Here is a 40,656-nt window from a genome sequence, read left to right as displayed (position 1 = left end):
CAAGGAAGTCGACGACGGCATTTGGCTCGTCAGCTTCATGCACTACGATCTGGGATACTTCGACCTGGAGCAAAAGACCTTGCAACCTCTCGACAACCCATTCGGCCCGAAGCCCGTCACCGAGGTCTCCGGTACGACATCGTCGCTCTGACTGATAAGGCACTCTTGCTCATTCTTGGGCATGGCCAGCCACTTGCTTGGCCGCGCTGAGCGGTCAACCCCCGAAGCCCGCAGGGGCGCGCCCCCTTGGCGCGGGGTTGACGGCGAAAGTGCGTGCCGAGCAATAATGGTCCGGCGCCATGAAGGCGTGGACTGACCCTGCAACCCTCGACACCCGAACGGCACGAGGTTGTCACCCATGTCTCAGGTACGACCTGTTACCCATGTGTCCGGGCCGGACAAGCGAAGGCTGGTGGGCGGTCACGGATTCGAACCGCGGACCCTCTCGGTGTAAACGAGATGCTCTAACCAGCTGAGCTAACCGCCCAAGTGCGCCTCTTTAGCGCCCCCGCGGGTGCCGAAGCAAGGGCGCGCCGCCAACTGGCTCCAATTTGCCGCCTGCGGCAGGGTTCGATGCTGGACACGAGCAGCCCTGCAGCAGGCCCGCTGCAGGGCTGCCCTCTTTCGTCGCGCGGATCTCGTCGTCCGGCCGAGGAGGCGGCATCATGCTCGTGGCCGCCGTGCAGCGCCTCAACTCCCGTCTGATGTCAGGCTGTCTTGGTGAACATGGTCAGAACACCGTCGGCGATGTTGATCGCGACGACTTGGGACGAACTCAAGCCTTTGGCCTTGAGCACGGAGGCTGCCTCCGGTGTGTCGTCGATGGACTTCCGAAGCGACTGGATGTCCTGATCGCTGGTGTGCGCCACGAGTTCATCGACTTTCGCGCGCACCGCCGGCTGCAATTCCTTGATGTCCACAACCTGTATGCTCCGGATCACCGTGCTGGATTGAGTCGACGGCTGTTCCTTGCCGGGTTGCGACGATGTGCCCTGTGCCTGCACCAGAGCAGGTGTTCCGAGGGAGAGAGCTGCAACGATGACGGATGCCGTGAAGCTGCGCATGGTCGTGCCTTTTCAGTTTGAGGAACGGCCAACCTATCGAGGAAATCTGGTTGACATCTGATTCCAGTGTGGCCGTTCGTTGAAACCAATGCGGCCGCAATGCGCACAGATCCCGCGCCAGCGTTCCGTTCTCGAGCCCTGCGTTGTGCCGTTACGTCATCGGCCTTGCCGTTTCCTTGACCGCCTGGGCCGTCGTCGCCATACCGGCGGCATAGGCCGCTCCTGCGCCGAGGAGAAGCGAACAGAAGCTTGCAAACATCACGTACGAGAAGTGTTTGCGGGCCTCATCGAGCTGGGCCGGCGTGGCCGGCCGAGTCGTCGCACCGACCGTGTCCCGTCCGGTATTGTTCGACCAATAGGCGACCCGGGCGCTCGCTGTATATGAGGGGCCGACCAGGTTGCTGGCGATGCTGGTCGCGGACGCCGGCATCATCGCTGCCGCAGCCACCACGACGACGGTTGTGACCGCCCAGGCGGCAAGTGCGTGACCGACGCGGCCGAGCCCGGACTGATCCGGCGAGTTGGCTGCCGCAACGGCACCGCCAACAAAAGCGGCGATGATTCCCGACACCGCCCACCACACGAACGCCGCCCAGCCAGCGCCAGCGGGCGCCGTTGAGGCTGTGGGAATGTCGATCGCGAGCAGACCAATGCCCAGACCGAGCATCGTCAGCAAGATCTGGACGACCAACGATGCGAACATGCCAGCCAGCACGGCCGACCATGTCCAGCCAAAAAAGGGATTAGGGATTGCACGTGTCACCATGGTGAGATCCTCCATGAACTTCCACTTTCTGTTCCAACGCGCCCTCAAATCTTCCGTTCCTGAAGCAGGAACTCCCGAGGGCTTCGCGGCTTGGTCTACGTCAAAGCTGGAAAAGGCCGAACACCATGACACTTGGTCGAGGCGCCCTGTTGTGGCTGCTAGGAATTCCGCTCCCGGTCATCCTGCTGCTGGCGCTGTTCTGGCGCTAGCTTGGAGGAACGGCGACTGAGGCGCTGCGTCGATGAAGGCGCCGGCCCACGATTTGCTGTGGCTAGAAACGAGGGGCACCCGCGGCGGAGATGCGCCTCATGACTGAGCTCCTCCTCGACTCGTCGTAAATCCTCCTGATGTAGCCGGTGCTGATCGCCTTGCGCCGTCATCCGTCCGGGATCAGACCGTCTGCCGGACTGTATGTCATCTATCGATGTGCTGCCGCGCCCGCCTGCGCGAACGCCGGCGCGATCGGATTGGCAAGTCCTGGGGCGTGACATCGCCGCGGCGGGCAGCGACGGAGGATTTGACCGCCTCCGGCTGCCATTGGCGAAGCCAGGCGAGCGGGTGGGTCAGGCACCCATATGATCGAGATTGCCCGCAGGCAATCGATGTCGACTGATCGTTCCGACTGCAGGGGTTTTCTCCTGTTCGCTGAGTTCACACAGGGCCGCTTGGCCGCGTCGACTTTGCTTGGCAAAGCGGCATCGAGGCTTGTCCCGCGCGGAAATCGGCCTTGCGGCTGGGATCGGCATGTGGATAAGCGTCTCGGGCCGAGCGCGGACGTTCGGCACCGTCGCGGAGAGGGTTGATGGAACAGTCAAGCGGACACGAGCTCAACGCCGACCAGATCGCCTATTGGAACGGCCCGAGCGGGCAGCGTTGGGCCGATCGTCATGCGGTGCAGGAAAAACTGCTCGGGCCGATCGCGGACGTGCTGATCGACCGTGCCGAGCCAAAGCCGGGCGAGCGCGTGATCGACGTCGGCTGCGGCTCCGGTGCAACGACGGTCGCGCTCGCCAAGGCGGTGGCGCCTGATGGCTTTGCGCTCGGTCTCGACGTCTCCGAGCCGATGCTGTCGCAGGCGCGCGCGTTGGCGCCGAAGGGCCTGCCGCTCGATTTCGTGCTGGCGGATGCCACGGTGCATTCGTTCGAACGGGCGAGCTTCGATCTGCTCGCCTCGCGTTTCGGCGTGATGTTCTTCGCCGATCCCATTGTGTCCTTCACCAATTTGCGGGCAGCGCTGAAGCCGACAGGGCGGCTCGCTTTCGTTTGCTGGCGCGAGCCGAAGGAAAACCCCTGGATGATGGCGCCGCTGATGGCGGTCTACAAGCACGTGCCGAAAATGCCGCCGGTCGGACCGGAAGAGCCGGGCCCGTTCGCCTTCGCCTCCGAAGAGCGCGTGATGCGCATCCTGAAAGGTGCCGGCTTCGTGGACGTTGCATTGCAGCCGCACAATCTGGCGATGGATATCGCGATCGGCGGTGGCCTCGATGCCGCTGTCGACGGCGCGCTCCAGATCGGCCCCGCCAGCCGCGCGCTCCAAGGCCATCCGCCGGAGACGTACGAGGCCGCCAAGGCTTCGATCCGCGACATGCTCGCGCCGTTTCAGGAAGGGCAGTCGGTGACGTTGCAGGGCGCGATCTGGATCGTGACGGCGAAGGCGGCGTAAGCGCGCTACTTCCCGATCGTCATTGCACGCAGCGAAGCAATTCAGGCGGCCTCAGCAGAGACAGTCTGGATTGCTTCGTCGCATCAGCGCAAAATTGCTACGCGATTTTGTCGCGTGCTCCTCGCAACGACGGGTGGATGAGGCGTGAGATCCTACACCACATCGTCCGGCGCCAGGGCGCAGCCGTTGTCAAGATGCGTCTCGACCTGAAGCGTGGTGTGGCCGATGCGGAATGAGGTCTTGAGCAATTGCGCGGTCTCCATCAGGAATGCATCGCCTGTGCTGCCGGCGGGCATGACGAGGTGGCAGGTCAGCGCCGTCTCGGTGGTCGAGATCGGCCAGACGTGGAGATCGTGGATCGCGGAGACGCCCGGCCGCGCCAGCAGGAACGCCCTGATCGCGGCGAGGTCGGTGCTCTTGGGCGCTGCCGCCATGGACATGTCGATGGAGCCGCGCAACAGGCTGGTCGTGCTCCAGAGGATGATGGCGCAGATGACGAGGCTGGTTAAAGGATCGAGCCAGAGCCAGCCGGTCCACATGATCAGCGCCGCCGAGACGACGACGCCGAGCGAGACGGCGGCATCCGCCGCCATGTGCAGATAGGCGCCTTCGATGTTGATATCGTCTTTGCGTCCGCGTGCGAACAGCATGGCGGTAAAACCGTTGATGAGGATGCCGATACCTGCCACCACCATTACGGTCACGCCGGCGACCGGCTCCGGCTCGCGCAAACGCAAAATCGCCTCCCAGCCGATCGCATCGGTTGCGACCAGCAGGAACGCCGCATTCGCCAGCGCGGCCAGGATGGTGGAGGCGCGCAGGCCGTAGGTGAAGCGGCCGCTCGGCGCGCGTCGCGCTGCAATCGACGCACCCCAGGCCACGACCAGGCCGAGCACGTCGGAAAGGTTATGCCCGGCATCCGCGAGCAGGGCGGTGGAGTTGCCGATATAGCCATACACGGCTTCGGCCACGACCAGCGCGATGTTCAGCGAAATGCCGATCGCGAGCGCCTTGCCGAAGCTGGTCGGGGCATGCACATGCGCGTGGCCAAGACCATGAGCATGATCGTGATCATGATCGTGCGGATGGCCGCCATGACCATGATGGTGATGTCCGTGATAGTCGGGGCCGGCCATCTCTAGCGCTCCCCGGACGCTGCCAAATCAGGCGCCATTGTAGGCGCTTCGCGCACCTCGTCACGGCGGAACAGCACGTAGAGCGCCGGCAGCACCAGCAGCGTCAGCACCGTCGAGGAGATGATGCCGCCGATCACCACGGTCGCGAGCGGCCGCTGCACCTCGGCGCCGGCGCCGGTCGCGAGCGCCATGGGCACGAAACCGAGGGAGGCAACGAGGGCCGTCATCAGCACCGGGCGCAGCCGCGTCAGCGCGCCCGCGCGCACGGCATCGACGACGGATCGCCCCTCGCTGCGCAGCCGCTCGATGAAGGCGATGATGACGAGCCCGTTGAGCACGGCGACGCCGGACAGCGCGATGAAGCCGACACCGGCGCTGATCGACAGCGGGATGTCGCGCAGCAGCAGCGCAGCGACGCCGCCGGTCAGCGCCAGCGGCACGCCGGAGAACACCAGTGCCGCATCCGCAGCCGATCCCATCCCCATGAACAGCAGCAGGAACACGAGCAGCAGCGCTACCGGCACCACGATCGTCAGCCGCTTGGTCGCGGAGACCAGTTGCTCGAACTGCCCGCCCCAGCCGATGAAGTAGCCCGGCGGCAGCTTGACCTTCTCAGCCACCGCCGCTTCGGCCTCGGCGACGAAGGAGCCGAGGTCGCGCGCGCGGACATTGGCGGTGACGACGATGCGCCGCTTGCCATTTTCGCGGCTGATCTGGTTGGGGCCGGGCGTCGCATCGACGGTGGCGACCGATGACAGCGGCACATACCGCATCTGGGCGAGGGGAGAGGCGGCCAGCGCGGTTCGCACGGCCGTGCCGGAACTGGCCTCTTCACCGGGCGGCAGCGGGATCGGGATAGCCCTGATCGCCTCGAGATTGCCACGCAGATGCTCCGGCAGGCGCACCACGATGTCGAAACGGCGGTCGCCCTCGAACAGTTTGCCGGCCGACTTGCCGCCCACTGCGATCTCGACGATACCCTGCACCTCACTGATGCTGAGGCCATAGCGGGCGAGCGCCTGGCGGTCGAGCCGGACGGTGAGGATCGGCAGGCCCGCAACCTGTTCGATCTTGACGTCGCTGGCGCCGCGGATGCCGCGGATCGCTGCCTCGACTCGTTTTGCCGTGCCTTGCAGGATGTCGAGGTCATCGCCGAAGATCTTGACGCCGACGTCGCTGCGCACGCCGGAGATCAACTCGTTGACACGGAACTGGATCGGCTGGGAGATCTCATAGGCGCTGCCGGGAATCTCGTTGGCGGCATGGTCGATGGCTTCGATCACCTCCGACTTCGGCTTGTTCGGATCGGGCCATTCGGCGCGCGGCTTCAGCATGACGTAGCCGTCGGTCTGCGCCGGCGACATCGCGTCGGTGGCGATCTCGGCGGTGCCGATACGGGTGAAGAACTCCTTCACCTCCGGAATCTGCTTGATGCGTTTCTCCAACGCCTTCTGAAGCTCAAGTGACTGCGTGAGATTGGTCCCGGGAATCCGGATCGAGGCCAGGGCGACGTCGCCTTCGTCCAGACTCGGAATGAACTCGCCACCCATCCGCGCGGCAGCGATGCCGCTTGCGACCACGATGAGCGCGGTCATGATTGCGACGGCGAGCCGGTTGTCGATGGCAAACCGGAGCAGGGGAAGATAGGCGCGCTTCGCCGCCCGCATGAACAGGTTCTCGTGCTCGGATACCTTTCCGGTGACGAAGATGGCAACCGCCGCCGGCACGAAGGTGATGGAGAACAGCACGGCAGCGCCGAGCGCCATCAGCACGGTCAGCGCCATCGGCGTGAACATCTTGCCTTCGACGCCGGTCAGCGTCAGCACGGGGAGGTACACCACCGCGATGATGAGGGTTCCGAACAGGCTCGGCTTGATCACCTCGCTCGACCCGCGCAGGATCGCACGCAGCCGCTCCGAGGTCGTCAGCAGCCCGCCTTTCTCGCGCTGGGCCGCGGCCAGCATGCGCAAGCAGTTCTCGACGATGATCACCGCGCCGTCGACGATGATGCCGAAGTCGATCGCGCCGAGACTCATCAGGTTGGCGCTGACCTTGGTCTCGACCATGCCGGTAATGGTCATGGCCATGGACAGCGGAATGACGCAGGCGGTGACCAGCGCGGCGCGGATGTTTCCGAGGATCAGGAACAACACGGCCACCACCAGCGCCGCGCCTTCCAGCAGATTGTTCCGGACCGTGCGGATGGTGGCTTCGACCAGATCGGTGCGGTCGTAGACGGTCCGCGTCACGACGCCTTCGGGCAGCGACTTGGCGATGTCCTCGAGGCGGGCTGCGACGCGGCGCGCCACGGTCCGGCTGTTCTCCCCTATCAGCAACATCGCGGTGCCGAGCACGGTTTCCTCGCCGGCCCGCGTCGCCGCGCCTGTGCGCAGATCGCGGCCTTCCGTCACCGTCGCGACATCCCTGATCCTGACGGGATTGCCGCCGCGCGAGCCGATGACGATGTCCTGGATCTCGTTGATATTGCCGACCTGGCCCGGGGAGCGAACCAGGTATTGCTCGCCGTTGCGCTCGATATAGCCGGCGCCCACATTGGCGTTGTTGGCGGCGAGCGCCGTCATGACGTCGCGAAAGCCGAGCCGGTACGCCATTAGCTTGCCGGGGTCCGGCAGCACGTGGAACTGCCGCTCGAACCCGCCGATGGTGTTGACTTCGATCACGCCCGGCACGTTGCGAAGCTGCGGCCGGATGATCCAGTCCTGCACGGTGCGCAGATCAGTCAGCGAATAGTCGTGGCCGCCTTGCGTCTTGGCGCCCGCCTTGACCTCGACGGTATACATGAAGATTTCGCCGAGCCCGGTCGAGACCGGGCCCATCGCGACCTCGACGCCGGCCGGAAGCTGGTCCTTCACCTGCTGGATGCGTTCGCCGACGAGCTGGCGGGCGAAGTAGATGTCGGTGCCGTCCTTGAAGACGACCGTCACCTGGCTCAGGCCATAGCGCGACAGCGAGCGGGTGTAATCCAGCTTCGGCAGGCCGCCCATCGCGGTCTCGACCGGGAAGGTGATGCGCTGCTCGGTCTCCAGTGGCGAATAGCCGGTCGCGCGGGTGTTGATCTGGACCTGGACGTTGGTGATGTCAGGCACGGCGTCGATCGGCAGGTGCTGGAAATTCCAGACGCCGAAGGCGAGGGCGCCGAGCGCCAGGAGCAGAACCAGCCAGCGTTGATGAACTGAGGCGGCGATGAGACGCTCAGTCATGCTCGGCCTCACCCTTGCCCATCTCCGCCTTCACGACGAAGCTGTTCTCCGCGACGTAATGCTCGCCGGCCGTAAGGCCCGCCTTGATCTCGACATGGCGCGGATCGGCATCCCCAAGCTCCACCGGCCGCGCCTCGATCTTGTCGCCGTCCTCGCGGACGAACACGATGGTCCGGTTCTCCAGCGTCTGGATCGCGCTGCGGCGCACCGCGACCGCGACGTTGCGCGCGGCGAGGATCAGCCGCGCCGTGACGAACAGGCCGGGACGCAGGCGCCCGTCCGAATTTGGCAGCACGACGCGGGCCAGCGCGGTCTGGGTTTCGCTCGAGCCGATCGGCGCCATGTAGGAGATCGTGCCCTTGATCTCGCCGCGGCCATCGTCGGGATCGATCAGCACCTCGTCATTGAGGCGGACGCGCCGCAGGTCCTGCCGGTAGATCGACAGGTCGACCCAGATGGTGGAGAGATCGGCGAGGACGAAGGCCGGCTTTTGTTCGGAGGCGTATTCGCCGAGCGAGATCTGGCGCTCGATGATGGTGCCCGCGATCGGTGCTTTCAGCTCGTAGACGGTGAGGCTCTGGTTGCTCTCGATCGCGGCGAGCAGATCGTCCTTGGCGACCTTGTCGCCAATGCGCTTCAGGATCGATTTGGCGATCCCCGGAAAGCGCGGCGTCACCTGCACCACGGCTTCCTGATTGGCGCGCAGGATGCCGTTGAAGGCGAGCGTGTCGGTCAGGGTCGCGCTCGCGGCCTCCGCCAGCACCACGCCGGCGGCGGCGAGCTTGACGTCGGAGATGCGGATGCGCTCGGCGCCGTGCTCGTCCTGCTCGACATGGTCGTTCGGTTTCTCCGGCTTCTTCTCCGCGGCATGCTCGGCTGGCGAGAGCCTGGCCGGCGCGAGCATGGAATAAGCGTAGGCGCCGAGCGCGGCGGCAACGAGGGCGACGACAAGGGTGGAGGACGTCTTCATCGTGCGCTCTCCCGCGCCAGCGTGAAGGGATTGCCGACGAGGCCTTCGATGGTCGCAACGCCTGCATGGAAATTCTGCAGCGCCTCCTGCTCCCGCAGCCGCGCCTGGGCGACGCTCGCTTGGGCGTCCAGCACTTCAAGCAAGGTGAAGCGGCCCTGGCCGTAACCTTGCGAGATCGCCTCGGACGCTTCGAGGGCCTTGGGGATCGCCGTCTCGCGCAGGACCGCGAGCTCGCGCAGTGAGCCCTGGAGCGAGTCATAGGCGCGGCCGGCGATCACGATCAGCATGTTGCGGTTGGCCTCGCGCTCGGCTTTGGTCTTGGCGAGGCTTTCCTGGGCGGAGAGGATGTTGCCCTGGTTCTGGTCGAACACGGGAATCGGCACCGAGACGGTGAAGCGCACGGCATCGTCATTGGTTTCGTTGTAATGGCGCCAGCCGGCTGCGATCCGCACGTCGGGATAGGGCTTGAGCCGTGCCAGCAGCAGCTCGGCATTGCGCTGGGCATAGACGGCGGTCCAGCGCACCAGTTGCGGATTGGCATCGATGGCGGCGACCACCGACTGGAACGTCGGCGGCCGACCGGTGGTGTCGAGCCGGCCGGAGGCCTCGCCGAATTTCGCGGCGGGATCTCCCATCAGCACCGCCAGCTCGCGCCGGGCGCTGGCCAGCGTCGCCTTGAAGCGCTCGCGGTCGGCTTTCACCAGGGCGGAGGCGACTTCGGCGCGGCCGGTCTCGGCCGGCGAGGAGGCACCGGCCTCGACGCGGCGGTGCAGCAGCGGCGTCAGGCGATCGATCGCGGCGATCTGCTCGTCGAGGATCTGGATGCGCCGCTGCGCGCCGAGCACGCTGAGGAAGGCGATCGCGGTCTCGGACAGCAGCTCCAGCCTGACGGCCTTGCGCTGGATCGCGGCGACCTCGATGCCGGCTGCGCCGGCGGCAATCCGCGCTTCCCGTTTGCCGAACAGCTCGAAAGCCTGGCTGATTTGCAGCGTAGTCTCGGCCGACCGCGTCCCGCGATATTTGCCAGAGCCGAGTGAATCGTCCTGCTCATAGGACAGCTCCGGATTGAGCAGCGCGCCCGCCTGGATGCGCTGGCCCGTGGCAATGCCAACGTCGCGCTCAGCTGCCGTCAGGCGCGGGCTCGCCTCCAGCGCGCGCGACAGGGCGCTCCGCATCGTCAAAGTCTGGGCGTAAGCCGGTGCAAGCGCCAATCCGGCGATGAGACATGCCGCCGCGCACGCGAGGCGCGCGGCCATAGCCCTGCAAAACATGAAGCCGACCTGTGAAGGATGAACCTAATGGGCGCGGGGCGCCCGACCAATCCGTTCAGGCAATGTGTTTGGGAGGCGGCGAGTCGGTATCGGGAGTAATTCCGGCGAGCCGGGGTCCACGCTGCGGGCGCGATGCAGACACGAGCGCGACCGATGCGGCGGACAGCGCCGGCTGCGCCACCGTCACCGAGAAGCAGCCATGGCAATGGTGTCCGCCGATCACCTTGTGGTCGCCGTGGCCTGCGGAGCCATCGAGAATCGAAGCGATTTCCGAGCCGCCGGACGGGCTGGTCACATCGATGTCATGAGTGCCGTGAAGGGCGCCGGACAGCAGGTACATGACCGTGACAAACACAGCCACGAGCCCACGCCAATTGCGCGTGTGCCTGAGTCTGAGGGGCCGGCGGTTCAAGATCACGAATTTACTCATCTTGTCGATCAGGCTGGCCTACCACAGCGATGGGAACAGTGTCGACCCGCAACAATGTTACGTATGGGGAACTTGATCTCGCGGAGCGGGCCCCGTGATTGTCCGGCGCGTGCAACCGCTCTATACTGTGAGCATGGCTGATGCATGCTGCTCACCGCCGCCGCTCAATTTCGATCGCCATCGCGACAACAAGGCGTATCGTCGCGTGCTTTGGGCTGTGCTCGCCATCAATGCCGTCATGTTCCTGGCCGAGATCGGCGCGGGCCTTGCTGCGGGATCGGCGTCGCTCCAGGCTGACGCGCTCGATTTTCTTGGAGACGCCGCGAACTACGCCATCAGCCTTCTGGTGGTCGGCATGGCGCTGCGCTATCGTGCCGCCGCAGCGCTCGCAAAGGCGCTGACGATGGGTGCCTTTGGCCTGTGGGTCGTCGGCACGGTGGTCTGGCACGCAGCCCATGGCACGCTGCCGAACGCTTTCACCATGGGGATGGTTGGCGTCGCGGCGCTTGCCGCGAACGTCGCCTCCTTCGGGCTGCTGTGGGCCCATCGCAAGGGCGACTCCAATATGCGCTCCGCTTGGATATGCACCCGCAATGACGTGCTCGGAAATATCGCCGTGTTGTCGGCCGCCCTCGGCGTGTTCGGGACCGGTGCGGGCTGGCCCGATATCATCGTGGCCGCAATCATGGCCGGCCTCGCGCTTCAGGGAGCGGTTGTCGTGGTACGGCACTCCCGCATGGAGCTGAAGGTTGCTCCGGCCTAATAACAAAACCTTGGTGGCGGCCAGATGGCGACCAGCCACGAACTCAGCAGTGATCTTCTATCGCTTTGGAGATTTCGTTCGGCGCGGCGAAAATCACGTCCGCCCGGTCACCCATCATGCCGGCCGATACGATAGCAGGCGCGCCGCTCTGCGGCCCGTCTTCGCTGGAATCTGTTTTCAGCCGCAGATTGCGTTCCCAGAAGGGGCGCGTCTTGCCGTCGGCCGTTGTCACCCGATAGGTGTCCCGACAGTGGGTAATGCCGGTGACGCGCTGCGCGGGATTCAGCTTCTTCAGATTGGGGGCGCGGCCGCTACCCATCATCCCTCCCATCATGCCACTCCCATTCATGCGGTTTTCGGCCGTTCGCTCCGGCGCGGCCCCCGGCCTGGTGGACTCTTTAAGGAACGCCAACAGATCCGCGCGAACGCGTGAGTCCTTGATACCCTCGAACGGCATCTCGTTATCAGGCACCATGCGCGCAGGATCGGTTAACCAGGCGTCCAGCGAGCGGTCATCCCAAATGATCCCGGAGGCTTTGAGCGCGTCGGAGTAGCGCTCGAAACTCGGCAAGCTTGCGGCCTTCCTCCCCCAGAGATTTGCAAGACTTGGCCCCGTCATGTTGCGGTCGGGCTCGAGCGAGTGACATGCCGCACAGACGCGAAAATCGCGTTCGCCCCGAGCCACGCTGTCCTGCTGCGCGCCGGCCGGCGACGAGACAAGGACGGCCGCGAATGCCACGAAGAGAAGGCGATCCATGTTCAATCTCCCCGATTTGAGAAGAAGAGATACTTGATCAGCGCTGCCGCCCCGAGCGCGAGCACGACGATGACCAGAACCGCGATCAGCCCCATGCCGCCCATCATTCCCGACATCGTGTCCTGCATCATGGCTCACCTCATTCGGCTGGCTCCTGGATTCGCGACTTTGCAACGGTCGCCTTCGATTTTCCCGGAGGTTCTGGTTTGCCCGCAGAAGGCAAATGGAAGCCCTTCACGATGCCGAAGATCGCGGGGATCACGATCAACGTCAGCAGGGTCGAGGAGATCATGCCGCCGATCATGGGCACAGCTATGCGCTGCATGATCTCCGAGCCGGTGCCGGTGCTCCACATGATCGGCAGCAGGCCGGCCATGATCGCGACCACCGTCATCATCTTCGGGCGGACGCGCTCGACGGCGCCCTCCATGATGGCCTCGCGAAGGTCTATCCGGCTCAATGTCCAACCCTCGGCGGCGCGGCGCTCCTTGATCTCCGCAAGCGCTTGATTGAGGTAGATCAGCATCACCACGCCGGTCTCGGCGGCTACGCCGGCGAGCGCGATGAAGCCCACGGCCACGGCGACGGAGAGGTTGAACCCGAGCCACCACATCAGCCAGAGCCCGCCGACCAGCGCGAATGGCAGCGACAGCATCACGATCATTGTGTCCATGACCGACCGGAAATTGAGGTACAGCAACAGGAAGATGATGAGGAGCGTGGCCGGCACGACGATTTTCAGACGGGCCATGGCCCGCTCGAGATATTCGTACTGGCCGCTCCAAACCACGTAGTAGCCGGGCGGAAACTGGATGCTGGCCTGGACGACGCGCTGCGCCTCCGCGACGTAGCCGCCGAGATCGCGGTCGCGGATGTCGACGTAGATGTAAGTGGCGAGCTGTGCGTTCTCCGTCCGGATCGATGTCGGGCCGCGCGCGAGTTGGACGGTCGCGACTTCCGCGAGCGGGACGGCGCCGCCGGCCGGCATGGGAACGAGGATGTCGCTTGCGATCTTCTTCGGATTGTCCCGAAGGTCGCGGGGATAGCGCATATTGACCGTGAAGCGCTGCCGGCCCTCGACGGTGGTCGTGATCGCCTGACCGCCGAGTGCGGTCGCGATGGTGTCCTGGACGTCCTGGACCATGATCCCGTAACGCGCCAGCGCCGAGCGATCGGGCGCGATTTCCAGATAGTAGCCGCCGATGCTCCGCTCAGCGTAGGCGGACGAAGTCCCCGGCACCGCCCGCAGCACCTGCTCAATCTGGTTCGCGAGCTTGTCGATCTCGACGAGCTCGGTGCCGATGACCTTGACGCCGACGGGCGTCCGGATGCCGGTCGAGAGCATGTCGATGCGCGCCTTAACAGGCATGGTCCACGCGTTCGACACGCCTGGGAATTGCAGCGCCTTGTCCATTTCGGCGATCAGCCCGTCGATGGTGAGGCCTGGCCGCCACTGTCCCTTCGGCTTCAGGTTGACCACGGTCTCGAACATCTCGGTCGGCGCCGGGTCGGTCGACGTGGACGCGCGCCCCGCCTTGCCGTAGACGGACGCCACTTCCGGAAACGACTTGATGATGCGATCCTGCGTCTGCATCAGTTCGGCCGCCTTGGTGACCGAGATGCCGGGCAGCGTCGTCGGCATGTAGAGCAGCGTGCCCTCGTTGAGATTCGGCATGAATTCGGTTCCGAGCTGGCGCGCCGGCCAAATCGTCACCGTGAGCACGGCGAGCGCGAGCAGAATAACCAATGTCTTTGCGCGCAGCACGCCCTTGATGACCGGTCGGTAGATCCAGATCAGGAAGCGGTTGATCGGATTCCTGTGCTCCGGAACGATCCGCCCGCGGACGAAGATCACCATCAGCGCCGGGACCAATGTCACCGAGAGCAGCGCCGCCGCGGCCATCGCAAAGGTCTTGGTGAAGGCGAGCGGGCTGAACAGCCGTCCCTCTTGCGATTCCAGCGTGAAGATCGGCATGAACGACACGGTGATGATGAGCAGGCTGAAGAACAGCGCCGGCCCGACCTCGGAGGCGGAATCGATCAGGATCGCGATCCGCGAGCGGCCGGGCTCGGCGCGCTCCAGGTGCTTGTGGGCGTTCTCGATCATGACGATGGCGGCATCGACCATGGCACCGATTGCGATCGCAATGCCGCCGAGACTCATGATGTTGGAGCCAATTCCGAGCAGCTTCATGGCACCAAAGGCCATCAGAACGCCCACGGGAAGCATCAGGATCGCGACGAGCGCGCTGCGGACGTGCAGCAGGAACACGATGCAAACCAGCGCGACGACGGCGCTTTCTTCGACCAGCGTGTGCTTGAGCGTGTCGATGGCGGCATAGATCAGGTTCGACCGGTCATAGACCGGCACGATCTCGACTGATTTGGGCAGGCTGGTTGCGATCTCCCTGAAGCGCTTCTTGACGTTCTCGATGACGTCGAGCGCGTTCATGCCGAAGCGCTGGAGGACGATGCCACTGGCGACTTCCCCCTCGCCGTTGAGTTCGGTGATGCCGCGCCGCTCGTCCGGTCCCAGTTCGACCCTGGAGACGTCCCGTAGCAGCACCGGCGTGCCCTTGTCGGTCTTGAGGACGATGTTGCCGAGATCGTCGATACTCTTCAGGTAACCCTTTCCGCGGATGACGTACTCGAACTCCGACAGCTCGACGGTACGCCCGCCGACGTCGGTATTGCTGGCACGGATCGCGTCCCGGATCTTCTGCATCGTGATGCCGAGATCGCGCATCCGCTGCGCGTCGAGGACGACGTTGTACTGCTTGACGAAGCCGCCGACGCTCGCAACCTCCGCGACGCCCTCGGCCTTGGCGAGCGCGAATTTGAGATTCCAGTCCTGGATGGTGCGCGTGTCCGCGAGGTTCAGTTCCTTGGACATCACGGCGTACTGGTAGACCCAGCCGACGCCGGTTGCGTCCGGACCGATGGTCGGCGTCACTCCTGCCGGCAGCCGTGAGGTGGCGGCGTTGAGGAATTCGAGGACCCGCGAGCGGGCCCAGTAGATGTCGGTGCCGTCCTCGAAGATCACGTAGACGAAGGAAACACCGAAGAAGGAGAAGCCGCGTACGACCTTGGATTTCGGCACCGTGAGCATGGCGGTGGCCAATGGATAAGTGACCTGGTCCTCGATCACCTGCGGCGCCTGCCCCGAATACTCGGTATAGACGATGACCTGCGTGTCGGAGAGGTCTGGAATGGCGTCCAGCGGCAGATGGACGAGCGCGTAGAGTCCGGCGGCAGCCGCGAAGCCGGTGCCGAACAGCACCAGCAGCAGGTTGCGCGCCGACCAGGCGATCACGCGGGCGATCATGGGCGCGCTCCCATCGTGCCTGCCGCTGGGGCGGGTTGCGCACCCTCGGGCGCGGCAAACCCCTTCAGCGCGGCCTTCAGGTTGCTCTCGGCGTCGATCAGGAAATTGGCCGAGGTGACGACGGCCTCGCCCTCCGACACGCCCTGGGTAACTTCGACGAGTCCGCCGCCGCGACGGCCGAGCTTCACTTCACGCGGCTCGAAGCGGCCCTCCCCCTTGTCGACCAGGACGGCCTGGCGGCTTCCGCTGTCGAGCACGGCGCTCTCCGCCACCGCCAGCACCGGTCCCGGCGTGCCGGCCTCGATCTCGGCATCGACATACATCTCGGGCCGCAGCACTTCGTCGGGATTGGGCACCTCGATCCGGATTCGCGCGGTGCGCGTCGCGGCGTTGAGATGGGGATAGATCAGCGCCACCGTCCCGGCGAAGCTCTGGCCGGCGAGCGCCCGCGGCCGGATGGTCACCTTCGTGCCGACGGCGACCTGCGGCAGATCGCGCTCCGCCACATCGATGAGCACCCAGAGCAGGCGGTGGTCGGCGATCCTGAACAGCACGTCCCCGGGCCCCGCGCGCATGCCGGGCACGACGTTGCGCTCGAGGATCTCGCCGTCCTGCGGCGCGAGCCACGGAATCGAGAGTGAGATTTCCCGGGTGCGTTCGAGCTCCTTGACGGCGGGCTCCGGCGTGGCGAGATTCTCCAGCCGCCGCCGCGCACCCTTCAGCTCCTTGCCGGTGGCGCCGGCGTTGATCGCGGAGAGATATTCCGCGGCGGCGCTCGACAGCGCCGGGCTGTACACGTTCAGCAGCGGTTGCCCCTTGTGAACGTGATCGCCGGTCGTGACGTTGGCGACGCTCTCGACGAAACCCTCGAAGCGCAGCGCGACCACCGAAACGCGTCGCTCGTCCTCCTGGACGGTCCCTGGCGCGCGGATCAGGGTCGTGACGGGCCGCCTCACGACCGGCTCGGACTTGGCGCCCGTGCGCTGAATCTTGCCGGGCGACAGCTTCACCGAACCGTCGTCGCTGTCCTCGCCTTCGTAGACGGGAATGTAATCCATCCCCATCGAGTCCTTCTTCGGCACTGGCGAGGTGTCCGGCAGGCCCATCGGGTTGCGGTAGTATTTGATCTTGCGATCGCCCTTGGCGTCAGCAGTTACAACCCTGGGCGATTCGTCGGGCTCGTCGAAGCTGATGTCCTCGTTCGCCCGCACGGCACGATAGCCGCGGCCGTCGGCCGTCTTCTTCGGGGTGAGCGAGTAGAACGGCCTGCCGTCCGGATCCCGGAAATAGATCGGTGCGCCCGTGTCCGCCGCATGCGCGGCGAAAGTCAGCGAGCTTGACTCCGAATGAGGCTGCATGGCGCGGCCGCCAATCAGCGCGACAGCGGCCGCCGCGAAAATCGCAGCGGCACGGCCAGTAACGGCGAGCCGGGTCATTTCTCGGCCGTGACGATGAGCTTGTTTTCGACCGTGCCGGTCTCGCCCTGCACCTTGGCGCCCAGCGAGAGCTGCCAACGTCCGGCCATGCTGAAATTGGCCTTGAAGCGATAGGTCCCGGGTTCGGTGCCCGGCAGCGGCGTGAGCTTAGTGACCATCTCCTGCATGCCGTCAGGCGCCATGTCGAGCCGAGTGGCGAAGATCACCGCATCGGGTATCGCCTTGCCGCTGGTCTTGTCGACCAGCCGCACGGTTACGATGCGATCGGCCCCGGTCTTGATGGTCGGTTGAACCAGTTGGAATTCGTAGTTCTTGATCTCGGCGTGAGCGCTCCCCGTGAGCACAGCACCGATCAGCGCGGCCAGAGCGGTGCGCGCGAGCTTGGGCGTCGTCATGATTTATAGTTCCTCGATGGGTCTGATGGAGCCGCCGGAGCTGCACGCGGCGAGCCGGGATGCAGCCAAGCGGCAGGCAATCGCGCGCGCCGATGTCGGCGCGCACGATCATCAGGCGCGTCAGCGCCCAATCAGGCCCGGGTTCGAGGAGGATGGTCGGGTGGCTTGGCGGCGAGCCCGTCGCGCAGGCGGTCATTGCGCGGCGCGAGCGCGCTCCTCTGTGGCTGCCGCTCGATCAAAGTGCTCGCTCCGAACGGAGCGGAGAGCGACAGGCTCAGCATGCACAATGCGACGAACGGACAGGAATCGCAGGCCTTGCTCTTGGTCTGATCCGGGCAGCAGGGCATGTCTTCGGACATGCCTTGCGTGTCGTCTGACATTGCGGGCATGCTGCCAACAGCACCGGATACCGGCATGGCGGATGCAGGCGTCGCCAGCGGCGCGAGCACGAGCCCGGCCGCGACCAGCAGCATCACCACAGCGTTGGCGAACGGTTTCACGAACATGCCCCATTGTCGCACGGCGGAGCGGAACCTGCAAACCGGCCGGGCATCACGACTTGGCCATTCGTTTGCGTACCTTGTGCAAAAGGAGCTCCCGCAATCAGGCATTAACCAGCGCGGAGCGCTCCGTTGCCGCGACGAGATCGTTCGGTGGCCAGCAGATCGCAAAGAAAGTCGCGGCTCGACCGTGATGGTGGAAACGGGAATGGCCTTTTTCCGGAATGCATTTGCCTGATGCAGTCACGCTGTTCTGCGGTCCACGCGGCGCTCCCGATCCGGAAGGTTCCGGCCGACACATTTCATCATCCGCCCTCGGCGTGGTTAACATATGACAGCAAGACTTGGGAGGCGGCCCTAAGCGCAAAGGCCCCAGCCCGGGACTGACCGGCTGGGGCCTCATGTGCTCACAATCTTCATCCTTGGGACTCGGGCAGACAATCCGCATCTCGCCGATGCGTTCCATGGCAGATGCCAAATTTGGAACGTTCCTCATTCCTTGTGATTACCGAGCAGAGGTATCTGAGGAGGAAGGGACCATGGACGGACTGATTTATCTCATCGGCTTGATCGTCGTGATCATGGCGATCCTGTCGTTCTTCGGCCTGCGCTGAGAGAACGGCAATGGCTATTGAAACTCTCGTACGGGAAGACGTCATGGAGGGCGGCGTGGCTACAGCCGACGAACGCCGGACCATCCAATGGAGCTCGGTACTTGCAGGCTCTCTCGCCGCCAGCGCAATGTCGTTCATCCTGATCGGCTTTGGCGTCGCGGTCGGCCTGGGTGTCAGCTCGGCCTCGCCGACGTGGCGGGATGCCTCAGCGGCGCTTGCGTTGCTGTCCGGCCTGTATCTAATCATCCAGGCGATCGTCAGTTTTGGGTTCGGCGGTTACATCGCCGGCCGGACCGCGCGACCGGCGCCGGCACTTGCAACGATCGAGGATGATCGCGAGCGGCGGGACGGGCTGCATGGCCTGACGTCGTGGGCTCTCGCGGTGCTTCTCGGCGCCGCGCTGCTCGCGCTGCTCGGTGCAGCTGCGATCGACCGTTCGCCGACGCGCAGCTCGGCCAGCAACACTTCGGCCGCCGAACCGCTGTTGAGCTATGAGCTTGACAAGCTGTTCCGCGCGCCGCGGCGCCCGCCCAACACCGATCTGCGGGAACCCCGCGCCGAAGCAGGACGCATCCTGATGACGTCATCGAGCCACAGCGGTGTCAGCACCGATGATCGAAACTATCTCGTGCAGCAGGTGGCCGCGCTGACGGGTCTCGCAGCGCCGGACGCCGAACGACGGGTCGATGCTTCGATCGCGGATGCCAGGACAGCCATCAACCGCGCGCGGCGCAACTCGATTATCGTTGCGTTCTCGGTTGCGGCCGCGACCCTGATCGGGGCCGCAGTGGCCTGGGCCGCAGCGGTCGCCGGCGGGCGACATCGTGACGGAGAACCGCTGCCGAAGTGGATGGCGAGTGCCAACCGGTTCCATCGCAACCCGCGCGCGATGCCGGTGCCCTGATCCCAAAGCAAATGGCCGGGGATAAAGCCCGGCCATTTCCGCATGCACAACGATAAGAGGCGCTAGGCCCGTTCTTCCCAGATCATCGCGAGATGCACGATGGTCTGCACCGCCTTCTCCATATCCTGCCGGCTGACCCATTCGAGCCGCGAATGAAACGCGTGCTCGCCGGCGAAGATGTTGGGGCAGGGCAGGCCCATGAAGGACAGGCGCGAGCCGTCGGTGCCGCCGCGGATCGCGGTGCGCATCGGGCGCAAACCGGCGCGGCGGATCGCTTCGATGGCGTATTCGAGGACGTGGGGGTGACGGTCGATCACCTGCTTCATGTTGCGATACTGCTCGCGCACCTCGAATTTGTAGGTCGAGCGCGGATAGTCCTTCATCACGTCCTTGACGATGTTCTCGAGCAGGACCTCCTTCTCCTTCAGCCCATCCTCGTTGAAGTCGCGGACGATGAAGGAGAGCGTCGCCTGTTCCAGCGCGCCCTCGATGCCGACCGGGTGCAGAAAGCCCTGCTTGCCTGAGGTCGTCTCCGGCGAGCAGCCTTCCTTGGGCAGGCGCTCGACGATGGCGGCGGCGATCTTGATCGCGTGCTCCATCTTGCCCTTGGCATAGCCGGGATGGGCGCTGACGCCGTTGATAGTGATGGTGGCCCCATCGGCCGAGAAAGTCTCGTCCTCGACGCAGCCGGCGCTCTCGCCGTCCATGGTGTAGCCGAAATCGGCGCCGAGCTTCTTCAAATCGACATTGTCGACGCCGCGGCCGATCTCTTCATCTGGCGTGAACAGGATCTTGATGGTGCCGTGCTTCACATCCGGATTATTGATGAAAAAATGCGCGGCATCCATGATCTCGGCGACGCCGGCCTTGTTGTCGGCGCCTAACAACGTGGTGCCGTCGGTCGTGATGATGTCGTTGCCGATCTGGTTCTTCAGCGCAGGGTGCTCGGCGAAGCGGATCACTTGGCTGGTGTCGCCGGGCAGCACGATGTCGCCGCCGCGATAGTTCTTCACCACCTGCGGCTTGACGTCCTTGCCGGTGACGTCGGGCGAGGTGTCCATGTGCGAGCAGAAACAGATCACCGGCACCTTCTTAGGTGTGTTGGCCGGGATCGTTGCATAGACATAGCCGAACTCGTCGAGATGCGCGTCCGCAACGCCCATGGCTTTGAGCTCGGCGGCGAGCACGCGGCCGAGATCCTTCTGCTTCTCGGTCGAAGGCGAGGCCGCCGATTCCGGATCGGACTGGGTGTCGATGGTGACGTAGCGCAGGAAGCGCTCGGTCACGGTATGCGAAAAGGTGAGGGGGGACATTTCTGCTCAAACCGCCGGGTCAGGGGGAAGCTGGCGGTATACCAGAAAAGCGGGCTGCGTTGCGGACAGAACGATGTCGGGTCGGGCGTCACGAAGCGTAATTGCTAGACGTCAAGAATCCCGGTATGTATGTAACCGGGCGCTATGTAGCTGTGACTCAACACGGAATCGGGGTGCTGGTGAGGAAACGTAACCGGCCCGCTCATACATTATACTCCTGCCCCTCGTCGGACCGCAGCGCAGCCGCCGCGGCCGACCCGTTTTATGGGATTGATGTTCCAAGGAATCTGCGGGAAGCGCTGCCGTCAAGTTTAACGCAACGTCAGTCCACAGTTTGGAGAATGCCGGCCGGAACCGAGCTTACTCGTCCTCTTGGCCGCGATCGATGTCGGTGAGCTTCTCGTCGAGCTGCGTGATCGTCATCCCCGCCGCAAAGGCGTTTCGCTGCCAGCGGATGAACTGCTGTTTGAGGCTCTTGTTTTCGTATTCGAGCAAAGCGATGCGGTTGTCGCGAGATTTGATCTGCTCCTCGAAATATTCCTCCATGCCGGAGGAACGGCGTGACTTGCGCGGCTTCCCCGCTTGGGATTTCCGTTCGTCTTCTTTGCTCTGGCGCGCGTTGCGGTAGCGGACTTTCGTGGCGTCGAAGGCCTCCCGGAGGGCCTTGTGCTTCCAAAGCGTCTGCCGGTTGATCTTCAGGTCCGGATAAGGTTTGCGGAATTTTTTCCGAACGAGCTCGCATACCAATTCCCATGAAAACGCTTCCGCGTCCCAGGCGAGGATTTCCTTCTTGATCCATGCTCTGATCGCGGGCGTCAACGTGAAGCGATCAGAGGGTGGGACGGCGCGATCCTGCTCAGGTAACGTCGGGGGGAGCGTGGTGCGGGCACCAACGGTGACCCGTTCCGCGACAGACGACGGGCCCTTGGCCGCATTGGCGTTGATGGGAACGGAGCGCTTCGCCATGACATGCGGCCCGCCATCGAGCCACGCGCCCCCGTTCGCCGGAGTGATCGCTCCGACGTCGGGAGTGCATTGATACCGCGGAACAGGAGAGATTTTGAGCGCCGGCCGCTTGTCATCTCGATACCTCGAGATAGAGTCGGTCTGTTGGTTGGGCTCGGCCCCGTGGGTTTCGCGACCCATGGTGTTTCCGGTTCCACTCTGGAAAGGGCGTCCGCCACTAACGGACGTCCTTTCTGCTTTTGGGCGGGGCTGCCAACTCCTTTCCACTGGTTCCCTTTCCTTCCAATCCTACGCAACCCGCGCCGCTGAGTCGATGGGTTTGACAAGGAAAATCATCGCAAGGCATTGAAACAACAAGGTTATTTCAAGGATTCGAAATTCGATGGCGTGCATTTCCGAATCCTTGCTCGGAAGACTCACCCGCAATCGCGCTCAGCGGCCGCGATCGCGCGGCACGCGCTCTCGACGACGGACCAGATGTCGCCGCGGCCGCGTATCTCGACCACGCAGGAGGTGACGGCCAGGCCTCCGTCGTCCTCGATGGCGCACACATCGACCTCGCAAATCGAGTACGGAGCCGAGACGCTTTCGATGCGCATGGCCACCAACCGACGCCGGCGCGTCTCGTCGCCGTCCGGAACTTCATCAATGGTAACGGCCAGCATGGGGCCTCCGTTCTCCGAGGAAGAGGATGCGATCGGCGGCCGTGCCGCTCGCGGCGAAGATCCTGCGCGCCTCGTCGCCGTCGACGTGGCGCTGCTCCATCAGCAGCTCGGCGAGTTCGAGAAGGGCGTGTCGGTTGGCGCGCATGATGTCGAGCGCGCGGCTCTCGAGGCGCCGTAGGTCGCGCTCGACGGCGCGGCGAATGCCGCGGTCCGCCCGGACCGCCTGCAGTGCGTTCTCCCAGCTTGCGAGGTAGGCGATGCTGTCGCCGAGGCCGGCACTCGCGTGGAGGCCGGCGATCAAGCGCGTGGCGGTTGCGACGTCGCCTTGCTCGCCTCCGGATCCCACGCCCTCCGCGGACAGGAAGATACGTTCGGCGGCGCGGCCGCAGAGGTCCACGGTCACGTGATCCTCGATGGTCACGCGCGTGAACTCGTCGGGAGGATCGATGTCCGTGCGCCCGAGCGAGATGCCGCGTTCGGCCGCGGAGAGGGACAGCAGCGTCCCGTACCCCAAGGCCAGGCTACCGATTGCGTGACCGCTCTCATGGATGCAGATGCGGAACAGCTTCTCGAGCGTCGTCGGACTCGCGGGCAGGATGGCGGCGACGAGATCGTCGACGTGCAGAGCCCGATTGGCCTGGCGCGCGCTGCGCCGCGCGGTCTGAACGTGCCCCGCGATCTCGGCCGAGGTGAGCCGTTCCGCGATGCGGGCGGCGGCTTCGATGTCCGCTTCACCGAGCGACCCGCGCAAATGGTGGCGCAGGACGTTGGCGGCGCCGGCACGGTCCTGTCGGCCGAGCTCGACGATGCGCTCGAAGCGCCCCGGGCGGCGCAGCGCGGCGTCGACGCCGGCGAGGTAGTTTGTCGCGGCCGCCAGGATGATCGCGCCGCCTCCCGGTCCGCTGGTGGTCCGACGGGGGCCGGCGAGAGCCGTATCCACCGCGAGCATGAACTCAGTGATTACAGGCCGCCAATAGTCGGCCCCTCTGCTACCTAAAGTTGCACGATTGGGCAAAGCGTCAACCTCGTCCCAGAGGACGCAGACCGGGCGGGGAGGACCGCCCGAACCGTCGTTGATCGCGCTCATCGCGGCAGCCCTCGAATAGACCTCGCGGATTCCTCGGATCACCTCATCCAGGAACGCGCTCTTCGTGAAAAGTTCGGAGATCGACATCGGCAGCATCGGCACCGAGCACGCATCCATTACCAGCTTGATTCCGTAGGTCTTCCCGCAGCCGGGCTCGCTATGGCACAGGATAGCGCGCCCGACGTCAGCCCATGGAAGCCCCGAGGCGCGGTATGCTTCCAGATCCCGTTTGAGCTCGAGACCATACGTCCGCAGAGGTCCGAGTTCGTGCGCGGAGTCGAGATCGGGCAGACGTTCGGCCACCGTGGCGAAGGGGCCTCGGTTGCGCGCCCTGGTCAGCCGCTGGACGATCGCGTCGGCGTCCGAGCCAGGACGGAAGGCGGTGGCGATCTCGTCGAAATCCAGCCCCGCGCACAGATCGTCGTCGGCCACCTTTGAGCAGTCGCCGGTGAAGAGTTTTATCGCGCGTGAGAGCGCCTTGCCGTTCACGCCGCTGAGGGAGATGTAATGGTCCGCAGCGGTGATCAGTGCAGCCGGCAGGATATCAATGGACGGTGCGATGCCCACCGTGCAGCAGCCCCTGCCAAGCGCCGACGCGACCTCGTCGTTGCCGAGCGAGGATTTGTGACGGGAGCGGTCGGTCCCGTCCCTCGCGATGCAGACCCACGACGAGCGGCTCAGCGACGCGCAGAACTTCTGTGCGGGTTTCACCCATGCCGCGCTCGGCACGGTGACGATGATCGCGAGATTTACCGAGTTCTCGATGAGGGCGCGCTGCGCGTCATCGAGCGTGGTCTCGAACACGGCGCGAAACAGGGCAAGGGGTGCCGACGGACGGCGGAAGGAAGACATCGCCGCGCGCTCCTCGGAGGCTTCCTCCGGAGCGGGCGGGTTGTCGTCGGGCTCCGTTTGGTTGGAACGGATCATCGGCGCCTCGCGATGACCAGGGTATCGGGCCCGAGCGTGTGCTCATCCAGATCGATGCAGAGCCGGTCCGCGCATGCCAGCGCGAAGATGGCCGCGCCGCCATCGGGCTCGGCTCCAACGGTCTTGAGCAACCGTCCCAGTTTCGTGGGGCCGACGTCTTCGAGGTGACCGAGGACCCGGCAGCGTAAGTCGAAGGAGACGGGGTGGTTGCGGCAGCGCCAGACGGCGCGCGCATTCGCGAAGCGCGGCTGCTCCATGATGCGTGCCGACGTCAGCACAAGCGACCGCAGACCGAGATCTTCGAGCCCGATGAGGAAAAGGCCTTCCTGCTCGATCGTCCGCAACGGGCGCGCGGCGACGACGTCGAGGTGGAAGCGGCCGTCGGCACGGTCGAGGACGATAGCGTCCAACGCCACGGCTTGGTCGCAGACTGTCGTCGTTCCGACGTAGTCGATTGCCGTTACGTCGGTGGCGAGCGTAGCCTGAATGAGCGCGTCCTTGACGAGGCCGCCGACGGAGGGAATGGATCGAACGCACTTGGCGGATGCGAAGGCATGGGACCCGGCGAGAGAGGCGAACGCAAAACGGGACATGTGACGCTCGATACTTGTTCTTGTTTTGTTCCAATACGCTCGACACTAATGGCAGGTCTCATCACGAATGGCAACATAGTTATTATAGATATATATCTATGTTGATATGTTGTGGTGAATCCGGACGGGAGCGCTATTGGTAGTCGACTTTGTAGCGAGGCGACGGCGGAAAGCAGTAGATGACCGAAGACAAAGCGAAGAAAAAGACCGGACGGCCGCTCCCGCCGAATGCCGAGAACCGGAAGCAATTCCTGGCTGTCATGGACGCCGACGTGATCCGAGACATCAAGGTAGCTGCGGCCGCGCAGCAGACCACCGCGTCGCTGCTTCTCGAGAAGATCGCAAGGGAATACCTCGATCGAGGCGGCCGTGTGAACGGGCGGAAGCGCTGATCTAGGCGGGCAGCCCGAATATCTCGAGCGCGGTGGCACGATGTTTGGCGTCCGGAGCCGTGAGGTGTTGGCAGGTCCCGGCGGACGCGTCGATCCAGAGGAAGAGGTCGATCGTGCGCGCAGCGTCGCAAACCTGGCCCTGCATTTTTTTGCCCAGCATGAAGAGCGGCGGGCGGCCTGGAACGGGTAGGCCCGCGATTGTCGCGATCAGATCGCGCCGCTCGATCTCGGGCGTGTGGCTCACGAACACGATGACGTTCGGTTTGTCGTGCTCTGGATTTCCCGCGTCCAGTTGCTTCGCTGCGCCGATGACGCGTTGCCCCAGCTTCCGATAGAAGGGGACGTTCCTGCGGACAGCCATTTCGCCTTCGGGCGGATCCCCAAGGGCTTCGAAGTCGAACAAGGATTTGACCTCGCAGTAACCGACGAATTCGCCATCCTTCGTCAGCTTGAAGTCGGGTGTCTTGCCGGCGTTGAGGGCGGCATTGTCGTAGGGCTCAAGCACGATGCCTGCGCCGTCGCAGATCAGATCGTGCAGCAGCTGGACGTCCGCGGCCTCGTCTGGAACGGGCACACCTGCGGAAACTCTCGGCGCTGCCGGATCGTGGGTGATCTTCACGAGGTGCCGGACCTTGTGGATCATGCCCCGGGTCGCCGGCGTGTCGGCTGGCCACGCTACCCGTCCGATTTTATTTAGCTTGAGCCCGATCAGCGTCTCGCGTTGATCTCGGCGGCGGCGGATCGGACTGCCGATCTGTTCGATCTCGATGTATCGCATCCTGTCCTCAAACCCTTGCCGAGAACCGCGTGAAAGCGGTCAGCGTCTGCGTTCGCGGCTCGACGTCGCGCAGGTAGATCTCCGTTTTCAGAAACGCGATTTCGTCGTCGAGGGCGGCTTCGCAGACGTCGACGAACCAACTCCTGGGTCTTCCGTCGCTGCCGTCGCTCCATCGATAGCCGCGGGTTTTGAGGCGATTTTTGAGCTCGAACGGCGATTGCTCCGCCCACACGCGAACCGTTCTCTTCCGCGCGTTCTCCAGCAGCAGGGCGAGCGCTGGGCGGCCGATGGTAGGCAGCTCGAACGCTAGGATTTCGAGCAAGGCGTTGCAATCGTCGACGGCGCGATGGGCTTGGTGGAAATAGCCGGCACCGTGCAGCAGATAGCCCAGTTTGGCGCCCTCGAAGCCGTACTTGCGCCACTCGATTTCGGTCGCGCTGCAGGCCCATGCCTTCTGCGCGAACACTGGCCAGTATCGCTCGGCAAACCCGCGGTCGAATTGGCTGTGATGCGCGATAATTAAGACCGCGTCATCGACGAATTTCTCCACCGCTACGGCGTCGATGCGGTGACCGGCGACTAACTCATCGCTGATGCCGGTCAAGTCGGTGATGTCGGCGGGGATTGGATCGATCGGTTCGTTGAAGGCCGAGAATGTGTCCCGCACGCCGACGATGTTGCCGTTGGGAGTATAGTCAAATTTCACCATCCCCAATTCGATGATCTCGTTCCGCTGCGCGTCGAGGCCGGTCGTTTCGGTGTCCAGGATGACCGCCGTTTTAGTCTCCTGGTCCGAAGACGGCGTGAACGGAAGGCGCGCCACCAGGCGCCGCAGTACGCGGTAGTCCGGCGACTGGCTCAAGGCCTCGGCCATCGCGGCCAGGCTGCTGGTGTCCTGAAACATCGAATCCCTGGGGAACCGTAGAAACCTGGGGGCGGAATCTAGCACGCGCCCGTGTGGCGCGCAGCGCGATCTTCCTTGGTCTGGCTTTCATCAAAAGAAAGCCCGCGATCGCTTCTACAGACCCCTTATTTTGTTGCAGTTTCGAAGAGTGATTTTTCGAGTCCAGCCGGCGATTCACATCATGCGTCAACGGATGCGCAGGCGATGAGCCTGAGCCGTTCGCCGGGACGTGCCCGATTTGCGGAATTTTGAGGATCGGCTGCTGCCTGGTAGGATTCCCGGCGGGAGCAGGGGGAAGCGATCAGTGGACGCCGAGGGCGTAGCGCCAGGAGCCAAGGGGACCGACTGGACGGCTGAGCAGGTCGCCATCGTGGTCGCGAGCTACTTCCAGATGCTCGAGCGGGAGCGCGCCGGCGACAAGATCAACAAGGCCCACCTGTACCGGCGCCTGGCGCCGGAAGTGGGGCGCTCCGAGAAGTCGATCGAGTGGAAGCTTCGCAACGTGTCGGCCGTCTTGGAGGAGCTAGGGATCGCCTGGATCCCGGGCCTGCTGCCGGCCCACAATTATCAGGACTCCCTGGTGGAGGCTGTCGAGGCCCAATTGGGGCTGCATCCGAATCTCCTGATCGATGCGGTATCGGTGAAGCCGCGCTTCACCTCGGCGGGAGGGCCGGCCCTGGTGCCGCCGCCGGCGTTTTTGAATTCGGACCCGCAGGATCTTCAGCCGGCGCTGCGGCGCCTGGTCGGCAAGTACGACCCGGCGGCCAGGGACGAGCTCAACCGCTTCCTGGGACGCGCGGGCGAGGAGATGGTGTTCAAGTTCGAGTTCGACCGGCTGTGTCAGGCCGGCCGGCGTGACCTGGCCAAGGAGATGGACTGGCCCGCCGATCGCGGCGAGGACCATCGGGGCTACGACATCAGATCCTTCGAACCGAGCAACGGCGAGGAGCGGCTGCTCGAGATCAAGACCACCAACGGGCACGCCCGCACGCGGTTCTGGCTGTCGCGCAATCAGTACGAGGCGGCCGCGCAGAACCCGTCGACCTACCGCGTCCGCAGGGTCTTCCACTTCCGGAATGGCGCGGAGATGTTCGACATCAAGCCGCCGCTTGACGCCGGCCTGTGGCTGGCGCCGGACAAGTATGTGGCCGTGCCGAGGTGACGCGGTTCACGTGGAGCGGCGGCCGGAAAGCTGCGCCGGCGAACGCCAACCCGGCCAAGAACCCGCGGAAGGCAGGCAGAGGGAGATGCCGATCAAAGGAAACGGCCGCGAAGAAGCCGCGGCCAAGCCCGCAGCGGAAATCGGCGTAGCCGCCCCTTCTCTGGGTACGAAGGTGTAAACGCGGAATTTTATCTGCAAGAATTTGATAGTCGGCCTGTAACCGAAACGATCGCGCGATCGAACTTAGGTGTAGATGGCGAGCATGACCGCGGAAATGGAGCTGAAGGCGCTCATGCTTGCCAGTCAGGACGGTGACGCGGCCGCGCATCGCATGCTGCTTGGGCGGCTGAGTCGGCATTTGCGCGCCTACTACAAAGGCAAGCTCGCGCAGATCGGTCGAGGCGCAACGGAGGCGGAGGATCTGGTTCAGGAGGCCGTCTTGGCCATTCACACCCAGCGACACACATACGGTCCAGGAGAGCCGTTGACACCTTGGCTACACGCGATTGCGCGCTACAAGCTGATCGATTTCCTCCGCCGGAACCGGGCGTTTATGGCCGATGTGCCGATCGACGAAGCCAGTGAAGTCACGGCGCGCGACGATCACCTCAGCGTGGAGAGCAGCCTTGACCTCCAGCGTCTGCTGAAGCTGCTGCCCGAGAAGATGGCATGCGCGATCGAGGCCGTGAAGGTCGACGGCCTGAGCGTAGCGGAAGCCGCACGGCGGTGCCGCATCTCGGAATCGAGCGTGAAGGTCAATATTCATCGTGGATTGAGGGCCTTGGCGACGTTGATCGCTCAGAGAGCGCAAACATGAAGACCGACGAACTGATCGCCGCACTCAGCACGAACGTCGAGCCGGTCAATCGGCGGCTGGTCGATCGGAACGTGGGCATCGCGCTTGCGGTCGCAATCGTCGTTGCGATCGGGATCGCGTTCTTCGCGCTGGGCGTCCGTAGCGACCTGACGACGCCTCGCGCCGCGATTTTCCTGTTCCTGAAGCTCGCGTTCGCGATCGGAACGGTAGGCGCGGCGTCCGTCTATTTGACGCGGCTTGCCCGTCCAGGAGGCGAGCGAAGAGTCTCTGCTGGCCTCGCCGCCCTACCGTTTGTGGCAATCCTGCTGCTCGCCGGCATCCGCCTTGGACAGGCGCCGAGCTCGCACTGGGACGAGATGGTGATGGGGAAAGACTGGCTTGAATGCCTCATTTCCATTCCGGTCATTGCCATCGTTCCGTTTGCGGTCGTTATCTGGGCGGTGCGACAGGCGGCTCCGACCAACCTGGTGCGCACAGGCGCGTTCAGCGGCCTTGTCGCAGGTGGTGTGAGTGCGATCGGCTATGCGCTCCACTGCACCGACGACTCGCTGCCCTTTGTCGCACTCTGGTATGGCGGCACGATCGTGCTGTGCACGCTCGCGGGCGCAATCCTGGGACCGCGGCTGCTGCGCTGGTAGCCGACGTCTCACATCGGCGTGAGCGTGTAACCGCCAGACGTTCGGCTTCGAACTCCTCATTAGAAGCGCAACGGATGCGTTTCAGCAAAGATGATGGAGCCGGGACCATGTTGACGAAAAGCCTTCTCGCAATCACGCTTCTGGCGGCGTTGTCCGCCAGTGCCCAGGCGGGCTCGACGATTTCCGACAGAAGCTATTGGCCAAACGAGGCCAAGCAACCCGCGCAAGAAAGAACTACCATCCCGCAGCGCAGTCCGTATGCGGCGTTCGCCTATGATCGCGGAGCGTTGGGGTATGAGGCCGTGACCGCTCCGATGGCCGGTGAATCCCCATGGCGCTATCACGGCGGACCCAAATCCCGCTAGTTTTCGTGGCCGACGTTCGCTGATTGGCCCATCGAGGGATCGCGGATAAGCTCCGCAATCCTTCTACCTTCATCACGGAGAGGCGTCTGATGACCGACCAAAAACGAAGCGCCGAGAAGGACGGCTTTGCGCGACGATCCTTTTTGGCCCTGATCGCTGCCGCGACGTTTGGAGCAGCGGCTCGCCCCGCCGTTGCCGCTGAATCCGTGATCAAGGTCCACAAGGATCCGAACTGCGGCTGTTGCTCGGGCTGGGTGCAACACTTGCGCGACGCGGGATTCACGGTCCAGGTGGACGATGCTTCCGACCTTCCTGGCGTCCGGAAACGCCTGGGCGTCCCGGCCGATCTGGCCGCGTGTCACACGGCAGAGGTGAACGGCTACATCCTTGAGGGACACGTCCCGGCGCCGGCGGTGCGGCGGTTGCTGACAGAGCGCCCGAAGGCTCTGGGGCTTGCCGTACCCGGCATGCCCGTCGGATCGCCCGGGATGGAAGGTGGACACCCGCAGCCTTACGCGGTGGTGCAGTTTGGACCGGCAGGTCGGACGACGTTCATGCGTTTCGTCGGCAAGGAAGCCGTCGACTGACCGTTTGAAAGGTTAACCACCAGGCGCCAGGCTCGCGCTTTTGTGAACCGGGGCACTTTCCAGCGTTCCGCCCCTGTGAGACTGTGACACCATGAATGCTCGCCGCTTCCTCAGGTTCCTGCTCGCGGTCCTTGTGACCGTGGGACTGACGGTCGCGCCGCTGGTGACACCGGCGGCGGCGGGGCATTCAATGGGCGCGATGCAGATGGCAGACGCGCAAGACATGCCGGATGACATGGCGTGCTGCCCCGACAAGCAGAAAAGCAAGCAATGCCAGGACTGTCCTCTCATCGCGATCTGCATGTTGAAGGTACTCCAGACCGGACCGTCGGCGGCGGCGGGGAGCATCAGGCAGCCTATGCGAGAACTGCTGCGGCCGCTCGATGACATGATTGCCGACGGCCTAACCCGCCCCCCTCCAGACCAGCCCCCTCGATCAATCGTCTGACCGGCGCTCCGGCGCCGGAACGCTGGCGCGCGTCCACCGCGCGCATTTCGCATGCCGCTTCGGCGGTTCAACAGACGTTTCGAGGAATAGACATCATGAAGATCTCCACTGCTGCGCGCGGGCTGGCCGCCGCGCTGGTCGGCCTTTCGCTTACGGCAGCGCCGAAGTTCGCCTTCGCCGACATCAAGGACTACGAATTCCAGCTCGTCGAGCCGACGGTTCAGACGGGCCCCGAGAAGGTCGTGACGGTGCGGCTGGTGAACAAGAAAACCGGCAAACCCGTGCCGGACGCGGTCATATTCGCGTCCCGGCTCGACATGGCGCCGGACGGCATGCAGGAGATGGCTACGAAGCTGACCTCGATGCCGGGAACGGAGCCCGGGACGTACCGGTTCAAGGCCAACTTCAGCATGGCGGGCCGCTGGCAACTGTCGCTCGGCGCCAAGGTGCAGGGCGAGACCGGCACCGTCGAAAACAAGCTCGTCGTCACGGCGAAGCAATGAGGCGCGCCATCGCGATAGGTGCGGCCGCTGCGGTTTGCGCAGCGGCCGGCGCCGGCCTTTACGCGGGCGCGATCCCGCGGGCGAATCCGTTCGCCGGCGCCGTGACGGTCGCCGTCGCGGCCGAAGGCGGCGCGACGATCTACTACCAGGATCCGGACGGGAAGCCGTTCTATTCGCTCACGCCCAAGAAGACGCCGGACGGGCGCGCCTGGCGCGCCGTACCAGCGAGTGCGGAAATTAGCTTCGACGAAGCCGAGGAGCCAACGGCCGATACCAAGGCCGTCGACGCGAAGACGGAGCGCAAGATCAAATACTACCGCAACCCGATGGGCCTGCCGGACACCTCGCCGGTACCGAAGAAGGACTCCATGGGGATGGACTACATCGCCGTCTACGAAGGCGAGGACACCGACGACGGCTCCGTGAAGCTCTCGCCGGGCAAGATCCAGCGCACGGGAGCCAGGTCCGAGCCGGTCGTGCGGCGGCCCGTCACGACCCTGATCCGCGCGCCAGGGACCGTCCAGGAGGACGAGCGGCGCATCTCGGTGGTGGCGCTGCGGTTCGAGGGATTCGTCGAGAGCGTAGCCAACGTCACGACCGGCGATCACGTTCACAAGGGGCAACCGTTGCTGAACGTGTACAGCCCCGCGCTGTCGAGCGCCGCCGCCGAATATCTCTCGGCCTTCAACGCCGGCGCGACCGGAAAAGAACTGAAGGGCGCACGCCGCAGACTGGAGAACCTCGCGACCCCGGAGGCGGCCATCAAGGAGCTCGAACGCACAAAGGAGATATCGCTCTCGATTCCGTGGCTTGCACCGCAGGACGGCGAGATCCTCGAGCGCAACGTCGTGCCCGGCATGCGTGCGGGGCCTGGAGACGTGCTGTTCAGGATCGCCGACCACCGCCTTGTCTGGGTGATCGTCGACGTGGCGGAGCGGGATCTGCCGCAAGTCGGCCTCGGTACCAAGGTCACCATCAGGCCGCGGGCGTTCGCCGGCCAGAGCCTCAGTGGCACGGTGGCGCTGATCTATCCCCATCTCAACGCCGCGACGCGCACCGCGCGGATCCGGATCGAGGTGCCCAATCCCGACGAGGTGCTGCGGCCCGAGATGTACGTCGATGCCGAGATCGAGGCCGGCACGCCGGGACCGGTGCTGGCGGTGGCGGAGAGCGCCGTGCTCGACAGCGGAAGCCGCCAGGCCGTCCTGGTCGACAGGGGAGAGGGCCGTTTCGAGCCGCGTGAAGTGAAGCTCGGCCGTCGCGGCGGCGGCTTCGTCGAGGTGACCCAAGGCGTGTCGGAGGGCGAGGCCGTAGTCACCTCGGCCAATTTCCTGATCGACGCCGAGAGCAACCTGAAGGCCGCGCTGAAGGGGTTTACCGCGCCCGAGGGTACGCAACCCGCCCAGGCGGCAGGCACGACGGGAGCGCGCCCATGATCGCCCGCCTCATCGCCTGGTCGGCGCGCAACCTGCTGCTGGTGCTGTTCGGCACCGGCTTTGCCGCTGCCGCCGGAATCTACGCGCTCGTCCATCTGCCGCTCGACGCCATTCCCGACCTCTCCGACACGCAGGTCATCGTCTACACCGAGTATTCGGGGCAGGCGCCACAGGTGATCGAGGACCAGGTCACCTATCCGCTCGCGACCGCAATGCTGACGGTGCCGAAATCCAAGGTGGTGCGCGGCTTCTCCTTCTTCGGGGTCTCCTTCGTCTACGTGATCTTCGAGGACGGCACCGACATCTACTGGGCGCGCTCGCGGGTCCTCGAATTCCTCAACGCCGCGACCTCACGGTTGCCGGCGGGGGTGACGCCGACCATCGGTCCGGACGCGACCGGCGTCGGCTGGGTCTACCAGTACGCGGTGATGTCCAAGGAACTGAATCTCGCGGACACACGCACGATCCAGGACTGGAATCTCAAATTCGCGCTCGCCAAGGCCGAGGGCGTCGCGGAGGTCGCGAGCGTTGGCGGCTTCGTCAAGCAGTACAACGTCGTCCTCGACGCGCAGCGGATGCGCGACCTCGGCATCACCATGCAGAAGATCCGGGACGCCATCCGCGCCAGCAACGCCGACGTCGGCGGGCGTACCGTCGAGCTGTCGGAGTTCGAGTACGTCATCCGCGGAAAGGGCTACCTGAAGAGTATCGACGATCTCGGCAACATCGTCCTCAAGACCGACAAGGGCACGCCGGTGCTTCTGCGGGACGTCTCCAGGGTCGAACTGGGACCGGACGAGCGGCGCGGCATCACCGAGCTCAACGGCGAGGGGGAAGTCGCCAGCGGGATCGTGCTGCAGCGCTTCGGGATGAACGCGCTCGACGTCATCGAGAACGTCAAGAAGCGGTTCAAGGACATCGCGACCAGCCTGCCGAAATCGGTCGAGATCGTGCCGGTCTACGACCGGTCGAACCTGATCTATGCCGCCATCGACACGCTCAAGCACACCTTGGTCGAAGAAAGCGTCGTCGTCGCGCTGGTCTGCGTGGTCTTCCTGCTGCACGTCCGGAGCGCGCTGGTCGCCATCCTGATGCTGCCGGTCGGCGTGCTGATGGCGTTCGGAGCGATGAAGCTGCTCGGGATCGGCTCCAACATCATGAGCCTCGGCGGCATCGCGATCGCCATCGGCGCCATGGTCGACGCCGCCATCGTCATGATCGAGAACGCCCACAAGCACCTCGAGCGCGCCGAGCCGAATAAGTCGCGGATCGCGATCCTGATCGAGGCGGCCTCGCAGGTCGGACCGGCGCTGTTCTTCAGTCTGCTGATCATCACGGTATCGTTCATGCCGATCTTCACGCTGGAATCCCAGGAGGGGCGGCTGTTCAGCCCGCTCGCCTTCACCAAGACCTTCGCGATGGCCGCGGCCGCGCTGCTCTCGGTGACCCTGGTGCCCGCGCTGATGGTGATCTTCGTCCGCGGGCGGATCGTTCCGGAGCATCGCAATCCGCTCAACCGCTTCCTGATCTGGATCTACCGTCCGGTCATCAAGGGCGTGCTGCGCGCGAAGACGCTGGTTATCCTGCTCGCGCTCGCCGTGCTCGCGGTGACGATCTGGCCCGCGCGCCAGCTCGGCACCGAATTCATGCCGAACCTCAACGAGGGCACGCTGCTCTACATGCCGACGACGCTACCCGGCATCTCGGTCACCAAGGCGGCCGAACTGATGCAGACGCAGGACCGGATCATCAAGTCGTTTCCGGAAGTGGAGTCCGTCTACGGCAAGGCGGGCCGCGCGTCCACATCGACCGACCCGGCGCCGACCGAGATGTTCGAGACCGTGGTCAACCTCAAGCCGAAGGAGCAGTGGCGGCCAGGTCTCACGATCGACGGGCTGATCGCCGAGATGGACAAGGCGCTGCAATTCCCGGGCGTTTCCAACGCCTGGACGATGCCGATCAAGGCCCGCATCGACATGCTTTCCACCGGTATCCGCACGCCCGTCGGCGTCAAGGTCATCGGCACCGATCTCGTCGAGATCGACAGGCTCGCCAAACAGGTCGAGCAGGTGCTGAGGGCGGTGCCCGGGACCTCGTCCGCCTACGCGGAGCGCGGCATCGGCGGCTACTATCTGGAGATCACGCCCGACCGGTCGGCGCTGGCGCGCTACGGAATCATGGTCCAGGACGTCCAGGACACCATCGCGACCGCGCTCGGCGGTCAGGCGGTCACCACCACCGTCGAGGGCCGGCAGCGGTTCACCGTCAACATGCGCTACCCCCGCGACCTCCGGGACGATCCGAAGAAGATCGCCAGCGACGTCCTCGTTCCGATGCCGGGGGGCGGCGCCGTCCCGCTCGCGGAAGTCGCGACCGTCCAACTGGCACGCGGGCCGACATCGATCCGGACGGAGAACGCACAGCTTGCGACCTACGTCTACATCGACATCCGCGACCGCGATCTCGGCGGCTACGTCGCGGAGGCGCAGCGCGCCGTCCAGGCCAGCATCCAGTTTCCGCCGGGGTACTACGTGGTCTGGAGCGGCCAGTACGAATATCTCGAGCGGGCCATGGCCCGTCTGAAGATCGTCGTGCCGGCGACGCTGCTGATCATCTTCCTGCTGCTGTATCTCAATTTCAGGTCGGTGACGGACACCATGATCGTCATGCTGTCGCTGCCGTTCGCGCTGGTCGGCGGGCTTTGGCTGATGTGGTGGCTCGGGTTCAATCTCTCGGTCGCCGTCGCGGTCGGCTTCATCGCGCTCGCCGGCGTCGCCGCCGAGACCGGCGTCGTGATGCTGATCTACCTCAACCAGGCGCTTGCGGAAATCAGGGAGCGCCGCGCCGCCGAGGGCTGGACCCTGGGCCGGATCGACCTCCGCGAGGCCATCATGGAGGGCGCGGTCGAGCGCGTCCGACCCAAGATGATGACGGTGGTCGCCATCATGGCGGGACTGCTGCCGATCATGTGGAGCACCGGTACCGGCTCCGAAATCATGCAGCGGATCGCGGTGCCGATGATCGGCGGCATGATCTCGTCGACCTTGCTCACGCTGATCGTGATCCCGGCAATCTTCGGCCTGGTCAAAGGCTTCCGTCTGCCCCCTGCGGGCAAACCGGGGCCGTCGGCGAAGTCGAAAGCGATCGTCACCAAATTGCGAATCCCGGAGCCTGCCAAATGAGGTGAGCCGATGATGCAGGACATGATGTCGGGAATGATGGGCGGCATGGGGCTGATCGCAGTGCTGGTCGTGATCGTGCTCGCGCTGGGGGCCGCCGCGCTGGTCAAGTACCTGTTCTTCTCAAACCGGGGAGATTGAAGATGGATCGCCTTCTCGTCGTGGCATTAGTCGCCTTCTTCGTCTCCTCGCCGGCCGGCGCGCAGCAGGACAGCGCAGCGCCGGGCGAACGCAATTTTCGCGCCTGCGCGGCCTGTCACTCGCTCGAGCCCGACCGCAACATGACGGGGCCGAGTCTTGCGAACCTCTGGGGAAGGAAAGCCGGAAGCCTGCCGAGCTTCGACCGCTACTCCGACGCTCTCAAGGCTTCCGGAATTATCTGGGACGACCGGTCGCTCGACGCTTGGTTGACCGATCCTGCGCGCATGGTGCCGGATAACGAGATGCCGTTCGAGGGTATCAAGGACTCACGCGCTCGCGCGGATCTCTTGGCATTCCTCAAGGAGGCCACCAAGCCTGGGGCCGCGCCGGAGCGGACGGCCGAAAACCGCATGAACGGGATGGGCGGCATGATGGGTGGGATGATGGGTGGCGGCCGGGCCCCCAATCTGAAGGATCTGGATCCCTCCCAACACGTCACCGGCATCACCCATTGCCAGGACACCTACCGAGTGACCACGGCTGATGGCAAGACCCGGCACTTCTGGGAGCGCAATCTGCGCCTGAAGACGGATTCCGGCCAGGACGGACCGCAGAGCGGAGCGCCCGCCATCGTACCCGCCGGAATGATGGGCGACCGGGCGGACGTGATCTTCGCCGCGCCCGAGGAGATCAGCAAGTCGATCGAGCCGCGATGCTAGGAGATGCGCGGATGGGCTTCTACAACGACGTCATTCTTCCGCGTCTATGCGACCTTGCGATGCGCAACAAGGATCTTCTTCCCTACCGGGAGCGGGCGATCCGTGCGGCGCGGGGCCGCGTGCTCGAGATCGGCCTCGGGTCCGGTCGCAACCTGCCGTTCTACGGGCCGGCCGTGAAGCAGGTTGTGGGGCTTGAACCCGGTCCAAAGCTTCTCGAGATGGCGCAGCACACTCCACATCCGGGAACTCCGGTTGAGTTTGTCGAAGCTTCGGCCGAGGCGATTCCGATCGAGGACCGCAGCATCGACACGGTCGTGACGACCTGGACCATGTGCAGCATCCCGGATGTCGATCGCGCCATGACGGAGGTGCGGCGGGTGCTGAGACCGGGAGGAAAGCTACTCTTTGTCGAGCACGGCCGCGCGCCGGAACCGCGCGTGCGCTGGTGGCAGGACCGCCTGACCCCCGCGTGGAAGCGCATCTCGGGCGGTTGTCATCTCAATCGGGACATCGCTGACGTCCTGACCAGGAACGGCTTTGGCATCGAAGACATGCGTACCGGATATATGAATGGGCTGAAGCCTATGACCTTCATGTACGAGGGGCAGGCGAGCCCTCGTTGACGCCTGAGGTTTACCGATCTTGCGTTTGTCTGTAGAGGCTCGTCGAATGGACACAGGATTGACGACCATGGGCGGCATCGTCAGTAGGCGCGTATTATTGATGCCGCCGTTTACGTCGGCGGAAGAGTGGGCAGGAGCTTCTGTCTTCATTCCAAGCGGAAAAGGGGCCGTTCAGCACGACAGCGCGCTCTGGAGGAGCCTTTCTGCCGACCACCTCGATCTGCTCCCTGGCAAGCTCCAGCTTCGGACTGAGCTCATCGGGTCCGCCAACAGCTAAGCCGTCAGGGTCTTCAGATTCCGTAGAACGACGGCCGCACTCTCTTCGCTCGATATGCCTCTCGCCATCGCCAAGTGCCTCACGGCCGTCGCGACATCGCACGGCCGGGCAGGGCGGTCGCCCTCGGATGTGAAGGGGCCGTCGGTCTCCGTGAGGAGGCGGTCGATCGGCAGCGAGGAGACCAGCGCGCGCCCACGGTCCGTCTGCAGCATCTGACTGTTGACCGAGAAGTAGCAGCCAAGGTGCGCGGCACGCCTTGCGTCCGCGGCCGAACCCGTGAACCAATGGAAAACGAATTTCGCGCGGCCCTTCGGAACCTCTTCCTCGATCAGATCGAGCACCTTGGGCGCCGCGCGCACGCTGTGGATCGACAGGATCTTGCCGCCCGCCTGTGCGCAGCAGCGCAGGACGCGGCGCAAAACCTCGGTTTGGCGATCCATCGAGGAGTAGTAGCGGGGACCGGCATCGAGGCCCACTTCGCCGACGTACCGCGTTTCGTCGAGAAGACGCTCCCAGAGGTCGATCTCTCTCCACCGCTCCGCCACCAACTGGGGATGCAGGCCGAGCGCTGCTCGGACGTACTTGGTCGAGGAGGCCAGCTTGTTGTTGCGCGCCCAGGCCTTCGGTGTGGTGGTGACCGCGAGCGTGAAGATGCCGAGCCGCTCGCTTTCGGCGACGAGCGTCTCGAACTCCGGATACAGGTCGAGGTGGCAGTGGAAATCGACGAGCCTCATGCCGTCATCTCGGCCTCTGCAGCCGGTGAAAACGTCTCTACGTCGCGCAGCAATTGGCCGACCTCCATGATGCCCCGCGAATACACTCCGGCAAGCCCGTCGAGCTGGGCGATGTCCTCGAGCAGCGGTCCCGGTTTGTGGATCAGGACGCGGGCGAGATCGGGGCGTCCCGCGAGGCGGGCCACCGCGTATTGGAACGCCCGCACCTGCTTGCCTTCCGCCGCCCGCGTACTCAAGCGATTCTGGTGGATGTCGACCCGATATCCGGTGGGATCGTTGCCTCGGCCCCATGCGCGGTCGAACGCAGCCTGGCGTATGAGGCACGGGACGCAATGGCCGCAATGGGTATGCCGGCCGGCCGCCGACTTGACCCAGCGGCCGGCGGCTGGGTGGGCGCAGGAGAGGGACGCGCCGGCGAGCTCGCGCAGCAGGTCCGGATTGAGGCAGCGTTCCATCATCTCGCCCTTGGTCTTGTCCCAGTAACGGTTGACGATGCCGCCGTCGATTCCGACCTGCGACAGCAATTCGTTCCAGCGGCGCAGATAGAAGGGGTGGGTCGTGCGCGTGCTCAACGATCCCAACCTGACGCTGTCGAGCGGGACGTTCAATGCGATCAGGCCGTTCTCCGGGACTTCGAGCGAAAAGCGACGACCCAGCCCGGACCCAGCCGCGGCGGCGAGGGCGATGAACAGAAACGACCGGCCGCGGGTGCTTTCCTCGCGTCCTACCCCCGGCGTGATCTTGTCGGTGAAGCTCATTCCGAGGCGGACCCGCCTCGGTTCGCGATTGCCGTTGCGGTACGCCGCGGCGACATCCACGAACAGATCCTTCTGAGGCTTGCTGATCGCTCCGTCGCCTCCATGGCTCACGAACAGGGGAAAGGAGCCCTGCTCAAGACGATCGATCGCGCCGATCAGGCTGTCCAATCCGCCCGAGAAGAGGGCAACCCCGTCGAAGCCGTGGTCCTGCAGACCCGCGACGGGTCGTCTGACGAAGTCGGCCATTCCCTCCGGGCGTGGCCTGAACGAGACCGTCCAATGGTCTCCGGTGAGAAACCGGAGCGTCTTTTCGAGCAAAGCGCGCTGCCCGGTCCATAGTTCGGGATCGGATGCCGGCACACAGATGCCGAGTTCGCGCGTCCACGCGTCCTGCGACGTCTGAACGCGATTGATGCGCGTGTCGGCGGCATGCACCATCGCCGCGAGGACCAGAACGTCGACGCCGACTTCGCTCGGATAGACCCCGAGCCTTGCGAGGTTCCGGACGACGCCACCCATCCCGTATCCCAGCGTCCGATTGCCGCTCAAAAGGTCGATGCGGAACTGGGCATGCCAATGTCCTGCGAGATCAGGTGCCTGGTCGGCCGGTCCCATGTGACCGATCAAAGCGTAGGCCGTCATCACGCGATCTCCCCATGGGCTTCCACTTCGAGCTCGTCACCCGTTTCGACGTCCGGACCTTCCTGGTCCGACCCCTCCAACAGGACGACGGAGCGTTCGTAGATGTCGTCGATGGTCGACACGATAATGTCGGCGGGAAAATCTTCGCCGGCCTCCGTCATCGCGTCGTTCACCTTGCCCCGGATGAAGTCGTTGATCTGCTGCTCGACGTTCTGGACCGCGGCGACGTCGCGTGGAATCGCGACGACCTTGTTTCCGACCGCGTTGAGCAATCGGTTTTGGATCGCGTTGGTGATGAAGGAGGCAAGGAAGGAGATGGTGGTCTCGGGTGACGGACGTTCGAGATCTGCCTGGGCCTCGCTGATTTCAGCCAGCGCTTTGATGTAGGCCTCTCTGGCGAATGACTCGTCGAGTTCGCCGCCCGGTTCGCAGATGACGTCGACGAGGGCGGCATATATGTCCTGCACCGGCAGCGTTGCCAACTGCGCGAAGCCTAGCCGGCGGACGGTCTCCTGGATGCCGGCGGTGCCGGCAGTGGAAAGGATCCGTCCCAGGCTCGCAGTGGCGCTGCGCTCCGCCGCCATGCGCTGCGTGGCCCGGCGCGCGCCGCCGCTCGACTTTCCGACGAACGACCGGACCGCGCGGCGCAGGTTGCGGTTGGTCCCGCCGCCGCGACCTCCGCCTCCGCCGCCCCCGCCGGATTTGGCGAACTTGAAGAAGTTGGTGCGCGCGCTTTGGAAACGGTTTGGCGCCGGCGCGTCGCCTTGGCCCGCAGCGCCGCCGTTTC

Annotated in this window: 39 protein-coding genes, 1 tRNA gene and 2 pseudogenes (1 of these 42 only partly in view); 18 read left to right on the top strand and 24 right to left on the bottom strand. The window is 64.7% G+C overall.

Going from position 1 to position 40,656, the window contains the following annotated elements:
• Positions 1-151 (top strand): annotated as a pseudogene (locus IVA98_RS37850) (IS481 family transposase); the annotation flags it as partial.
• Positions 152-410: 259 nt separating this feature from the next.
• Here the strand turns inward: IVA98_RS37850 and IVA98_RS31805 are convergent.
• The 3 genes from IVA98_RS31805 to IVA98_RS31795 form a co-directional block, all read right to left on the bottom strand.
• Positions 411-487 (bottom strand) — tRNA-Val (locus IVA98_RS31805).
• Between the two features lie 220 nt (positions 488-707).
• The gene (locus IVA98_RS31800) at positions 708-1,064 is read right to left on the bottom strand and encodes a hypothetical protein (RefSeq protein ID WP_247300238.1); all 357 of its coding nucleotides are present in this window, start codon (positions 1,062-1,064) and stop codon (positions 708-710) included.
• A gap of 151 nt (positions 1,065-1,215) precedes the next feature.
• The gene (locus tag IVA98_RS31795) at positions 1,216-1,845 is read right to left on the bottom strand and encodes a hypothetical protein (RefSeq protein WP_247300236.1); all 630 of its coding nucleotides are present in this window, start codon (positions 1,843-1,845) and stop codon (positions 1,216-1,218) included.
• 787 nt (positions 1,846-2,632) lie between these two features.
• Between IVA98_RS31795 and IVA98_RS31790 the strand changes: the two genes are divergently transcribed.
• Positions 2,633-3,493 carry a class I SAM-dependent methyltransferase gene (locus tag IVA98_RS31790; protein WP_247356315.1) on the top strand — a complete coding sequence of 287 codons (861 nt, stop codon included), beginning with the start codon at positions 2,633-2,635 and terminating at the stop codon, positions 3,491-3,493.
• A gap of 152 nt (positions 3,494-3,645) precedes the next feature.
• Here IVA98_RS31790 and IVA98_RS31785 read toward each other — a convergent pair whose 3' ends face one another.
• Genes IVA98_RS31785 through IVA98_RS31765 form a run of 5 tightly spaced genes read right to left on the bottom strand, consistent with a single transcriptional unit; the run spans position 3,646 to position 10,509 of the window.
• The gene (locus IVA98_RS31785; protein WP_247294647.1) at positions 3,646-4,629 is read right to left on the bottom strand and encodes a cation diffusion facilitator family transporter; all 984 of its coding nucleotides are present in this window, start codon (positions 4,627-4,629) and stop codon (positions 3,646-3,648) included.
• A 2-nt stretch (positions 4,630-4,631) separates the two neighbouring features.
• Positions 4,632-7,850: an efflux RND transporter permease subunit gene (locus IVA98_RS31780; protein ID WP_247294649.1), complete on the bottom strand. Its 3,219-nt coding sequence runs from the start codon at positions 7,848-7,850 to the stop codon at positions 4,632-4,634.
• Positions 7,843-8,820 carry a divalent metal ion exporter adaptor subunit IhpB gene (ihpB, locus tag IVA98_RS31775; protein ID WP_247294651.1) on the bottom strand — a complete coding sequence of 326 codons (978 nt, stop codon included), beginning with the start codon at positions 8,818-8,820 and terminating at the stop codon, positions 7,843-7,845. Before ihpB ends, IVA98_RS31780 begins: the two co-directional genes overlap by 8 nt.
• The gene (gene ihpA, locus IVA98_RS31770; RefSeq protein ID WP_247356313.1) at positions 8,817-10,091 is read right to left on the bottom strand and encodes a divalent metal ion exporter subunit IhpA; all 1,275 of its coding nucleotides are present in this window, start codon (positions 10,089-10,091) and stop codon (positions 8,817-8,819) included. The genes ihpB and ihpA overlap by 4 nt, the downstream gene beginning before the upstream one ends.
• A gap of 55 nt (positions 10,092-10,146) precedes the next feature.
• Complete coding sequence (locus IVA98_RS31765; RefSeq protein WP_524536440.1) at positions 10,147-10,509, bottom strand: hypothetical protein; 363 nt, start codon at positions 10,507-10,509, stop codon at positions 10,147-10,149.
• A gap of 145 nt (positions 10,510-10,654) precedes the next feature.
• Here IVA98_RS31765 and IVA98_RS31760 point away from each other — a divergent pair, with 145 nt between their 5' ends.
• On the top strand, positions 10,655-11,284 hold the full coding sequence (locus IVA98_RS31760) for a cation efflux transmembrane domain-containing protein (protein WP_247294834.1): 630 nt from the start codon (positions 10,655-10,657) through the stop codon (positions 11,282-11,284).
• A 43-nt stretch (positions 11,285-11,327) separates the two neighbouring features.
• On the opposite strand, the gene IVA98_RS31755 is transcribed toward IVA98_RS31760, so the two are convergent.
• From IVA98_RS31755 to IVA98_RS31735, 6 genes are all read right to left on the bottom strand, one after another.
• A complete protein-coding gene (locus IVA98_RS31755) occupies positions 11,328-12,041 on the bottom strand; it encodes a c-type cytochrome (RefSeq protein WP_247294655.1) in 714 nt (237 codons plus the stop codon).
• A 2-nt stretch (positions 12,042-12,043) separates the two neighbouring features.
• Positions 12,044-12,172 (bottom strand): hypothetical protein, encoded by a 129-nt coding sequence (locus tag IVA98_RS37045; RefSeq protein ID WP_256466527.1) that lies wholly within the window; start codon positions 12,170-12,172, stop codon positions 12,044-12,046.
• A gap of 8 nt (positions 12,173-12,180) precedes the next feature.
• Entirely contained in the window at positions 12,181-15,366 is a 3,186-nt protein-coding gene (locus tag IVA98_RS31750) for an efflux RND transporter permease subunit (protein WP_247356311.1), read from the bottom strand.
• The gene (locus tag IVA98_RS31745) at positions 15,363-16,802 is read right to left on the bottom strand and encodes an efflux RND transporter periplasmic adaptor subunit (protein WP_247356309.1); all 1,440 of its coding nucleotides are present in this window, start codon (positions 16,800-16,802) and stop codon (positions 15,363-15,365) included. Before IVA98_RS31745 ends, IVA98_RS31750 begins: the two co-directional genes overlap by 4 nt.
• Positions 16,799-17,197 (bottom strand): FixH family protein, encoded by a 399-nt coding sequence (locus tag IVA98_RS31740; protein ID WP_247356307.1) that lies wholly within the window; start codon positions 17,195-17,197, stop codon positions 16,799-16,801. The genes IVA98_RS31745 and IVA98_RS31740 overlap by 4 nt, the downstream gene beginning before the upstream one ends.
• Positions 17,198-17,328: 131 nt before the next feature.
• The gene (locus IVA98_RS31735) at positions 17,329-17,703 is read right to left on the bottom strand and encodes a hypothetical protein (RefSeq protein ID WP_247294665.1); all 375 of its coding nucleotides are present in this window, start codon (positions 17,701-17,703) and stop codon (positions 17,329-17,331) included.
• Positions 17,704-18,161: 458 nt separating this feature from the next.
• Here IVA98_RS31735 and IVA98_RS31730 point away from each other — a divergent pair, with 458 nt between their 5' ends.
• Both IVA98_RS31730 and IVA98_RS31725 read left to right on the top strand, forming a co-directional pair.
• Positions 18,162-18,311 (top strand): hypothetical protein, encoded by a 150-nt coding sequence (locus IVA98_RS31730; protein WP_247294668.1) that lies wholly within the window; start codon positions 18,162-18,164, stop codon positions 18,309-18,311.
• Positions 18,312-18,321: 10 nt separating this feature from the next.
• Positions 18,322-19,215: a hypothetical protein gene (locus IVA98_RS31725; protein ID WP_247294671.1), complete on the top strand. Its 894-nt coding sequence runs from the start codon at positions 18,322-18,324 to the stop codon at positions 19,213-19,215.
• A 62-nt stretch (positions 19,216-19,277) separates the two neighbouring features.
• Here the strand turns inward: IVA98_RS31725 and pepT are convergent, their stop codons facing one another.
• The 5 genes from pepT to IVA98_RS31700 form a co-directional block, all read right to left on the bottom strand.
• On the bottom strand, positions 19,278-20,528 hold the full coding sequence (gene pepT, locus IVA98_RS31720; RefSeq protein WP_247294674.1) for a peptidase T: 1,251 nt from the start codon (positions 20,526-20,528) through the stop codon (positions 19,278-19,280).
• A 360-nt stretch (positions 20,529-20,888) separates the two neighbouring features.
• Positions 20,889-21,674 (bottom strand): hypothetical protein, encoded by a 786-nt coding sequence (locus IVA98_RS31715; protein ID WP_247356305.1) that lies wholly within the window; start codon positions 21,672-21,674, stop codon positions 20,889-20,891.
• A 236-nt stretch (positions 21,675-21,910) separates the two neighbouring features.
• Positions 21,911-22,159 carry a hypothetical protein gene (locus IVA98_RS31710; RefSeq protein ID WP_247356303.1) on the bottom strand — a complete coding sequence of 83 codons (249 nt, stop codon included), beginning with the start codon at positions 22,157-22,159 and terminating at the stop codon, positions 21,911-21,913.
• The gene (locus IVA98_RS31705) at positions 22,140-24,173 is read right to left on the bottom strand and encodes an AAA family ATPase (protein ID WP_247356301.1); all 2,034 of its coding nucleotides are present in this window, start codon (positions 24,171-24,173) and stop codon (positions 22,140-22,142) included. The genes IVA98_RS31710 and IVA98_RS31705 overlap by 20 nt, the downstream gene beginning before the upstream one ends.
• Positions 24,170-24,766, bottom strand: a complete 597-nt coding sequence (locus tag IVA98_RS31700; protein ID WP_247356299.1) for a hypothetical protein — start codon at positions 24,764-24,766, stop codon at positions 24,170-24,172. Before IVA98_RS31700 ends, IVA98_RS31705 begins: the two co-directional genes overlap by 4 nt.
• A 179-nt stretch (positions 24,767-24,945) precedes the next feature.
• Here IVA98_RS31700 and IVA98_RS31695 point away from each other — a divergent pair, with 179 nt between their 5' ends.
• The gene (locus tag IVA98_RS31695) at positions 24,946-25,158 is read left to right on the top strand and encodes a hypothetical protein (RefSeq protein ID WP_247356297.1); all 213 of its coding nucleotides are present in this window, start codon (positions 24,946-24,948) and stop codon (positions 25,156-25,158) included.
• A gap of 601 nt (positions 25,159-25,759) precedes the next feature.
• On the opposite strand, the pseudogene rpmD reads toward IVA98_RS31695, so the two are convergent.
• Together rpmD and IVA98_RS31685 are read right to left on the bottom strand one after the other, a co-directional pair.
• A pseudogene (gene rpmD / locus IVA98_RS31690) lies at positions 25,760-25,936 on the bottom strand (50S ribosomal protein L30); the annotation flags it as partial.
• 7 nt (positions 25,937-25,943) lie between these two features.
• The gene (locus tag IVA98_RS31685) at positions 25,944-26,840 is read right to left on the bottom strand and encodes a 3'-5' exonuclease (protein WP_247356289.1); all 897 of its coding nucleotides are present in this window, start codon (positions 26,838-26,840) and stop codon (positions 25,944-25,946) included.
• Positions 26,841-27,144: 304 nt separating this feature from the next.
• Here IVA98_RS31685 and IVA98_RS37375 point away from each other — a divergent pair, with 304 nt between their 5' ends.
• From IVA98_RS37375 to IVA98_RS31630, 12 genes are all read left to right on the top strand, one after another.
• A complete protein-coding gene (locus IVA98_RS37375; protein WP_247356287.1) occupies positions 27,145-28,002 on the top strand; it encodes a protein NO VEIN domain-containing protein in 858 nt (285 codons plus the stop codon).
• A 262-nt stretch (positions 28,003-28,264) separates the two neighbouring features.
• Complete coding sequence (locus tag IVA98_RS31675; RefSeq protein WP_247356285.1) at positions 28,265-28,819, top strand: sigma-70 family RNA polymerase sigma factor; 555 nt, start codon at positions 28,265-28,267, stop codon at positions 28,817-28,819.
• Positions 28,816-29,457 (top strand): NrsF family protein, encoded by a 642-nt coding sequence (locus IVA98_RS31670; protein ID WP_247356277.1) that lies wholly within the window; start codon positions 28,816-28,818, stop codon positions 29,455-29,457. Before IVA98_RS31675 ends, IVA98_RS31670 begins: the two co-directional genes overlap by 4 nt.
• Positions 29,458-29,531: 74 nt before the next feature.
• The gene (locus IVA98_RS31665; RefSeq protein WP_247356275.1) at positions 29,532-29,822 is read left to right on the top strand and encodes a hypothetical protein; all 291 of its coding nucleotides are present in this window, start codon (positions 29,532-29,534) and stop codon (positions 29,820-29,822) included.
• 89 nt (positions 29,823-29,911) lie between these two features.
• Positions 29,912-30,409, top strand: coding sequence for a DUF411 domain-containing protein (locus IVA98_RS31660; protein WP_247356272.1), 498 nt, complete (start codon positions 29,912-29,914; stop codon positions 30,407-30,409).
• Between the two features lie 91 nt (positions 30,410-30,500).
• Positions 30,501-30,857, top strand: a complete 357-nt coding sequence (locus tag IVA98_RS31655) for a hypothetical protein (RefSeq protein WP_247356271.1) — start codon at positions 30,501-30,503, stop codon at positions 30,855-30,857.
• A gap of 95 nt (positions 30,858-30,952) precedes the next feature.
• Positions 30,953-31,360: a FixH family protein gene (locus IVA98_RS31650; RefSeq protein ID WP_247356269.1), complete on the top strand. Its 408-nt coding sequence runs from the start codon at positions 30,953-30,955 to the stop codon at positions 31,358-31,360.
• Positions 31,357-32,796 (top strand): efflux RND transporter periplasmic adaptor subunit, encoded by a 1,440-nt coding sequence (locus tag IVA98_RS31645; protein WP_247356267.1) that lies wholly within the window; start codon positions 31,357-31,359, stop codon positions 32,794-32,796. The genes IVA98_RS31650 and IVA98_RS31645 overlap by 4 nt, the downstream gene beginning before the upstream one ends.
• Complete coding sequence (locus IVA98_RS31640) at positions 32,793-35,978, top strand: efflux RND transporter permease subunit (protein ID WP_247356259.1); 3,186 nt, start codon at positions 32,793-32,795, stop codon at positions 35,976-35,978. Before IVA98_RS31645 ends, IVA98_RS31640 begins: the two co-directional genes overlap by 4 nt.
• A 9-nt stretch (positions 35,979-35,987) precedes the next feature.
• On the top strand, positions 35,988-36,116 hold the full coding sequence (locus IVA98_RS37040) for a hypothetical protein (protein WP_256468191.1): 129 nt from the start codon (positions 35,988-35,990) through the stop codon (positions 36,114-36,116).
• 2 nt (positions 36,117-36,118) lie between these two features.
• A complete protein-coding gene (locus IVA98_RS31635; protein WP_247356257.1) occupies positions 36,119-36,835 on the top strand; it encodes a c-type cytochrome in 717 nt (238 codons plus the stop codon).
• A gap of 11 nt (positions 36,836-36,846) precedes the next feature.
• Positions 36,847-37,458, top strand: coding sequence for a class I SAM-dependent methyltransferase (locus IVA98_RS31630; RefSeq protein WP_247356255.1), 612 nt, complete (start codon positions 36,847-36,849; stop codon positions 37,456-37,458).
• A 273-nt stretch (positions 37,459-37,731) separates the two neighbouring features.
• Here IVA98_RS31630 and qatD read toward each other — a convergent pair whose 3' ends face one another.
• The 3 genes in view from qatD to qatB are tightly spaced (each overlapping or abutting the next) and all read right to left on the bottom strand, a layout consistent with a single transcriptional unit that may run on beyond the window.
• Positions 37,732-38,469, bottom strand: coding sequence for a Qat anti-phage system TatD family nuclease QatD (qatD, locus tag IVA98_RS31625; protein ID WP_247356253.1), 738 nt, complete (start codon positions 38,467-38,469; stop codon positions 37,732-37,734).
• Positions 38,466-39,869, bottom strand: coding sequence for a Qat anti-phage system QueC-like protein QatC (qatC, locus tag IVA98_RS31620; protein ID WP_247356250.1), 1,404 nt, complete (start codon positions 39,867-39,869; stop codon positions 38,466-38,468). Before qatC ends, qatD begins: the two co-directional genes overlap by 4 nt.
• Positions 39,869-40,656 carry the 3' portion of a Qat anti-phage system-associated protein QatB gene (gene qatB / locus IVA98_RS31615; RefSeq protein WP_247356248.1) on the bottom strand. Its footprint extends 169 nt past the window's final position, so 788 of the gene's 957 nt are visible here — the last part of the coding sequence; its start codon lies beyond the right edge, outside the window — the gene reads right to left on this strand; the stop codon is at positions 39,869-39,871. The genes qatC and qatB overlap by 1 nt, the downstream gene beginning before the upstream one ends.

Source organism: Bradyrhizobium sp. 160 (genome assembly GCF_023073735.1).
In the GTDB taxonomy this organism is placed as follows: Bacteria; Pseudomonadota; Alphaproteobacteria; order Rhizobiales; family Xanthobacteraceae; genus Bradyrhizobium.
The sequence above is the reverse complement of the archived record's forward strand: the minus strand, read 5'-3'. Positions and strand labels throughout refer to the sequence as shown.

Coding starts and splice junctions, on each gene's coding strand:
- IVA98_RS31790 (WP_247356315.1), top strand. CDS start 2,633: ATGGAACAGTCAAGCGGACACGAGCTCAACGCCGACCAGATCGCCTAT.
- IVA98_RS31645 (WP_247356267.1), top strand. CDS start 31,357: ATGAGGCGCGCCATCGCGATAGGTGCGGCCGCTGCGGTTTGCGCAGCG.
- IVA98_RS31675 (WP_247356285.1), top strand. CDS start 28,265: ATGACCGCGGAAATGGAGCTGAAGGCGCTCATGCTTGCCAGTCAGGAC.
- IVA98_RS31725 (WP_247294671.1), top strand. CDS start 18,322: ATGGCTATTGAAACTCTCGTACGGGAAGACGTCATGGAGGGCGGCGTG.
- IVA98_RS31665 (WP_247356275.1), top strand. CDS start 29,532: ATGCGTTTCAGCAAAGATGATGGAGCCGGGACCATGTTGACGAAAAGC.
- IVA98_RS31710 (WP_247356303.1), bottom strand. CDS start 22,159: ATGCTGGCCGTTACCATTGATGAAGTTCCGGACGGCGACGAGACGCGC.
- IVA98_RS31630 (WP_247356255.1), top strand. CDS start 36,847: ATGGGCTTCTACAACGACGTCATTCTTCCGCGTCTATGCGACCTTGCG.
- IVA98_RS37045 (WP_256466527.1), bottom strand. CDS start 12,172: ATGATGCAGGACACGATGTCGGGAATGATGGGCGGCATGGGGCTGATC.
- IVA98_RS31740 (WP_247356307.1), bottom strand. CDS start 17,197: ATGACGACGCCCAAGCTCGCGCGCACCGCTCTGGCCGCGCTGATCGGT.
- IVA98_RS31780 (WP_247294649.1), bottom strand. CDS start 7,850: ATGACTGAGCGTCTCATCGCCGCCTCAGTTCATCAACGCTGGCTGGTT.
- IVA98_RS31700 (WP_247356299.1), bottom strand. CDS start 24,766: ATGTCCCGTTTTGCGTTCGCCTCTCTCGCCGGGTCCCATGCCTTCGCA.
- qatD (WP_247356253.1), bottom strand. CDS start 38,469: ATGAGGCTCGTCGATTTCCACTGCCACCTCGACCTGTATCCGGAGTTC.
- IVA98_RS31650 (WP_247356269.1), top strand. CDS start 30,953: ATGAAGATCTCCACTGCTGCGCGCGGGCTGGCCGCCGCGCTGGTCGGC.
- IVA98_RS31785 (WP_247294647.1), bottom strand. CDS start 4,629: ATGGCCGGCCCCGACTATCACGGACATCACCATCATGGTCATGGCGGC.
- pepT (WP_247294674.1), bottom strand. CDS start 20,528: ATGTCCCCCCTCACCTTTTCGCATACCGTGACCGAGCGCTTCCTGCGC.
- IVA98_RS31735 (WP_247294665.1), bottom strand. CDS start 17,703: ATGTTCGTGAAACCGTTCGCCAACGCTGTGGTGATGCTGCTGGTCGCG.
- qatC (WP_247356250.1), bottom strand. CDS start 39,869: ATGACGGCCTACGCTTTGATCGGTCACATGGGACCGGCCGACCAGGCA.
- IVA98_RS31660 (WP_247356272.1), top strand. CDS start 29,912: ATGACCGACCAAAAACGAAGCGCCGAGAAGGACGGCTTTGCGCGACGA.
- IVA98_RS31695 (WP_247356297.1), top strand. CDS start 24,946: ATGACCGAAGACAAAGCGAAGAAAAAGACCGGACGGCCGCTCCCGCCG.
- IVA98_RS31800 (WP_247300238.1), bottom strand. CDS start 1,064: ATGCGCAGCTTCACGGCATCCGTCATCGTTGCAGCTCTCTCCCTCGGA.
- IVA98_RS31635 (WP_247356257.1), top strand. CDS start 36,119: ATGGATCGCCTTCTCGTCGTGGCATTAGTCGCCTTCTTCGTCTCCTCG.
- IVA98_RS31705 (WP_247356301.1), bottom strand. CDS start 24,173: ATGATCCGTTCCAACCAAACGGAGCCCGACGACAACCCGCCCGCTCCG.
- IVA98_RS31670 (WP_247356277.1), top strand. CDS start 28,816: ATGAAGACCGACGAACTGATCGCCGCACTCAGCACGAACGTCGAGCCG.
- IVA98_RS31655 (WP_247356271.1), top strand. CDS start 30,501: ATGAATGCTCGCCGCTTCCTCAGGTTCCTGCTCGCGGTCCTTGTGACC.
- IVA98_RS31730 (WP_247294668.1), top strand. CDS start 18,162: ATGGCAGATGCCAAATTTGGAACGTTCCTCATTCCTTGTGATTACCGA.
- IVA98_RS31795 (WP_247300236.1), bottom strand. CDS start 1,845: ATGGAGGATCTCACCATGGTGACACGTGCAATCCCTAATCCCTTTTTT.
- ihpA (WP_247356313.1), bottom strand. CDS start 10,091: ATGTTTTGCAGGGCTATGGCCGCGCGCCTCGCGTGCGCGGCGGCATGT.
- IVA98_RS31750 (WP_247356311.1), bottom strand. CDS start 15,366: ATGATCGCCCGCGTGATCGCCTGGTCGGCGCGCAACCTGCTGCTGGTG.
- IVA98_RS37040 (WP_256468191.1), top strand. CDS start 35,988: ATGATGCAGGACATGATGTCGGGAATGATGGGCGGCATGGGGCTGATC.
- IVA98_RS31685 (WP_247356289.1), bottom strand. CDS start 26,840: ATGTTTCAGGACACCAGCAGCCTGGCCGCGATGGCCGAGGCCTTGAGC.
- IVA98_RS31715 (WP_247356305.1), bottom strand. CDS start 21,674: ATGGGTCGCGAAACCCACGGGGCCGAGCCCAACCAACAGACCGACTCT.
- IVA98_RS31760 (WP_247294834.1), top strand. CDS start 10,655: ATGGCTGATGCATGCTGCTCACCGCCGCCGCTCAATTTCGATCGCCAT.
- ihpB (WP_247294651.1), bottom strand. CDS start 8,820: ATGAAGACGTCCTCCACCCTTGTCGTCGCCCTCGTTGCCGCCGCGCTC.
- IVA98_RS31640 (WP_247356259.1), top strand. CDS start 32,793: ATGATCGCCCGCCTCATCGCCTGGTCGGCGCGCAACCTGCTGCTGGTG.
- IVA98_RS31745 (WP_247356309.1), bottom strand. CDS start 16,802: ATGACCCGGCTCGCCGTTACTGGCCGTGCCGCTGCGATTTTCGCGGCG.
- IVA98_RS31755 (WP_247294655.1), bottom strand. CDS start 12,041: ATGGATCGCCTTCTCTTCGTGGCATTCGCGGCCGTCCTTGTCTCGTCG.